Source organism: Azospirillum sp. B510 (genome assembly GCF_000010725.1).
GTDB lineage: Bacteria > Pseudomonadota > Alphaproteobacteria > Azospirillales > Azospirillaceae > Azospirillum > Azospirillum lipoferum_B.
The window spans coordinates 977501-1035171 of sequence record NC_013855.1 but is presented as its reverse complement, the minus strand read 5'-3'; the positions used below and the strand labels follow the sequence as shown (position 1 = coordinate 1035171).

General features: G+C 71.2%; 25 protein-coding genes and 1 tRNA gene (2 of these 26 running past the window's edge). 12 read left to right on the top strand and 14 right to left on the bottom strand.

The genetic code is table 11. The features are described from left to right. Positions 1 to 768, bottom strand: partial view of a LacI family DNA-binding transcriptional regulator gene (locus AZL_RS19535; protein WP_247894358.1) — the 5' portion only. 288 nt of this gene lie to the left of the window's left edge; the window shows 768 of its 1056 coding nt (coding positions 1–768); it begins with the start codon at positions 766 to 768; its stop codon lies off the left edge, out of view. A 302-nt stretch (positions 769 to 1070) separates the two neighbouring features. On the opposite strand from AZL_RS19535, the gene AZL_RS19530 reads away from it, so the two are divergent. Further along, positions 1071 to 1147 (top strand) — tRNA-Arg (locus AZL_RS19530). A 127-nt stretch (positions 1148 to 1274) separates the two neighbouring features. Here AZL_RS19530 and AZL_RS19525 read toward each other — a convergent pair. From AZL_RS19525 to AZL_RS19510, 4 genes are read right to left on the bottom strand one after another with little or no spacing between them, the layout of a single operon-like run. Further along, positions 1275 to 15011: a non-ribosomal peptide synthetase gene (locus AZL_RS19525; protein ID WP_012976189.1), complete on the bottom strand. Its 13737-nt coding sequence runs from the start codon at positions 15009 to 15011 to the stop codon at positions 1275 to 1277. Beyond that, complete coding sequence (locus tag AZL_RS19520) at positions 15008 to 23200, bottom strand: non-ribosomal peptide synthetase (RefSeq protein ID WP_012976188.1); 8193 nt, start codon at positions 23198 to 23200, stop codon at positions 15008 to 15010. The genes AZL_RS19525 and AZL_RS19520 overlap by 4 nt, the downstream gene beginning before the upstream one ends. Positions 23201 to 23203: 3 nt before the next feature. Then, the gene (locus AZL_RS19515) at positions 23204 to 31159 is read right to left on the bottom strand and encodes a non-ribosomal peptide synthetase (protein WP_042444302.1); all 7956 of its coding nucleotides are present in this window, start codon (positions 31157 to 31159) and stop codon (positions 23204 to 23206) included. After that, positions 31156 to 32289 carry a TauD/TfdA family dioxygenase gene (locus AZL_RS19510; protein WP_012976186.1) on the bottom strand — a complete coding sequence of 378 codons (1134 nt, stop codon included), beginning with the start codon at positions 32287 to 32289 and terminating at the stop codon, positions 31156 to 31158. Before AZL_RS19510 ends, AZL_RS19515 begins: the two co-directional genes overlap by 4 nt. 92 nt (positions 32290 to 32381) lie before the next feature. Here AZL_RS19510 and AZL_RS19505 point away from each other — a divergent pair, with 92 nt between their 5' ends. The 7 genes from AZL_RS19505 to AZL_RS19475 all read left to right on the top strand — a co-directional run bounded on the left by AZL_RS19505 (position 32382) and on the right by AZL_RS19475 (position 39450). Next, positions 32382 to 32591, top strand: coding sequence for an MbtH family protein (locus AZL_RS19505; protein ID WP_012976185.1), 210 nt, complete (start codon positions 32382 to 32384; stop codon positions 32589 to 32591). 207 nt (positions 32592 to 32798) lie between these two features. Beyond that, on the top strand, positions 32799 to 34916 hold the full coding sequence (locus AZL_RS19500) for a TonB-dependent receptor (RefSeq protein ID WP_158305998.1): 2118 nt from the start codon (positions 32799 to 32801) through the stop codon (positions 34914 to 34916). After that, on the top strand, positions 34906 to 35115 hold the full coding sequence (locus AZL_RS19495) for a hypothetical protein (RefSeq protein WP_042444300.1): 210 nt from the start codon (positions 34906 to 34908) through the stop codon (positions 35113 to 35115). Before AZL_RS19500 ends, AZL_RS19495 begins: the two co-directional genes overlap by 11 nt. Further along, positions 35112 to 35369 (top strand): hypothetical protein, encoded by a 258-nt coding sequence (locus AZL_RS19490; RefSeq protein ID WP_042444298.1) that lies wholly within the window; start codon positions 35112 to 35114, stop codon positions 35367 to 35369. Before AZL_RS19495 ends, AZL_RS19490 begins: the two co-directional genes overlap by 4 nt. A gap of 8 nt (positions 35370 to 35377) precedes the next feature. Beyond that, entirely contained in the window at positions 35378 to 36901 is a 1524-nt protein-coding gene (locus AZL_RS19485; protein WP_012976183.1) for a PepSY-associated TM helix domain-containing protein, read from the top strand. Then, complete coding sequence (locus AZL_RS19480) at positions 36898 to 38592, top strand: cyclic peptide export ABC transporter (protein ID WP_052293710.1); 1695 nt, start codon at positions 36898 to 36900, stop codon at positions 38590 to 38592. Before AZL_RS19485 ends, AZL_RS19480 begins: the two co-directional genes overlap by 4 nt. Before the next feature lie 123 nt (positions 38593 to 38715). Next, positions 38716 to 39450 (top strand): GntR family transcriptional regulator, encoded by a 735-nt coding sequence (locus tag AZL_RS19475; protein WP_012976181.1) that lies wholly within the window; start codon positions 38716 to 38718, stop codon positions 39448 to 39450. Between the two features lie 70 nt (positions 39451 to 39520). On the opposite strand, the gene AZL_RS19470 is transcribed toward AZL_RS19475, so the two are convergent. After that, positions 39521 to 39943 (bottom strand): MerR family transcriptional regulator, encoded by a 423-nt coding sequence (locus AZL_RS19470; RefSeq protein WP_012976180.1) that lies wholly within the window; start codon positions 39941 to 39943, stop codon positions 39521 to 39523. A gap of 76 nt (positions 39944 to 40019) precedes the next feature. Between AZL_RS19470 and AZL_RS19465 the strand changes: the two genes are divergently transcribed. Continuing rightward, entirely contained in the window at positions 40020 to 42287 is a 2268-nt protein-coding gene (locus tag AZL_RS19465; protein ID WP_012976179.1) for a heavy metal translocating P-type ATPase, read from the top strand. Positions 42288 to 42393: 106 nt separating this feature from the next. On the opposite strand, the gene AZL_RS19460 is transcribed toward AZL_RS19465, so the two are convergent. The 7 genes from AZL_RS19460 to AZL_RS19430 form a co-directional block, all read right to left on the bottom strand. Continuing rightward, a complete protein-coding gene (locus AZL_RS19460; RefSeq protein WP_012976178.1) occupies positions 42394 to 43092 on the bottom strand; it encodes a pirin family protein in 699 nt (232 codons plus the stop codon). A gap of 120 nt (positions 43093 to 43212) precedes the next feature. Next, the gene (locus AZL_RS19455) at positions 43213 to 44661 is read right to left on the bottom strand and encodes an ATP-binding protein (RefSeq protein WP_012976177.1); all 1449 of its coding nucleotides are present in this window, start codon (positions 44659 to 44661) and stop codon (positions 43213 to 43215) included. Positions 44662 to 44814: 153 nt separating this feature from the next. Further along, a complete protein-coding gene (locus tag AZL_RS19450; protein ID WP_012976176.1) occupies positions 44815 to 45495 on the bottom strand; it encodes an RluA family pseudouridine synthase in 681 nt (226 codons plus the stop codon). 7 nt (positions 45496 to 45502) lie between these two features. After that, the gene (locus tag AZL_RS19445) at positions 45503 to 45820 is read right to left on the bottom strand and encodes a CcdB family protein (protein ID WP_012976175.1); all 318 of its coding nucleotides are present in this window, start codon (positions 45818 to 45820) and stop codon (positions 45503 to 45505) included. Continuing rightward, entirely contained in the window at positions 45817 to 46059 is a 243-nt protein-coding gene (locus AZL_RS19440) for a type II toxin-antitoxin system CcdA family antitoxin (RefSeq protein ID WP_042444291.1), read from the bottom strand. Before AZL_RS19440 ends, AZL_RS19445 begins: the two co-directional genes overlap by 4 nt. A 127-nt stretch (positions 46060 to 46186) precedes the next feature. Next, a complete protein-coding gene (locus AZL_RS19435) occupies positions 46187 to 47812 on the bottom strand; it encodes a fumarate hydratase (protein WP_042444289.1) in 1626 nt (541 codons plus the stop codon). Positions 47813 to 48055: 243 nt separating this feature from the next. Beyond that, a complete protein-coding gene (locus AZL_RS19430; RefSeq protein WP_012976172.1) occupies positions 48056 to 52174 on the bottom strand; it encodes a Pls/PosA family non-ribosomal peptide synthetase in 4119 nt (1372 codons plus the stop codon). Between the two features lie 776 nt (positions 52175 to 52950). On the opposite strand from AZL_RS19430, the gene AZL_RS19425 reads away from it, so the two are divergent. Beyond that, positions 52951 to 53697, top strand: coding sequence for an SDR family oxidoreductase (locus tag AZL_RS19425; RefSeq protein WP_012976171.1), 747 nt, complete (start codon positions 52951 to 52953; stop codon positions 53695 to 53697). Positions 53698 to 53851: 154 nt separating this feature from the next. After that, entirely contained in the window at positions 53852 to 55132 is a 1281-nt protein-coding gene (locus AZL_RS19420) for an MFS transporter (protein WP_012976170.1), read from the top strand. Positions 55133 to 55143: 11 nt separating this feature from the next. Here the strand turns inward: AZL_RS19420 and AZL_RS19415 are convergent, their stop codons facing one another. Next, positions 55144 to 55626: an Lrp/AsnC family transcriptional regulator gene (locus AZL_RS19415; protein WP_042444287.1), complete on the bottom strand. Its 483-nt coding sequence runs from the start codon at positions 55624 to 55626 to the stop codon at positions 55144 to 55146. Positions 55627 to 55761: 135 nt separating this feature from the next. Here AZL_RS19415 and AZL_RS19410 point away from each other — a divergent pair, with 135 nt between their 5' ends. Continuing rightward, on the top strand, positions 55762 to 57671 hold the 5' portion of the coding sequence (locus tag AZL_RS19410; RefSeq protein ID WP_012976168.1) for a transketolase. Its footprint extends 502 nt past the window's final position; 1910 of the gene's 2412 nt are visible here — the first part of the coding sequence; it begins with the start codon at positions 55762 to 55764; its stop codon lies off the right edge, out of view.

The window sequence follows — 57671 nt, the reverse complement described above, 5'->3', positions numbered from 1 at the left end:
CATGTCGTTGGAGGCGAAGAAGGCGGTCGGCCGCTCCGGCCCCTCCAGAAGGGGGGCCAACCGGTGGGTGAGGCGCAACTCGTTGAAATCGACATCCAGCACCGGGCCGGGGCGCAGGCCGGCGGCCTCCAGCGCCGCCAGCCAGCCGGCATGGCGGCGGCGGGAGCGGTCGGACTGGCGGAAGTGGCCGGCGATCATGCCGATGCGCCGATGGCCGAGCGCCGTCATCCGTTCGACCACGGCGCGGGAGGCGGCGACATTGTCGACCGACACATGGGCGCGCGACGCCCGTTCCGGCTGGTTGTAGGCCAGGACATAGGGCAGCCGCACCTCGTCCAGCGTGTCGAGCGAGCCGCTGCGGTCGGCGTCGGCGACGGTCAGCACCAGCCCCTCGACCCGGTTGGACAGCAGCCCTTCGATGGCGCGGGCCTCACGGCCCGGATCATAGTCGGTGGAGGCGATCAGCACGCTGTAGCCGGCTTCCGCCGCGGCGTCCTGGATGCCGGCGACGCTTTCGGCGAAGACCGGGTTGGTCAGCGACGGCACCAGCACGCCGACGGTGCGGGTGCGCGCCGCCTTCAGGTTGCGCCCGATGGTGCTGGGCCGGAAGGACAGGTCGGAGGCGGCGGCGCGCACCTTCTCCATGGTTTCCGGCGTGGCGTTGCCGCTGCCGTTGAGGACGCGCGACACGGTGGCGATGGACACCCCGGCGCGCGCCGCCACGTCGCGGATCGTCACCACGCGCTCCATGGCTCCCCTGTCCGTCATCCGCGCACCGTCCCGCACCATTCGCCACCCTTGTCCGCGCCCATGTTCCCGGCGCCGGCCGATCCGGCGCGGGTGCAGAGTGACGATGGCGTGTTTCAATCTCGTGACGCCGCGAAAACGGTTTCATGAAGAATGAAAACGTTTCCATGGGCGGTTTTGGATGGAGCGCCGCCCTCCGAAGGCAGGGGGCATGGAGAGCGGCATTGGGAGCGGGCGGGGCATCCGCAAGCCTTCGGAAAATCGGCGAATTTAGTGTTTGCGTCGCCGCGGGCGTTGCACTATGTTCCACCTCCACCAGCGATGGACCCGTAGCTCAGCTGGATAGAGCGCTGCCCTCCGAAGGCAGAGGTCATGAGTTCGAATCTCGTCGGGTCCGCCATGAATTCAAGGGCTTAGCCGTAGCAACGGCTAAGCCCTTTTTCATTTTCGATCAAGTTGGGCAACCGCGCCGCCGGCCAGGCCCTGACCGCCGGGCGCGGGTGAACCCCCGCGCCCGGCGGCGCAACTCAAGCCGAATGGCTTCCGGCCGCCTTGGATCGGTTCAGCAGGGCTTGAAGGGCCTGGACCAACGCGCGGGCACGCAGGATCGACTGGTGGTCTCCCTCGACCACCTGGACGGTCGTCTGTCCAACCCGCGCCCATTCGTTGGGATCGGCACCCTTGCGGAACGGCGCGTCGGACAGTGTCTGATCGGCCCACCAGACATGCAGGGGAGCCGTCAGCCTGGGCAAGGCGAAGTCCCCCATCAAGCGGTGGCAATCCATGAACAACCGCATCTGCAACGCTTGCAGGTCACGCGGCCGGTCCATCGCGGCCGGCATTGTCGCCCGCAGCCAATCGAGCGCCCGCTCGCCGCGCGCCGCCTCCGGCAGGGTGGCGAGTTCGCGCTCCAGCTCGCCGCAGGCCGGGCGGTGGGCCTCCAACAGCCGGCGTTGCGTGGCCCCATCCAGGCAGGCGATGAAGGGGGTGGCGAGCGGCAGGTCGGGCAGGTCGAGCCGGCCGCGGAGCAGATCGGTGCGGGCATCGACCACGCCGACCCACTCCACCAGCGCGCCGGACGCCTCCAGCCGGGCGGCGACCGCCGTCGCCAGCCAGCCGCCGAAGGACCAGCCGAACAGCCGGTAGGGCCCGTCCGGCTGCCGGCGGCGGATCAGATCGGTATAGAGATCGGCGAGCTGGTCGATCGAGCCCGGCTGGACGGCGGGGTCGGCCAGTTGGGGCGATTGCAGGCCATGCACCGTGACATCGGCGGCCAGGAACTGGACCAGGGGGACGTAGGAGCGGACATGGCCGCCGGCCGGATGGAACAGGAACAGCGGCGGCGCGGCCTCCGGCCGGCCGGCTTGGAGCGTGACCAGCGTTTCGCCATCCCGCCGCCCGGCCGCCTGCAACTCCGCCGCCATGTCCTTCAGAACCGGATGAAGGAACGGCAAGGTGAAGGGCGCCGGCAGTTCGAGCCGATCGCGGATCGCGGCGACGAGCCTTGTGGCGGAGAGGGAGTTTCCGCCGAGGGCGAAGAAGTCGTCGTCGCGCCCGATGGCCTCGGAGGCGGCCTCGATGCCGAGGATGGTTTTCCAGATGCCGGCGAGCCAGAGCTCGGTGTCGCCCTGTGGCGGGGCGTGGGTGGCGGCCCGCGGCTTGCTGGGCCTGGGCAGGGCGTTGCGGTCGATCTTGCCGTTGGGGTTCAGCGGCAGGGCGGGCAGCACCGTGACCACCGCCGGCACCATCGCCGCCGGCAGCCGCTCGGCCAGGGCGGCGCGGAGCCGGTCGCCGTCGAGCCGGTTATCGGGCGCGTTGGCGGGCCCGGCGGCATAGGCGGCGAGGAAGGCGGCGTCGGGCCCGCCACCGGGTCCGCCGTCCCACAGCCGGACGACGGCGGCGGCGACGCCGGGCTGGGCGAGCAGGGCGGCCTCGATGTCGCCGAGTTCGATGCGGTGTCCGCGCAGCTTGACCTGGAAGTCGCCGCGGCCGAGGAAGTCCAGCGCGCCGTCGGCGCGTCGGCGCACGAGGTCGCCGGTTCGGTACATGCGGGCGCCGGGCGTGGTGGCGAAGGGGTCGGGCAGGAAGGCGGCGGCGGTGAGGCCGGGGCGGCGGTGATAGCCGCGGGCGAGCCCGTCGCCGCCGATCCACAGCTCGCCCTCGGCGCCGGGGGGCAGCGGGTTGAGGGCGCCGTCCAGCACATGGAGGCCGGTGTTGTCGAGCGGCCCGCCGATCGGCACCGCCGGGGCGGTGTCGTCGAGGGCGCCGTCGACGCTGGTGGCGGTCGACCAGATGGTCGTCTCGGTCGGGCCGTAGACGTTGATCAGGCTGACGCCGCGGGCGAGCAGGCGGCGGGCGAGGGCTGCGGGCAGGGCCTCGCCGCCGGTGAGCGCGCGCAGCCCGGTCCAGGCCGGGCTGTCGCGTTCGGCGAGCATGGCCCAGCTCGCCGGTGTGGCCTGGAGGACGCCGGTGCCGTGGCGTTCGGCCAGCCGCAGCAGGGCGGCGGGGTCGCGCTGGGCGGCCTCGGGGGCGAGGACGATGGCGGCGCCGGCGATGAGCGGGGCGAAGAGCTCCAGGGCGGCGATGTCGAAGCCGACGGTGGTGACGGCGAGCCAGCGGTCGCTTGGGGTCAGCGGCAGGCGGGCGGCCATGGCGCGCAGCAGGTTGGACAGGCCGGCATGGCGGACGGTGACGCCCTTGGGCCGCCCTGTGGAGCCGGAGGTGAAGATGACGTAGGCGGCCTGGTCGGGATGCGGGCAGGGCGGCGGCGCGTTCCCGCCGTCCTCGTCACCCGCCGTGTCGCCGTCCTGGATGAGGGCGTCGGGGGTGGCGGTGGCGATGGCGGTGGTGGCGATGGCGGCATCGGACGGGGCGATGAGGAGGCTTGCATCGGCCTGATCGAGGATGTCGGCGATGCGGCTTCGCGGCTGGGCCGGGTCGAGGGGGACATAGGCGGCGCCGGCGAGCAGGACGCCGAGGATGCTTGGGAGGAGGTCGGGTCCGCGCTCCAGGGCGATGGCGACGCGCTGTTCCGGGCCGATGCCGCGTTTGCGCAGGCCGCGGGCGACGGCGTTGGCGGAACGGGCGAGCGTGCCGTAGGAGAGCGGGCCGGCGGCGGTTTCCACCGCGACCGCGTCGGGTGCGGCGTCGGCGCGGGCGAGGATCGCCGACCCGACCCACCAGCCCGGCTCGGCCGCCACCGGCGGGCCCTGGTCCAGGCCGCCCGCGAAGAGGGAGCGGTCACGGGGAAGCGTGCCGATCGGGCGCCGGCCATCCTCCGCCATGGCGCCCAGCATCCCGGCGAACTCGGTCAGAAGCGCCGACAGGGCATGGCCGGCGATCCGGCGGCCGTCATGGGCGACGCGCAGGGTCAGCCCGTTGCGCGGAAGCACGGTGACGGTGAGCGGGTAATTGGTGCGTTCATGGCCGGACAGCGGGGCGAGGCGCAGGCCGGCGCCGAGCTCCACCGCCTCTCCCATGCTTTCGTTCTCGAAGACCAGCAGCGACTGGAACAGGCTGTCGCCGCGTTGGAGGCCGGCGCAGCGCTGGATGTCGGCCAGCGGGGTGTGCTCGTGCTCGCGCACCGTCAGCCCCTGGCGCTGGACCCGGTCGAGCAGCGTCCAGACGCCGTCGGCCGGGTCGAGGCGGATGCGGACCGGGACCGTGTTGATGAAGGGGCCGAGGATGCGGTCGGAACCGGCCAGGGCCGGGGGCCGGCCGGCCGTCGTCATGCCGAACAGGATGTCGGACCTGCCGGTGCGATGGCCGAGCGCCAGCGCCCAGGCGGCCTGGACCACGCTGTTCAGCGTCACCCCGGCCTCGCGGGCCAATGCCCGCGCCGCGGCCGCGATGTCGTCGGGCAGCCGGTGGTCGGCCAGCTCGAAGCCGGCATCCTTCGGCCCGGCCGGGAAGGCGGGCAGCGGCGCGGCGTCGGCGAGTTCGGCGCGCCAGAAGGCGTCGTCGGCCGCCGCGTCGCGGCCGGCGAGCCAGGAGACATAGGTGGCGAAGGGCGGGCGCGGCACCGGTGCCGGCCGCCCGTCCCCCAGCCGGTTGCGGTAGCGGTGGAAGACATCGCCGATCAGCAGGCCGGTCGACCAGGCGTCGACGATCAGATGATGGCGGCTCCACAGCAGCCAATGGCGATCATCGGCGAATCGCAGGATATGCAGCCGCATCAGAGGCGGGTCGTCCAGCCGGAACCCGGCGGCGCGATCGTCGGTCATCAACCGATGCAGGCCGGAGCGCGCCTCCGCCTCGCCGCGCCCGCTCCAGTCCTCCAACCGCCAGGGCATGGTGGCGGCCGGCAGGATGAATTGTTCCGGACCCTCGGCGCCGCCGGCATGGAAGCCGGTGCGCAGGATGGCTTCCGCGGCCACCGTGTCCTCCCAAGCGGCGGTGAAGGCGGTGATGTCGAGCGGCCCGTCGATCCGGACGGCGGTCTGGTTGACATAGACGCCCTCGCCGGGAGCGGCCAGCGTGTGCCAAAGCATGCCCTGTTGCAGCGGCGTCAGCGGCAGCCGTTCCGGCGCATGGGCGGCCATGCCGCCGGTCTGCGCCCGTGCCCCGGCCGCCGGCTCCTCCGTGACCGCCGCCGCCGCCATGCCGTCGAGCAGGTCGAGGACGCGGTCGGCCGTCGCCTTGACGAAGGGGCCCTGCGGCAGCCGGCCCGGATAGGACCAGACAAGGTGCAGTTCGCCATCGCGCAATTGGGCGGTGACCTCGATGAGCTGGCGCCGCCGGCTGTCGGGATGGCGGGCCTGGCCGGCCGCGTCGGGCAGCAGGCGCCAGCCCTCGGCGATGGCCCCGGCATCGCCTCCGATCTCGCTGCGCACCTGCCCCAGATAGTTGAAGACCAGTTGGGGATGCGGCGGCAGGTCCCGATCCCGATGCAGGTAGCGCAGCAGCCCATAGCCCAGCCCGCGGCCGGGCACGGCATCGAGTTGCCGCCGGATCGACGCGCGCAGCTCGCCGTCCGCCAGCGACGGGTCGTCGCGGAGATGGACCGGATAGCGGCTGGTGAACCATCCCACGGTGCGGCTGGGGTCGAGGGCGGCCAGCGGCCCGTCGCCGAAGGCCTCCGGCTCGCGGCCATGGCCTTCCAGCTCGATGACCAGATCGCTTCGGTTCTGCCACTCCGCCAGCGCCCGGACCAGGGCGCCGAGCAGGGTCGCCTCGATGCCCTCCGGCAGGCGGGCGAGGGCGGCGGCCCGTTTGGTATCCAGGGTCAGCTCGACCTTGCGCAGGCCGGCCAGCGTTCCCGGATCGGCGCCGCGCACCAGTTCCCCCCAGGCGGGCGAGGCGGCCAGCGCCGCCCAATAGCGGCGGGAAGGCTCCAGCCTGTCGCCGGGCTGGGCGGCCAGCGCCGCGCTCCAGTCGCCGAAGGGCATCGGGGCGGGCAGGGCCGGACGCCCGCCGCGCGCCGCCGTGGTGAAGGCGGATCGAAGCTCGGCGGCGATGATCCGCCAGGACACGCCGTCCACGACCAGATGATGGGCCACCAGCAGCAGGCGGCTTTCCCGCGTCGATCCGGCGGGGGGGACGAGCAGCACGACGCGGAACAGCGGGCCGTCGCGCAACGACAGGCCGCCATGGGCGGCGGCCACCGCCTCCCGCTCCGCCGCCTCGTCGGCACAGGCGACGGTGGCGAAGATGCGGGGGTCGGCGCCGTCGGCGATGGTCAGGCGGGGCGTATCCCCCGACCGGTCGAGACGGGCGCGCAGCATCGGCTGGGAGGCCGCCAGCGCGGCGACGGCGGTGCCGAGCGCGGCGGCCAGCGCCGTCCCCTCCAGCCCGTCCGGCCGCTCGGGCAGCGCCAGCATCACCGCCTGGTTCCAATGGTCGGGATGGGGCTGCGGCATTTCCAGGAACCAGTGCTGGATCGGCGCCAGCGTGGCTTCCGTCGTCCGGGATTCCGTTCGTGGCGGGTTGGCCGGCGCGGACAGCGCACCGGCCCTGGGCGGGTCGAGATGGCGGACCAGATCGGCGAAGACCGGATGCTCGAACAGGTCGCGGGCGGTCAGGCGGAGGTTTTGCCGGGCCGCCATGGCGATCAGCCGCAGCGCGGTGATGGAATCGCCGCCGGCACGGAAGAAATGGTCGTCGTCGGCGATGACCTCCTTGTGGAGAAGCTCGGCCCAGAGCGGCCGCAGCAGCCCGGCGACGGAGCTGGCGGTGGAGGCTGTGTCCGGCTGTCCGGCCGCTGCCGCGTCGGGAGACCGCGCCGGCGCCGACGGAGCCAGCGCCGCCGCCAGTTGGGCCGGTGTCGGGTTCTCGAAGACGAGCCTCGCGGTCAGCGGGATGCCGACGGCCGAGGCGCGGGCGATCAGCCTCAGGCACAGGATCGAATCGCCGCCGAGCCCGAAGAAGTGATCGTCCGGCCCGCAGCCGTCCCGGCCGAGGATGTCAGCCCACAAGGCGGTCAGGCGTTCCAGCCGGTCGTCACCGGCCGAGGGGGGCTCTTGCGTCGCGGCGGATCCCGCCGGCTCGGCCAGCAGCCGCGCCGCCGCCTGCTTGTCGAGCTTGCCGTTGGCCGTCAGCGGCAATGCCGCGACGCAGCGTAGTTCCGCCGGCATCAGCTGATCCGGCACCAGCCGGGACAGCGCGTCGAGAAGGGCGCCCGCCGGCTGGCGGGGGGCGACCGCCAGCGCGCCCAGCCGGGCGCCGGCCGGACCCTGCACCACCAGGACGGCGGCATCCTCGACACCGGGCAGCCCGGCCAGAATCTGCCGCAGCTCGCCCGGTTCGACCCGGAAGCCGCGGATCTTCACCTGATCGTCACTGCGGCCGAGGATCACCAGACGGCCGTCGCCGTCGCGCCGGACCAGGTCGCCGGTGCGGTACATCCGGCGGCCGGGCAGCCAGGGGTCGGGAAGGAAGCGCTCGGCGGTCAGGCCGGCGCGGCGATGGTAGCCGCGCGAGACGCCGAGCCCGCCGATGTGCAACTCGCCGACGGCGCCACCGGCGACCGGCTCCAGATCGCCGTCCAGCACATAGGCGCGGGCGCCGTCCAGCGGCCGTCCAACCGGCAGTTGGGCCGGCAGCGTCATATGGTCGCCGTCGCCGTCGCTGTCGCCGTCCAGCGGGCCGGCGGCGGCGCCGATGGTGGTCTCGGTGGGGCCGTAATGGTTGACGATGCGCAAGGCGGGCGCCAGCCGCCGCAGCCGGTCGAGGGCGGCGGGGGGCAGGCTCTCGCCGCCCAGGATCAGGCAGCGGCGCGGCAGGATGCGCGCGGGATCCTCCACCGCCAGCAGGGCGAGCAGATGGCCGGGCACGATCTTCAGCGCATCCACCGGATGGGTGGCGAGATGGCGCGCCAGCCCCGGCGGATCGAAGGCCAGCTCCGGCGGGACCAGGGATAGGCGGCGGCCGGTGAGCAGGGCGCCGAAGACGCTGGTCAGGCCGAGGTCGGCCGACACGGTGGCGAGCGTGGCGAGGCTGGCGCCGGCGGGCAGGTCGAGATGCGGCATCACGCCGTCGACATAGCCCACCAGATTGCCGTGGGTGACAGCCACGCCCTTGGGCTGGCCGGTCGAGCCGGAGGTGTAGAGCAGATAGGCCACCCGGTCCGGCAGGCCGCGCACCGGGGCGGGGGGCGGGGTTTGCATCGGTGGCGGTGCGCCGAGGTCGATCCAGGCGACGGATGGCGGCAGCCAGTCCGGCCGCCCGCCCTCGCCGGCCGCGACGGTGGCGCCGCTATCGGCCGCCATCCAGCCGAGCCTGGCCGGCGGCAGGGCCGGATCCAGCGCGACCCAGGCGGCACCCAGCCACCAGGACGCGATCATCGCCTCGATGTGCGGGCGGGTGCGCGGCAGCACGATCGCCACCACGCCGCCGGACTCGCCGCCCACCTCGCCGCCGGCCGCCTTCAGCCGGGCGGCGATCCGGCCGGCGGCGGCGGCCAGCGTGGCGTAGTCCGTCCGCTCGCCGGCCTCGTCGAGGGCGATCGCCGCGCCGGGTTGGGACAGCAGGCGGGACAGCGCGCAATCGGCCTCGGCCACGGGCGGCATCCCCGCGTCCGCGGGCGCCAGCCGGCGGTACAGCGCGCCGAGCGGCTGGTCGATCAGCTCCGGCAACCCGGCCAGCAGCCTCAGGAGGTCGGCCAGCATCCGGCGGGGAACCGCCGGGTCGATGCGGTCATGGTCGATGAGCAGGTCGAACCGCGGCATCGCGCCGGGGACGATGCGCAGGGTCAGCGGATAGCTGTTGCGCACCTCCGTGGTCTCGCGGGTCAGGACGAGGCCGGCGGTGCCGGCGGCCTCGCCGGGCGGCAGCGCCTCCGACACCAGGATGCTGTCGAACAGGCTGTCGGGATTGCCGGCCCAGCCGCGGATGGCGGCGAGCGGCGCGTGGCCGTGTCCGGCGAGGAGCGCGCCCTTCTCCTGCACCTGTTCCAGGAAGGCGGAGAGTGTCTGTTCCGCCTGGGGGCGCAGGCGCAGCGGGACGGTGTTGATGAAGGTGCCGAGGCAGCGCTCGGCCCCCGGCAGGTCGGCCGGGCGGCCGGCGAGCGTGACGCCGACCGTCACCTCGGCGGCTCCGGCATGGCGGGCGAGCACCAGCCCCCACAGCCCCTGGATCACGCTGTTCAGCGTCAGGCGGCGGTCGCCGCACAGCCGGCGCAGGGCGGCGCCGTTCCGGTCCTCCGCACCCTGTTCCGCCTCCTCCATCCGATGCTCTTCGGTGTGGTAGCCGAGGCCGCCGCGTGTCCAGGCTCCCGGCAGGGGCGTGGCGCCGGGGAAGCCGGCGAGCTCCTCCCGCCAGAAGCGGGCATCGGCCTCGGCATCGCGCTGGCCGAGCCAGGCGATGAAGTCGCGGTAGGGCACCGGGGCGGGCAGGTCGGCCGCCTCCAGGCCGCGGCGGAGCGCGTCGTAATGGCGCAGCACCTCGCCGGTCAGGATCGGCAGGCTCCAGCCATCCATCACCAGATGATGGATGGTCCAGACGATGCGGAAGCCGCGGGGAGCCAGCCGCAGCACCGAGCAGCGCAGCAGGGGTGGCCGGTCCAGCGCCAGCGCCGCCCGGTCCTCGCGCCGGATGCGCTCCATCGCCTCTGCCTGTTCCGTCCCGTCGGCGTCGAGCAGGCTTTCCCAACGCAGCGCGAAGCGCGCCCGCCGCAGAACGATCTGCCGCGCCGTCCCGTCGAGCAGGAAGCCGGTGCGCAGGGCGGGATGGCGGTCGATGGTGCGCTGGCAGGCCTGTTGCAGCAGATCGGCGTCGAGGGCGCCCTCGCAGCGCACCACCGTCTGGCTGACATAATGGCCGCCGCCGTCATTCGTATCGCCGCCGAGGCTGTGGAGCAGCATGCCCCGCTGCATCGGCGACAGGCGCAGGATGTCCTCGACCCGGCCAAGCGGATGGCGCTTCGCGATCCGGTCGAGGTCGCCGGGGGCGAGATCGGCGAGCGGGAAGTCGGAGATCAGCGCGCCGCCCTCGCCGGGATCGGCGCAGAGGGCGGCCAGGGCGTGGAGTTCGGCCATCATGTCGGCCGCCAGCGCGTCGACGGTGGCGGCGTCCAGCACCTCGCCCGCCGTCTGCCAGCTGACCGTCAGGCCGGCGGTCCCCATCGAGGCGTTGACCTCGATGGCGAAGGGCAGGCGGTTGCCGGGGGCGCGGAAATGACCGAGCGGTTCCGGCGCCCGGCGGAAGGCGCCCGCCCGTTCCTGGACATGGCCGAGGAAGTTGAACAGGAGTCCGGTCGCCGAGGCCGCCGCGTCGTCGGAGCGGTCCCGGCGCAGCAGATAGGGGATGTCGGAGTCCGGGGAGCCGGATGTTCCGGCCATTGTTCCGGCCAGGGCGGCGCGGGTCGCCAGCAGGGCGGCGGCGAGGGGCTGGTCCGCCTCGACGGGCAGGCGCAGCGGTTGCAGTCGGGTGAACCAGCCGACCGTCCGGCTGCTGTCGAGCGGCAACAGGTCGCGGCCATGCCCCTCGACGAACAGGGTGAGCGGAGCCGGCGCCACCCCCCGGCGCATCCGCCAGCGCTGGAGCGTGCGGGCCAGTGCGGTCAGGCACAGCGCCTCGGGACCGGCGCGGAAGGCGGCCGGGGCCGACTGCACGAGATGGCGGGCCTGTTCGGCCGGCAGGGTGACGCTGTGGCGGCGCTGGTTGCGCACGCGGCATCCTTCCGCCGGCAGCGGCCGGTCGAAGGGCAGGCCGCCGGGACGTGCCGCGACCTCGTCCTCAAGGCGCGGGCCGGCGGCCAGGGCGGTCCGCCTCGTCTCCTCCTCGAGCGCCCACTGGCGGAAGGAGACCGACGATGGACGGTGCGGCACCCCGCGCCCGGCCAGTGCTGCGGCATATCCGGCGGCGAGATCGTCCAGCAGGATGCGCCAGGACACGCCATCGACCGCCAGATGGTGGATCGCCAGCAGAAGCCGGTCGCCGTCCCCGCCCAGCCGGATCAGGCCGGCGGCGATCAGGCGGCCGTCGGCCAGCGACAGGCTGGCCTGGGTCGCGGCGACCAGCGCGTCGATGGCGGCGAGGCGGCGCTCCGGATCGGACTCGGCGATGGTGGCCGCGCGCAGCGACAGCGGGGCCGGCGTCGCCGGGATCTCCTGCACCCATCCGCCGGTCCCCGCGCCATCCCGGTGGAAACGGGCCGACAGCATCGGGTGGTCGGCCAGCAGGCCGGCCAGGGCGCGGCGCAGGGCGTCCTCGTCGATGGCGGTGTCGGAGGCCAGCAACACCGCCTGGTTGGCATGGTCGGGGACCGACGTGTCGCCGTCATCGAAGCTGTCGAAGAACCAGCGCTGGATGCCGGTCAGCGGCGTCGGGCCGGTGGCGGGGACGGTATCGGCGCGCACGGAGACAGGTTCGCGGCCGGCATGGGCGGCCAGGGCGGCGATGGTCTGGTGCCGGAAGACCGCGCGCGGCTCGAAATGCAGGCCTTGCAGCCGGGCCTGGGCGGAGAGTTGCAGGCTGATGATGGAATCGCCGCCAAGCACGAAGAAATTGTCGTGGATGCCGACGCCGTCGACACGCAGCAGCTTTCGCCAGAGTGCGGTGAGGATGCCCTCGGCCTCGTTGCGGGCCTCGCCGCCGCCGCATTGCGGGGGTTCCGGCTGTGGAAGGGCCTTTCTGTCGATCTTGCCGTTCTGGTTGATCGGCATGCGGTCGAGGGGGACGAAGACGGCGGGGACCATATGGTCCGGCAGCCGGTCGGCCAGTGCGGCGCGCAGGGCGTCGGGATCGGGCAGGGACTGGCCCGGCCTGGCGGTCAGCCAGGCGGTCAGCCACAAGGCTCCGCCCGCTTGCCCGTCCGCCCGCTTGTCGCCGCAGGCTGCGACGACGGCTTCGGCGACCTGCGGCAGGGCGGCGAGTGCCGCCTCGATCTCGCCGAGTTCGACGCGCTGGCCGCGGATCTTCACCTGGAAGTCGGCGCGGCCGAGATAGTCGATGGCGCCGTCGGGGCGGTGGCGGGCGAGATCGCCGGTGCGGTAGAGCCGCTGCTGGTCGGGACCGTCGCCGGCCGGGTCGTAGAGCGGGTTGGGCAGGAAGGCGGCGGCGGTCAGGTCGGGGCGGCCGAGATAGCCGCGGGCCAGCCCGACGCCGGTGAGATACAGCTCGCCCGCCACCCCGGCCGGCACCGGGTTGAGGGCGTCGTCGAGCACCCAGGCGCGGATGTTGGCGATGGGGTGGCCGATCGGCACGCTTGGCCCCGTCTCGCTGCGGCAATCCCAGGCGGTGACGTCGATGGAGGCCTCGGTGGGGCCGTAGAGATTGTGGAGCTCGGCCTGGGGCAGGGCGGCGGTGCAGCGGTCGCGCAGGGCGGCGGGCAGCGCCTCGCCGCTGCACAGGACGCGGGCGAGGGTCGGGCAGCGCCCGTCCGGCAAGGCGTCGAGGAAGACCTGGAGCATGGCGGGGACGAAATGGAGGGTGGTGACGCCGTGCCCCTCGATCAGTTCGCTCAGCCGCCGGGCGTCGCGATGCTCGCCGGGCCCGGCCAGGACGAGGCGGGCGCCGGTCAGCAGGGGCCAGAGGAACTCCCAGACCGAGACGTCGAAGCCGTAGGGTGTCTTTTGCAGGACGGTGTCGGCCGGGGAGAGGCGGTAGCGGTCCTGCATCCAGCGCAGGCGGTTGAGCAGCCCGGCCTGGGGGACGCCGACGGCCTTTGGCCGTCCGGTGGAGCCGGAGGTGAACAGGGCGTAGGCGAGCTGGGCCGGATCGACCGGGCGGTCGGGCAGGCGGTCGGGGAAGCCGGCGGCGAGCGAGACGGCGGGGTCGAGCGGATGGACGGGGACGCCGCATCCGTCTGGCGGAAGATCCGGGGGCAGGCGGTCGCGGGTCCGCTGGTGGGCGAGGATGAGGCGGGCGCCGCCATCCGCGACCATGGCGGCGAGGCGCTGGGGCGGATGCTCGGGATCGAGGGGGAGCCAGGCGCATCCGGCCTTGAGGGCGGCGAGGATGGCGACGACCAGTTCGGGGGAGCGTTCCAGGCAAAGGGCGACGCGGTCGTCGGGGCGGCATCCCGCGGCGATCAGCCAATGGGCGAGGCGGTTGGCGCGGCGGTCCAGGTCGGCGTAGGTGAGGCGGGCGGTCAGGCGGTCACCGGGATTTGCACCATGTCCGGCCTCCTCCCATTGCAGGGCGACGGCGTCGGGGCTGCGGGCGGCCTGTTCCGACAGCAGCCGGCCCAGCGGCACGAAGCCGCCATACTCCACCGCCGTCGCGTTCCATCCCCGCTGGCGCGACAGGTCAGAGGCGGGAAGGGCGGCGAGCCGGTCGAGCGGCTGGTCGGTGGCGCTCAGCAGGGCGTCGAGGACATGCAGCAGATGGTCGGCGAAGCGTTCGACCGTGGCGGCGGCGAAACGGGCGGTGCGGTACTGGAGGGACAGCGTGATGGAACCGGCCGGCGCGGTGACGAACAGCGACAGGTCGAACTTGGCGCTGCGTTCGGGCACCGGCAGCGCCGTCGCCGTCAGGTCGCCGAGTTCCAGCGTCGCGCGCTCCCCGCCGCGTAGATAGTTGAACATGGTCTGGGCCAGCGGCTCGCCCTGGAGGTCGCGGGCCGGCCGCAGGTGATCGACCAGCAGCTCGAAGGGCAGGCCGCCGTGGCGCTGGCCGTCGAGGACGGTCCGCCGGGTCCGGTCCAGCAGCTCCGCCCCGGTCATGCCGGGGGTCACCAGCGCCCGCATCACCAGGGTGTTGATCATCGGCCCGACCACCCCTTCCAGCGCCGGATGGCTGCGTTCCGACACCGGGGTCGCCACCCTCAGGTCACGCTGGCCGCTCCAGCGCGACAGCGTCCATTGATAGGCGGCCAACAGCAGCACATAGGGGGTGAGGCGACGCTCGGCGCAGAGCCGGCCGATGCGCTCGACGGTGGCGCGCGGCAGCCTGCGGTCGATGCGGGCGCCGGCATGCTCGCCGGCCGTCGGGTCGGCCGCCGGATCGGCGGGCAGGGTCAGGGCCGGCTGCTCGCCGCCCAGGGCCTCGCTCCAATGGGCGAGCAGCCGGTCCCGCGCCGCGCCGTCGAGGCGCCGGCGCAGCCAGTCCGCGGCGTCGGCATGCTGGACCACCGGCGTCGCCGTGGCCTCCTCGGGATGCCGGTAGAGCCGGCTCCAGTCGCGGGCCAGGATCTTCAGCGATTCCTCGTCGACGACCATGTGATGGAAGGTCAGCAGCAGCCGCGCCCGGTCGGGACCGGTCCGCAGCAGCAGGGCGCGCAGCAGCGGCTCCGGCGGACCGTCATCGGGCTGCCCGGCAGGCTGTCCGGCCGGGCGCATGGCGAAGGGGCGGGCCATCGCCGCCTCGATCAGCGCATCCGCCTCGCCGGGGGTGGCGTTCCTGTCCTCCAGCGGGACGGCGATGCGGTCGAGCAGGTCGATCACCACCTCGCCGGCATCCTCGCGGGCGACGCTCCGCAGGATCTCATGCCGCTCCGCCAGGGCGTCGAGGCTGCGGGCGATCGCCGCGGCGTCGATCCGTCCGCTCAGCTCCAGCAGCAGATTGACGTTGTAGCGGGAGTCCTCCGGATCCAGCGTCTGCAACAGCCAGAGCCGCCGCTGCGCCGGGGAGGCGGGGATGCCGGACCGCTGCCGCAGGCGTGGAATCGTCCCGTCCGCCATCCCGTCCGCCATCCCGCCGGCCGGTGCGGCAACGTCATCCCTCCGGTCCAGAAGGGTCAGCAGATCGCCCTTGCGCGCGGCCAGCTGGCCGCGCAGCTCTTCGGTCAGCGATCCGGCGGGCGCGTCCACCACCAGCCGTCCGTCGCGGGCCGACAGACGGATGCCCTGGCGGTCGAGGGACGAGAGAAGCTCTTCGAGGCTCATAGCTCAAACCGTTCGTAGCTGGCGCCTGCGGGCGCGTTGTCATTGCGGGAGGCGGCCGGCGGAACGGCCTCCGGCCGTGTGGCGGGCTGTGTGGCCGGTTGCGCGGCGATGTGGGCGGCGAGATCGCGCAGAACGGGATGTTCCATCACCGCGACCAGATCGATCACCCGCCCCAGCCGTTCCTGCACGCGGCCGACCAGCCGCGGCACCAGCAGCGAATGGCCGCCGGCCAGGAAGAAATGGGCGTCGCGGCTGACGACGGGATGGCCGAGCAGGTCGCTCCACAGCGCCGCCAGGGCCGTTTCCACCGGCCCGTCCGGCGCTTCGCCGCCGCATTGCGGGGGTTCCGGCTGTGGAAGGGCCTTTCTGTCGATCTTGCCGTTCTGGTTGATCGGCATGCGGTCGAGGGGGACGAAGACGGCGGGGACCATATGGTCCGGCAGCCGGTCGGCCAGTGCGGCGCGCAGGGCGTCGGGATCGGGCAGGGACTGGCCCGGCCTGGCGGTCAGCCAGGCGGTCAGCCACAAGGCTCCGCCCGCTTGCCCGTCCGCCCGCTTGTCGCCGCAGGCTGCGACGACGGCTTCGGCGACCTGCGGCAGGGCGGCGAGTGCCGCCTCGATCTCGCCGAGTTCGACGCGCTGGCCGCGGATCTTCACCTGGAAGTCGGCGCGGCCGAGATAGTCGATGGCGCCGTCGGGGCGGTGGCGGGCGAGATCGCCGGTGCGGTAGAGCCGCTGCTGGTCGGGACCGTCGCCGGCCGGGTCGTAGAGCGGGTTGGGCAGGAAGGCGGCGGCGGTCAGGTCGGGGCGGCCGAGATAGCCGCGGGCCAGCCCGACGCCGGTGAGATACAGCTCGCCCGCCACCCCGGCCGGCACCGGGTTGAGGGCGTCGTCGAGCACCCAGGCGCGGATGTTGGCGATGGGGTGGCCGATCGGCACGCTTGGCCCCGTCTCGCTGCGGCAATCCCAGGCGGTGACGTCGATGGAGGCCTCGGTGGGGCCGTAGAGATTGTGGAGCTCGGCCTGGGGCAGGGCGGCGGTGCAGCGGTCGCGCAGGGCGGCGGGCAGCGCCTCGCCGCTGCACAGGACGCGGGCGAGGGTCGGGCAGCGCCCGTCCGGCAAGGCGTCGAGGAAGACCTGGAGCATGGCGGGGACGAAATGGAGGGTGGTGACGCCGTGCCCCTCGATCAGTTCGCTCAGCCGCCGGGCGTCGCGATGCTCGCCGGGCCCGGCCAGGACGAGGCGGGCGCCGGTCAGCAGGGGCCAGAGGAACTCCCAGACCGAGACGTCGAAGCCGTAGGGTGTCTTTTGCAGGACGGTGTCGGCCGGGGAGAGGCGGTAGCGGTCCTGCATCCAGCGCAGGCGGTTGAGCAGCCCGGCCTGGGGGACGCCGACGGCCTTTGGCCGTCCGGTGGAGCCGGAGGTGAACAGGGCGTAGGCGAGCTGGGCCGGATCGACCGGGCGGTCGGGCAGGCGGTCGGGGAAGCCGGCGGCGAGCGAGACGGCGGGGTCGAGCGGATGGACGGGGACGCCGCATCCGTCTGGCGGAAGATCCGGGGGCAGGCGGTCGCGGGTCCGCTGGTGGGCGAGGATGAGGCGGGCGCCGCCATCCGCGACCATGGCGGCGAGGCGCTGGGGCGGATGCTCGGGATCGAGGGGGAGCCAGGCGCATCCGGCCTTGAGGGCGGCGAGGATGGCGACGACCAGTTCGGGGGAGCGTTCCAGGCAAAGGGCGACGCGGTCGTCGGGGCGGCATCCCGCGGCGATCAGCCAATGGGCGAGGCGGTTGGCGCGGCGGTCCAGGTCGGCGTAGGTGAGGCGGGCGGTCAGGCGGTCACCGGGATTTGCACCATGTCCGGCCTCCTCCCATTGCAGGGCGACGGCGTCGGGGCTGCGGGCGGCCTGTTCCGACAGCAGCCGGCCCAGCGGCACGAAGCCGCCATACTCCACCGCCGTCGCGTTCCATCCCCGCTGGCGCGACAGGTCGTCGGCGGGAAGCAACGACAGCAACCCGTCCAGTCCGGCTCCGTCCGTTGCCGCGCCGTCATCCGCCGCCATGCGGTCGAGCAGCAGCATCAGCATGTCGCCGACGCTGTCGGCGATGGCGTCGGCGAGGACGGCGCGGTCGGCGGTCAGGCGGAGTGTCAGCGTGTCGCGGGGGATCAGCACCAGCGTCAGCGGGTAGTTGGTCCTCTCGATGGTCCGCTCCAGCGTCACCTTCAGCGGGCCGTCGCCGGTGCCGGGCGGCAGCGGGTAGTTCTCGAACACCAGCAGCGTGTCGAACAGCGCGTCGCGCAGCGGGGCCGCCGCCTGGATGTCGCTGAGCGGCGTGTGCTCGTGCTCGCGGTTCTCGCTCATCCGCCGCTGGACCCGGCGCAGCAGCGCGTCGAGCGGCTCGTTGCGGTCGATGCGGACGCGCAGCGGCGTGGTGGTGATGAACAGCCCGATCATCCGGTCGGCGTCGGGCAGATCGGCCGGCCGGCCGGCGCCGACGATCCCCAGCACGACATCGTCGCGGCCGGTGTGGCGGGCCAGCGCCAGGGCGGCGGCGACCTGGCACAGCGTGTTGACCGTCACGTTGGCCGCCGCCGCCCGCCGCCTGAGCCGGGCGAACCGCCCAGCGTCCAGCGACATCTCGCGGTGGTGGCTGCCGTCGCCGGCGACCGTCGCGCGCGGCAGCAGGGCGGCGTCGGTCAGGTCGCCGAGCTGCGCCGCCCAATAGCTCCGTCCGGCCTCGGCGTCGCGTCGCCCGAGCCAGTCGATGAAGCGGCGGTATGGGGGTGGGCTGTCGATCGCCGTCGGGTGGCCGGCCAGCGCCGACCTGTAGCGCTCCGCCACCTCGCCGATCAGGCGGGCGGTGCACCAGCCGTCGGCGATCAGGTGATGGCGTGTCCAGATCAGCGCGTGGCTGTCGGTGGAAAGCCGCAGCAGGGTCAGCCGCATCAACGGCGGCCGGGTGAGATCCATCCCCGCCGCCAGGTCGCGGTCGGCCTCCCGGCGCACCGCGTTCCCGGCATCCGCCCGGCCGCTCCAGTCAAGCAGGCGCCAGGGCACCTCGGCCCGCGCGGCGATGTCCTGATGGGGCTCGCCGTCGCGTGGCCAGTCGAAGGCGGCGCGCAAGGCGGGGTGATGGTCGACGGTCGCTTGCCAGCCGGCGCGGAAAGCGTCGGCATCCAGCGGCCCGTCCAGCCGGACGACCACCTGATTCAGATAACGCCCGCGTCCGCCGTCGGTCAGCGCATGGAACAGCATGCCCGCCTGCACCGGCGACAGCGGCATGCGGTCGGCAGCGCCGCCGCTGTCGGGCTGGTCCGGCCGGGCATCCGGAGGGGAGCCCAGATGGGCGTTGAGATGGGCGTTGAGATGGGCCAGGAAGCGCTCGGGCAGCTCCGCCAGCGCCGTCGCGGCGCGCGGCCAGACCCAGCGCAGCCGCAGGCCCCCCTCCTCGATCACCGTATCCAGCTCCAGGAGGTGGATGCGGCGGTTGTCGGGGTGGCGCTGGTTGGGAACCGGCAGCGGGGACCGCCGCAACGGAGCGTCGGTTCCGCCGGCCAGCCGGCCATGGTGGTTGAAGACCACCGGCGGGATCGGCAGACCGGACAGCCCGCCATCGCGGTCGCGCAGCAGGCCGAAGCCGCGCCCACCGTCCGGCACGGCGGCGATTTGGGCGGCGATGGCGGCGCGGCCGGCATCGGCCGACAGTCCGGCCTTCCAGCGCACAAGCAGCGGGTAGCGGCTGGTGAACCAGCCGACGGCCGTCGCGGCGTCCCCCTCCAGCCCGTCGCGGCCATGGGCTTCCAGCTCGATGGCCAGATCGGGCTGGCCGGTCCACTCCGCCAGCGTGTCGCACAGGGCCGCCAGCAGCGCATCGCGCGGATTGGGGCCGAGCCGGTCGGTGGCCGCCGCGTCCAGCCGGTCATGCCGCTCGGCGCTGTAGCGGTTGAGCAGGGATGGCGTCGCCCCCGTTCCAGCTCTGGACAGGAACGCCGCCGCGGCGGCGACCATGGCACCGGATTGCCCGCTCCAGAAGGCGCGCGCGCGGTCGAGCAGATCCTCGGCGGCGGCGGCGCTGGCGCGGAAGGCGGCCAGGGCCGCCCGATGCGTGGTCCCGTCGGCGTCGGGCAGGCGGCCGTCGTCGCGGTGCGCGCGATAGGCAGTCCATAGATCCTCGGCCAGCACCCGCCAGGAGACGCCGTCCACCACCAGATGATGGGCGGACAGCAGCAGATGGGCCGGTGGTTCCCCGGTTCCGCCGTCGGGGCGTCCCTCGATCAGCACGGCGTCCAACAGCGGCGGTTCGGCCAGATCGAAGTCCGGTTGCAGGCCCGGCAGCAGAGCCGCGAGCGCCGCCGCATCCCGGACCGGGCCGGCCTGCCGCAACGGCAGGGGGCGTGGATCCCGGCGCCGCTGGGTCCAGACGCCGGTCTCGTCCCTGGTGAAGGCGCAGCACAGGGCCGGATGGCGCCGTACCAGCCAGTCCAGCGCCGCCCGCAGGCTTTCCGGGGCCGGCGGCTCCCACAATTCCAGCAGGATGGACTGGTTCCAATGGCCCGGACGCGGCTGTTCCTGGGCGAGGAACCAGCGCTGGATCGGCCGCAGGGGAATCGGGCCGTCGTCGCTGGCGCTCTCGGTCGCCGACGCACCGGCCGTGCCCGGCAGGGCCGCCGCCAGCGCCGCGGCGGTCGGGTGGGCGAAGATCAGCTTTGGCGTGATCGCCAGCCCTGATCGCCTCGCCTTGGCGGCGAGCTGAAGGCAGAGGATCGAATCCCCGCCGGCGCCGAAGAAATCGGTGTCGGCGGTCAGGTCGGGCTGTCGCAGCGTCTCCCGGAACAGCGCGAGCACCGCGGCGGCGGCCGGGGGCTCCACCGGATGGGCGGGCTCCGCGTCGCCGCCCAACGCGGATGCCAGGGCGGCAGGCGTTTGATGCTCGAACAGCATGCGCGGCGTGATCGCCAGCCCCTCGGTCCGCGCCAGCGCCGCCAGCCGAAGACCGAGGATCGAATCCCCCCCGGCGCCGAAGAAATTATCGTCCGTCCCGACCGCGCGGGCCAGAACGGTGGCGAACAGCTTGCCGATGCGGTCGGCCAGGGCGGCTGTCGGGGAGGCCGGCGCGGCGGCCCCGGTGTCGCGGTCGGCCGCCTCGGTCATCCGCGCGGTCAGGCTCCGCCGGTCGATCTTGCCGTTGGGCAGCAGCGGCAGGCTGTCGAGGGTCAGGATGTCGCGCGGCAGCATGTAGGGCGGCAGGCTTTCCGCCAGTCGGCGCCGCAGGGCCTCCGGCCCGGCCCGCCAGCCGGCGACGGCCAGGGCGATGCGGTTGCCGGCCGGCCCGGCGATGGCGAGCGCCACCGCCTGGACAATTCCGTCGAGCGCGCGGGCTTGGCTTTCGATCTCGCCCGGCTCGACGCGGAAGCCGTTGATCTTCACCTGACCATCGGCCCGTCCGAGGAAGGCGATTCCACCCGTTTCGCCGGTCGCGCCGGCGGGGAGCAGCCGCACCCGGTCGCCGCTGCGGTAGAGCCGCTGGCCATCCGCCGCGACGACGAAGCGCTCGGCGGTCAGGGCCGGCGCGCCGACATAGCCGAGGGCGAGCTGCGGGCCGCCGATCCACAAGTCGCCGCTGGCCCCGACCGGTACCGGCCGCAGCCAGCGGTCCAGCACATGCAGCGTGCAGCCGGGCAGCGGCCGGGTCAGGTGGGTCTCCTGCCGACCCTCCTGCCCCATACCCTGTCCGGGCACCAGCCGATGGATGGCGACACCGACGGTGGTCTCGGTCGGTCCGTAATGGTTCCACAGCTCCATCTCGGGCGCGAGCGCGGCCAGCCGGTCCAGCAGCCCGGCCGGCGCCGCCTCGCCCCCCAGCACCAGGGCGCGGCGCGGCAGCAGGCGCCGCGCGTCCGGCAAGGCCAGCAGGGCCGCGAGATGGGAGGGCACGATCTTCAGCACATCGGCCGGCACCCGGTCGAGCGCCTGGGCCAGCGCCTCCGGATCGCCGCATTCGGCGTCGTCGAGCAGCCGCAGCGTCCGTCCGGTCAGCAGCGCCCCCCACAGGCTGGTGAAGCCGAGGTCGGCGGCGACGGAGGACAGGGCGACCAGCGTCGCGTCCGGCGCCCAGCCGAAGCTGGCGGCGGCCCCCGTCGCATAGGCGACCAGGGCGCGATGGGGCACCTCGACCCCCTTGGGACGCCCGGTCGAGCCGGAGGTGTAGATCACGTAGGCCGGGGCGTCGGGGGAGGGGGGGGCGGGGGGCGGCTCATCCCTGCCGATGGGAGCCGATACCGCCGCGGCGACGTCGATCCAGGCGACCTCCTCCGGCAGCCAGTCCGGCGCGTTCCCCTGGCCGAGGATGGCGGTCAGCGCCGCGTCCCCGGCGATCCAGCGCAGGCGGTCCGCCGGCAGGGCGCCGTCGAGCGGAACCCAGCAGGCCCCGGCCTTCCAGGCGGCGATCATGGCGGTCGGCTGGTCGATTCCACGGGGCAGCAGGATGCCGACCCGGCCGGCGGCGGTGCCGCCGGGTTGCCGCCGCAGCACCGCCGCCAGCCGGTCGGCCCGTGCCGACAGCTCGGCATAGGTCAGGCTGGCGCCGGTGGTGCGGAGCGCGGTCCGCGCGCCGTCCTGGACGCTGAAGGCGGTCAGCGCGTCGGCTCCAGCCGCGGGTGTCGGAACCGCTCCGCGCAGCGTCGGCCCGTCATGCCGCAGCCGGTAGGCGGACAGCGGCCTGCCGTCCTCGGCCGCGACCTGCTCCAGCAGGAACAGATAATCGTCGAGCAGGCGGCGGGCGGTCGCCGCGTCGAACAGCTCGCTGCTGTATTCCAGGGCGACGCGCGCGTTGCGGTCGGCGCTGTGCAGCCGCAGCGTCAGGTCGAAACGGGCGCGCCGCTTGGCCAGCGGCAGCGGGCGCAACTCCAGCTCCGACAGGCGCAGGGTTTCGCGCGGCACGTTCTGGTGGACGAACAGCACCTGGAACAGCGGCGACAGCGGGCCGCCGCGCCGGACCTCCAGCGCGTCGAGCAGCCGGTCGAAGGGCAGATCCTGATTGTCGAACGCCTCCACCTGCGCCGCGGTGGCGGTGTCGAGGAAGGCGGAGAAGCTGTCGGCCCAGTCGAAGCGGTGGCGGATCGGCAGGGTGTTGGCGAAGAAGCCGATCTGGTCGGCCAGCTCCGCCTTCTGGCGGTTGGCGACGGTGGTGCCGAGCACGAGGTCGTCGGTGTCGCCGTAGCGCCCGAGCAGCAGGACGAAGGCGGCGCGGGCGACGGCGTACAGGGTGGCGCCGTGCCGGGCGGCCAGGGCGTTGAGGCCGGCGATCAGGGTGGGTGGCAGCCCGGCCTCGACCTCGGCGCCCTCATGGGTGCGCCGTGCCGGGCGGGGATGGTCGAGCGGCAGCGACAGCCCGTCCGGCGCGTCGGCGAGATGGTCGCGCCAGAAGGCGATCTGGCGGGCGCAGTCAGTGCCGTCCAGCCAGTCGCGCTGCCAACGGGCGAAATCGCGGTGGCCGAGGCGGGGATGGTCGGCCGGCTTGGTGACCGGTGGGGCGGCCAACGGGGCGGCCAGCGGGGCGCCGTTGGCATGATGGTCGTAGAAGCGGCCAAGGTCACGGATCAGCACCGCCTCCGACCAGGCATCGAAGGCGATGTGGTGGACGACCAGCAGCAACTGCCAGAGACTGTCGCCGGCCGGCACCAGATGGGCGCGCAGCGGCAACTCCCGTTCAAGGTCGAAGGGGCGGTCGCAGAGCGTCCGGATCAACTCTTCCGGATGTGCGGCCGCCTCCTCCAGGGTGAGCGGATCGGGCCAGGACGGCAGCACGCGCTGGACCGGGCTGCCGTCATCGTCCCCATAGACGGTCCGAAGCACCTCATGGCGCCTGACCACCGCGTTCAGCGCCCGGCCGAGGGCGGCGATGTCGAGGAAGCCGGCGATCTCGATCCGGGTGGCGAGGCTGTAGAGCGCGCTGCCGGCCGGCTGACCGACGCTTTCCACCCGGTCGATCACCCACAGGCGTGTCTGGCCGGCCGACAGCGGGCCGCTGTCGGCCCTGTCGCCGTCCAGCCCGTCGCCCGCGAAGGGGACGATCGGCAGCGACCAGCTGTCGATGCCGCGCTCGGCCAGCTGGATGCGGAAGCGGGCGCGTTTTTCCGCGGGCAGGCGGTGGAGGCGTTCGGCGATGGCGTGGGTGTCGACCGTCGTCGTCATGATTTATTCCAGATCGTCCAGAAGGTCGGCCATAACGGCCAGATCGTCGGCCCGCCCGATGGGGGCGCCGACATGCGCCGACAGGTGGGCCGCCAGGGCGGCGATGGTCGGGTTGCGGTACAGCTCCGCCAGCGGCAGCTCCGCCCCGTTCTCCCGACGGATCGCGGCGACGAGCCTTGTGGCGGAGAGGGAGTTTCCGCCGAGTGCGAAGAAGTCGTCGTCGCGCCCGATGGCCTCGGGGGCGGCCTGGATGGCGAGGATTGTTTTCCAGATGCCGGCGAGCCAGAGCTCGGTATCTCCTTGAGGCGGGGCGTGGGTGGCGGCCCGCGGCTTGGCGGGCCTGGGCAGGGCGTTGCGGTCGACCTTGCCGTTGGGGTTGAGCGGCAGGGCTGGCAGCGGCGTCACCACGGCCGGCACCATCGCCGCCGGCAGCCGCTCGGCCAGGGCGGCGCGGAGCCGGTCGCCGTCGAGCCGGTTATCGGGCGCGTTGGCGGGCCCGGCGGCATAGGCGGCGAGGAAGGCGGCGTCGGGCCCGCCACCGGGTCCGCCGTCCCACAGCCGGACGACGGCGGCGGCGACGCCGGGCTGGGCGAGCAGGGCGGCCTCGATGTCGCCGAGTTCGATGCGGTGTCCGCGCAGCTTGACCTGGAAGTCGCCGCGGCCGAGGAAATCCAGCGCGCCGTCGGCGCGTCGGCGCACGAGGTCGCCGGTTCGGTACATGCGGGCGCCCGGCGTGGCGGCGAAGGGGTCGGGCAGGAAGGCGGCGGCGGTGAGGCCGGGTCGGCGGTGATAGCCGCGGGCGAGCCCGTCGCCGCCGATCCACAGCTCGCCCTCGGCGCCGGGGGGCAGCGGGTTGAGGGCGCCGTCCAGCACATGGAGGCCGGTGTTGTCGAGCGGCCCGCCGATCGGCACCGCCGGGGCGGTGTCGTCGAGGGCGCCGTCGACGCTGGTGGCGGTCGACCAGATGGTCGTCTCGGTCGGGCCGTAGACGTTGATCAGGCTGACGCCGCGGGCGAGCAGGCGGCGGGCGAGGGCTGCGGGCAGGGCCTCGCCGCCGGTGAGCGCGCGCAGTCCGGTCCAGGCCGGGCTGTCGCGTTCGGCGAGCATGGCCCAGCTCGCCGGGGTGGCCTGGAGGACGCCGGTGCCGTGGCGTTCGGCCAGCCGCAGCAGGGCGGCGGGGTCGCGCTGGGCGGCCTCGGGGGCGAGGACGATGGCGGCACCGGCGATGAGCGGGGCGAAGAGCTCCAGGGCGGCGATGTCGAAGCCGACGGTGGTGACGGCGAGCCAGCGGTCGCTTGGGGTCAGCGGCAGGCGGGCGGCCATGGCGCGCAGCAGGTTGGACAGGCCGGCATGGCGGATGGTGACGCCCTTGGGCCGCCCTGTGGAGCCGGAGGTGAAGATGACGTAGGCGGCCTGGTCGGGATGCGGGCAGGGCGGCGGCGTGATCTCGCCGTCCTCGTCACCCGCCGTGTCGCCGTCCTGGATGAGGGCGTCGGGGGTGGCGGTGGCGATGGCGGCGGTGGCGATGGCGGCATCGGACGGGGCGATGAGGAGGCTTGCATCGGCCTGATCGAGGATGTCGGCGATGCGGCTTCGCGGCTGGGCCGGGTCGAGGGGGACATAGGCGGCACCGGCGAGCAGGACGCCGAGGATGCTTGGGAGGAGGTCGGGTCCGCGCTCCAGGGCGATGGCGACGCGCTGTTCCGGGCCGATGCCGCGTTTGCGCAGGCCGCGGGCGATGGCGTTGGCGGAACGGGCGAGCGTGCCGTAGGAGAGCGGGCCGGCGGCGGTTTCCACCGCGACCGCGTCGGGTGCGGCGTCGGCGCGGGCGAGGATCGCCGACCCGACCCACCAGCCCGGCTCGGCCGCCACCGGCGGGCCCTGGTCCCCGCGCCGGAACTCCGGCGGGATGGTGTGGCGGGCGAGGCTGTCCAGCGTTTCGGCCTCGGACAGCGCCAGCCGGGTCAGGATGGACTGGAAGCGGGAGAACAGGGCTTCCGCCGCCCGGCGGTCGCACCTGTCGGGGTTGATGCGGCACAGCAGCGGCAGGTCATCGCCGGGCAGCGCCTGGAGCGTGATCGGGAAATGGCTGCGCTCCTCGGCCCGGCGCAGGGTGATCGCCGGCAAGCCGCTGTCGACGGGCGACGGCAGGGGATAGTTGTCGAGCACCAGCAGCGTGTCGAAGGGGGCTTGCGCGGCATCCCAGCCCGCCGCCCGCAGGATGTCGGGGAGCGGCAGATGCATGGCGGTGCGCAGCGGCGCGGAGTCCCGTTGCAGACGGCGCAGCGCCTCGTCGACCGGCTGCGCCGGGTCCAGGCGGATGCGCAGCGGCAGGCTGTTGATGAAGACTCCGGTCATCCGCTCGACGCCCGGCAGTTCGGCCGGCCGTCCGGCGACGGTCAGGCCGATGGTCACGTCGTCACGGCCGCGCTCGAAACCGAGTGCCGCCGCCCAGGCGAGCTGCATCAGGCTGCCCAGCGTGACGCCGGCGCGGCCCGACCGTTTCCGCAAGGCGGCGGCCAGCGGCTCGCCGCCTCGCCAATCGAGGGTCACGGCGGCGGTTTCCGGTTTTCCCGGCGGCATGGCCGGCGGTACGGGCAGGCTGGGGGCGCCGCCGTCCAGATGACGGCGCCAGGAGTCCAGCGCCTCACCGACCGGCTGTCGGGCGGTCCAGGCGAAATAATCGGCCATGCGGGGCGGGGCCGCCGGCCGGGGCAGCCCGGCATAGCCGCGGAACAGCTCCTCCAGCAGCAGGGCGGAGGTCCAGCCATCCACCACCAGATGATGCCGGGTCCAGACCAGCCGGGTCCGCCCGTCCGCCAGCGGCATCAGGGCGAAGCGCATCAGCGGCGCGGTGGCGAGGTCGAAGGGGATGGCGGTCTCGGCATCCAGCAGGATGTCGGGATCGCCGGACCTCCCGTCGCCTGCGGCCGGCAGGACCCGGATCTCCGGAACGGCCCGGCGGCGGATCGCCAGCCGCGGCTCGTCCAACCCGTCCCAGACCGCGTGGGCGCGGGTGATCGGGTGGCGCCGGCAAAGGTCGGCCAGGGCGGCGCGCAGCCGCTCCGGCTTCAGCGCCGCGTCGATGTCGAGGATGGTGGTGTTGAGGTAGAGATCCCGGCGCTCCTCCAGCAGGCACTGGAACAGCATGCCGCGCTGGGTGGCGGTCAGCGGCCAGACGTCCTCGACATCCTCCGCCGGCAGCAGCTTGGCGATCCGGGCGGAATCGCCGTCGCCGACCCGGCGCAGCGCCGCGGTGAAGGCGGCGGCCAGCCTGGATTGGAAGGCCGCGTCGTAACGCCCGCCCTGAACCGCGATGCTGGCGGTCAGCACTCCATCCACGACCCAGGCGTCGACGGTGACCGGGTTGGCCGCCCGGCTGTCCGCCGCGCGCTGGCTCTCCAGCGGCCATGGCCGCAGGTGAAGGCCGGGCAGGATCGCGCCGTCGGCCGGCAGGCCACCGTCGAGCACGCCCAGATAATTCACGCAGCTTTCCGCCCGCGGCAAGAGCCCGTCGGCGGTCAGGGCGGCGCCCCAGCGGCGGATTCCCGGCGGCACGGCGGCGAGCTTGCGCGTCACCGCCTCGACCAGCGCGGCGGGATCCGCCGGAAGGCCGTCGAACAGAACGGGGAATCGCGCGGTGAACCAGCCGACGCAATCGTCGCAGTCGCCGTCGCGGCCATGCTCCTCGACATCGACCAGGGCACGGTCGCCGCCGCCGGCGGCATGCCAGGCGATCAGCCAGGCCGCGATCAGCCGCTGGTGGGGCGAGCCGGCCAGCAGGGCGGCGGTGGAGGCGGCGTCCAGCGTGACGGTGCGGCGGTCGAGCATTCCCCAGCGGGCGGCCTTGCCGTCCACCCTGCCGTCGGGGTGGCCGCCGATCCCCTTGGCGTAGCGCCGGGCCTCGGACACCTCCAGCGACGCCAGCTCCCGCGCCCGGTCCGCGGCCCAGCGGCGGTATCGGCTGTCGGGTTCGGCAATCGGCAGCGGAAGGTCTCGCGACAGCAGATCGAGCGCGTGAAGCAGGTCGCCCAGCAGGATGCGCCAGGACACGCCGTCCACCACCAGATGATGGGCGGTCAGGAACAGGGCGCCGCCACCATCTGACTGGGACAGCGCGGGTCCGGGCAGCGCCAGGACGCGGAAGATCGGCCCGTGCTGGATCGACAGGCCGGTTTCGGCGGCGCGGCACAGCGCGTTCCGTTCGTCGGCGGTGGTCTCGCCGTGCCACTCGAACAGGCCCTGTGGCAGGCCGTCGCGGGTTGCGGAGGCGGGAAGGGGACGCCAACCGGTCTCCCCGATCCGGTAGCGGGTGGTCAGCGCCGGGTGGCGGGCGGCCAGCCAGCCAAGCGCCCGGCGCAGGTGATCCTCCGAAGGCAGGCGGTCGGCGGAGAGCAGCAGCGACTGGTTCCAATGGTCCGGATGGTCCGGCTGGCTGAGGAAGAACCAGCGCTCCATCGGGGCCAGCAGGGCCGGCTCCGGCGCCTTGGCCGGCGTTTCGGCCGCCGTTTCATCGGGCCTTGCCGGAACCGCCGTCGCCAGATGGCGGGCCAGATCGCCCAGCCGGGGATGGGCGAAGACATCCTGCGGGGTCAGCGCAATGCCGCGCCGGCGGCATTCGGCCACCAGTTGCAACACCAGGATCGAATCGCCGCCCAGCGCGAAGAACTGGTCGTCGGCGCTCGCCCGATCCCGGCGGAGCGCCAGCGTCCAGGCGACCCGCAGATCCTCGGGGATGGACGGCGTCTCCGCCACGGACGGAGCGGCCAGGGCGGCCAGACCGGCCAGAGTCGGGGTGCGGAACAGATCCTGGACGGTGACGGCGATCCTGTCCCGCCTCGCGGCGGCGACCATTTGCAAGGCCAGGATGGAGTCGCCGCCCAGCGCGAAGAAATCGGCGTCCGGCGCGATGTCGTTCCGGCGCAGTACCGTCCGCCAGATTTGCCGCAGCGCGGCGAGCGCCGGCGGATCGTCCGTCAGCGGGCCGGCGGACACGGGGGCAGCCGCGAGGCCGGCATCGGCGGGCCGGTCGGCGATGGCCTCGAGCAGGGCCCGGCGGTCGATCTTGCCGTTGGCGTTGCGAGGCAGGGTATCGACGCGGTGCCAATGGTCGGGAACCATCGCCGCCGGCAGGCGGGCGGCCAGATGCTCCCGCACCGCCTGCGGATCGGCGGAGCCGGCCAGGACGGCGGCGATCTGGCGATGCCCGTCGCGTTCGAGGATGACGGCAGCCGCCTCGACCACGCCGGGTGCGGCCTGGAGCTGGCTTTCGACCTCGCCGATCTCGACGCGGTGGCCGCGGATCTTCACCTGCCCGTCGGCACGGCCCAGGAACTGGAAGCGGTCGCCGATGCGGCGGACCCGGTCGCCGGTGCGGTAGAGCCGGCCGCCGGGAGACTCTCCCTCCGGATCCGGCAGGAAGGCGGCGGCGGTGGCGCCGGGCCGGCGGTGATAGCCGTCGGCGAGCTGCGGGCCGGCGACGAAGAGGGTGCCCACAGCGCCCGACGGACAGGCCCGCAGCGCGTCGTCCAGGACCAGCAGCCGGTTTCCGCGCAGCGCCCGGCCGAGCAGAACCGGCCCCTCCGGGACGAGCGGATCGGCGGTGATGCCGACGGTCGTTTCGGTCGGGCCATAGTGATTGACGATGCGCAGGTCGGGCCGCAGCGTCCGCAGCCTGTCCAGCAGGGCGGGGGCCGGCGTCTCGCCGCCGAGGATCAGGGTGTGGCGCGGCAGCAGGCCGGGACCACCCGCCGCCAGCAGGGCGGCCAGATGCGACGGGACGATCTTCAGCGCGTCGACGGGATGGCGGATCAGGTGTTCGGCCAGCGCCACGCCGTCGAGCGCCAGCGAATCGTCCAGCAGGCGCAGGATGCCGCCGTTCAGCAGCGCGCCGAAGAGGCTGGTGTAGCCGAGGTCGGTCGAGGGGGCGGCGAGGCTGGCGCAGATCGCGCCCGGCGGAAGTTCCAGCCTCTCCCACACCGCGCGGGCATAGGAGGCCAGCGCCCCGTGGCCGACGGCGACGCTTTTGGGCTCGCCGGTCGAGCCGGAGGTTTGCAGCCGGTAGGCGGTCCGCAGCGGATGGGCGGACAGGACCGGGGACCGGGATGGCAACCGGGACGGGGTGGCTGGGCTGTCGTCGATGTCGCGCGCGTCGAGCCACAGGCAGGGGGCGGGCAGCCAGTCCGGGCGGGGTCCCAGGCCGATCGCCGCCTCGCAGCCGTCGGCGACCGTCCGCGCCAGCCGCTCCGCCGGGTGGCCGGGGTCGAGCGGCAGGAAGGCGGTTCCGGCCAGCCAGCATGCCGCCATCGCGGTCACCTGGGTGACGCCGCGCGGCAGCAGCAGGGCGACGCAGCCTTGTTCATTGCGGGATGGAGTACCGGCCTCGGCGGGAGCCAGACGGGCCGCCAGCGCCTGTGCCCGCGCCCGCAACCGGCCATGGCTGACCAGGGTGGCGCCGTCGAGCAGAGCCGGCCGCTCGGGCGGCTGCGTCAGCAGGCGCTCCAGGGCGGTCTCGCTGACTGCGGCGTCGCTGCTGGTGTGGGGGGGGGGCGCACACCAGCCGGCCGGCGCGAAGCTGTCGTAGGGCGCATGCGGATCGGCGCACAGCGCATCGACCAGCCGGCCGAAATCCGCGGCGATGGCGTCGACCGTCTCCGGCCGGAACAGGGTGTCGCGGTAGCGCCAATGGGCGTGGTAGCGGCCGTCGCGATCGTTGATGACGAGGTTGAGGTCGTGCGCCGCGCCGCGTTGCCCGGCCTCGCCGAACCGGAAGCCGAGCGGTCGGGTGAAGGAGCGTTCATGGTGACGCGTGAAGGTGAACATGCAGGGCGCGATGGCGACGCGCCCGCGGTCGCGCGCCAGACCCAGGCGATCGACCACATCCGCCATGGCGATGCGCTCATGCCGGTGCAGGCGGCGCTTCAGGGCATGGGTGTGGGCGACATGGCCGGCGAAATCCCGGTGCGCCGCGAGGTCGGCGGGCAGCAGCAGCGGATTGGCGCAATAGCCGATGACCCGCCGATGGCGGGCCGAGAAACGGCCCATGGCCGGCGACCCGACGATGAACCGGCTCTGTCCGGTCAGGCGCGAGAGGAAAAGCTGGAAGGCGCTGAACAGGACGATATAGGGCGTGGTGCCGAACGCCGAGGCGGTGGCGGCGATCCGCTCCGAACGCTCCGCGCTCCAGACGGACACGCGCTCGCCGCCGGTGAAACCCGGCCCGTCGGCCCGCGGCCGCTCGGGCGATTGGTCGGTGGGCAGCTCCAACGGCGGCGGCAACGGCGACAGCAGCTCGGTCCAGGCGGCAAGGGAGGCTTTCCCATCCGCCGTTTCCAGCCGCGCGGCCTGCTCGGCGCACCAGTCGGCATAGTCGTAGCCGTCGTCCTCGGACGCTTCCGCTGTTCCGTCCGCATAGGCGGTGGCGAGCGCCGCCATGAATCGTTCCAGCGAGTAATGGTCGCCGGCGATGTGGTGAACCGCCACGGCGACGCGCAGGACCGGGACGGGGCCGTTCTGACGCAGCAGGGCGAGGCGGCATACCCGTCCCTCCTCCAGACGGAAGGGCCGGTCGGCGATGCCGGCGTACCAGGCCGCGGCCTCCTCCTCGGTGTCGCCCCGGCCGGCGCCGTCGCTCACCAGGAACTCCGCGCGGTCGGCGGGGAACAGCACCGCCTCCACCGACGCGCCGGTCTGGCGGTAGCCGGTGCGCAACATCCGGTGCCGGTCCACGACCCGCCGATAGGCCGCCTCCAGCCGCCCGATCGCCAGGGTGGGATCGAGCGTGCCGGTGAAGGCCATGGTGTAGGCGGGAGAGTCCGGGGCCAGACGGTAGAGGAACCACAGGGCCCGCTGGTTGGGCGCCACGGTCAGCCCCGTCGTTGTCCGTTCCGTCGCGGCGGCGTTTTCCACCCCGGCCTGTTCGCCGCCGGGGTCGGGGAGGAGATGGTCGGGCGGGCTCACGCGAGGCGTCCTTCCTCGACGGGCCGGGCCATCGCCACCAGCACCTTGCGCTTGCCCTTGAAGGTCGAGCGGGCATGCGCGAACAGCATGTTGTCCAGCATCAGCACGTCGCCCGCCTGCCAGGGGAAGGCGATCGTGCACTCGTCCAGAACCCCGCGGATCTCGTCGAGCGCGCTGATCTCCAGCGGCGTGCCATCGCCGTAGAAGACGTTGCGCGGCAGGTTCCACGGATCGCCGGCGATGCTCATCAGCGCCTCCTGGACCACCGGATCCAGATTGGAGACGTGGAACAGATGGGCCTGGTTGAACCACAGGGATTCGCCGGTGATCGGATGGTCGGCGACCGCCTGGACCACCTGCCGGGTGCGCAGATCGCCGTCCGGCTTCCAGTCGCATTGGATGCCGGTGTCGCGGCAATAGGCCTCGACGGTGGCGCGGTCGTCGGTGCCGAACACCTTCTGCCAGGGCACGTCGAGCCCGCCGCCGTAGTTGCGGCTGTAGCACAGGCGCTTTTCGGCGAAGCGGCGGCGCAGGGCGGGATCGAGCCGGTCGTGGATGATCCGGCTGTCGGCGATCGGTGTCTCGCCGCCCTCCTCGGCCGGGATCACGCAATGGAACCACAGGCGCAGCGGCCAGGAGAGGGTATAGGACTGCTCGTTGTGCAGCGGGATCACCTGATGCGCCGGATATTCGGTGCTGGTGTAGACCCCGTCGCCCAGGTCGGTGCGCGGCGTGGAGCCGAACCGGTAATCCAGCAGCGGGTCGCCGAAGGCCGCGGCGAAGGCCTGGAACGGCTGCTCGCCGAGGATGTCGAAGCCGCGGAACAGGATCGCCCCCTCGCGCAGCAGATGACGGTCGACGATTTCGGCGATCCGGTCGAACCGGGACAACAGGGTCGGTGGGCCGTTCGGCGACGCGCCGGGCTCAGGGGTGACCTGCACCACCCGGCCCGGGCCGGGGCCGAACTCGCGGATTTCGGTCGACAGTGGCTGTTTTTCGAGGATTTCCAACGCCGATCTCCAAAGTTGGGTTCGGGGCTTGACGGACGGGGTGGCGGACGGGTGGAATATGCCGCGAATGCGACCGATTCTTAATTGCGTCTCGCAATCGATAACGCGACTGAGAGTCATTTTCAATATTGTAATTTGGACGTGCCTGGGTATGGTGCTGATCAACCGCCGCTTAGAGAGTCCGGCTGGAAATCCCGCTTTGGAGGTGTGGAATGGCTTGGGATGACCCCGATCAGCGTCTGCTGGTCGTCATCAACGATGAGGAGCAATACTCGATCTGGCCGGCCTACAAGCCGATTCCCGCCGGATGGCGGGCTGAGGGGATGGAGGGAAACAAGGCCGATTGCCTGGCCCACATCGAGCGGGTCTGGACCGACATGCGACCGCTCAGCTTGCGCAAGACGCTCGACGCCGTTCAGTGAGAAGAGTGGCCGCAAGGGTCGATGGGGATGCCTCCGACCGCTGAATCTGTGGGGGATTCAGACTTTTAAACGCGATTGATTCTGAATCGCATAATAGCCGTGCAACCAGTGCCGTGTGCCTTGGGGGGCGTTGAGATGACGTTGAGTGTGATCGGGCGGGGGCGTCCGCCGGAAGCCGTTTCCGCGTGGATTGGTGTGAAAAGCGGCGTGTCGCACGCCGTGCTGCTTGGGGCGATGGCGCTGGCCGGGCCGGTCGCGCTGGCCGGCGGTGCCGCGGCCCAGACCGACGGCAAGGAGCCGGTGGTCCTCGATACGCTGATGGTCGGCGGCACGCCGCAGGCCCGCTACGACAGCCGCAAGACCGACGTCGGCGGCCGCCTGAGCGATGACATCACCGAGATTCCCCGCACGATCGACGTGGTCCCCGAGCAGCTCCTGCAGGACCAGCACGCCCGGGAGATGGAGGAGGTTTACCGCTATTTCCCCAACGTGGTGAACAACGACGGTTATGGCGGCACGCGTGAGGACTACATCATTCGCGGCTTCCGCCGCCGCGACGACGTCTACCGCAACGGCGTCCGCCTGAAGAGCAACAGCCGCATCGACCCCAGCACCATCGAGAGCATCCAGATCATCAAGGGGCCGGTGTCGGACATCGGCCAGATGACCCCCGGCGGTCTGGTGAACATCACCACCAAGAAGCCGAGCTGGACGCCACGCAACCATCTGGAGGTCAATGTCGACTCCCATGGCGAGCGGCAGACCATGTTCGACAGCACCGGCCCGCTGTCGGAGAATTTCGCCTACCGCATCGTCGGCAGCGCGGAATCGAGCAACAGCTTCCGCGACGACACGCTGATCCAGCGCCAGTTCTTCGCGCCGACCCTGAGCTGGGTCGGGTCGAGCGGCGCCAGCGTGACGGTGGGCTACGAATACAGCAAGGACAAGCGGCCGCTCGACCGCGGCTTCATCACCTTCCCGGTCGGCCGCGGACTGCGTGACGTCGCCGACGTCTCGCGCTCGACCCGCTACGACGCGAATTTCAGCAAGCGCGATTCGATCTATCACCAGGGCGAGGTCGATGTCGCGGTTCCGCTGCATTCCGACAAATGGACGCTCGAAGCCAAGCTGTTCTACAACCACGAGCGCACCGACGAAATCCACACCGAGGTGCGCAACATCCAGTCGAACGGGCTTCTGGTCCGCCGGGTCGAGGGCAACGACGACCGTATGCTCGACACCTTCTTCGGCCGGGTGCAGACCAAGGGCCAGTTCGAGGCCCTGCTGCCGGTCAAGATCGCGACGGGCATCGAGTACCGCACCCAGAAGGAGAGCTGGATCAACTATATCGGCGCCGATCAGGTGGGCGGCACGGTGTCCAACCCGGCAAGCTGGCGCCTGCCCGACAACAGCGCGCGGCCGACCGCCAGGACGGCGCGCCGGGTCGAGCAGACCGATTTCGGTCCCTTCATCCAGGCCGACATCAGCCTGCTGCCGACGGTGACCCTGACGCTAGGCGCCCGCTATGAATTCTCCAAGGGCAGCGCGCGGGTCGAGAATCTGCTGGGCCGCGGCACCACCGTCGGCTCCTATCCGGTCGACCGCCACCTGACCAAGACCGCCGGGCTGATGTGGAAGGCGCTGGAGGACGTGTCCTTCTTCGCCAACTATGCCGACACCTTCCAGCCGCACAATTTCTACAATGGCGACACCCAGGTCTTTCCGGCCGAGAAGGGGCGCCAGTACGAGGTCGGCTCCAAGGTCAACCTGATGGGCGAGCGGCTGTTCATGACCGCGTCGCTGTTCGACATAAAGCAGAGCAATGTCGTCGAGACGGTCAACGGCGTCGCCGTGCTGACCGGCGGACAGAAGTCCCGCGGCGCCGAACTGTCGGTGGTCGGCAACCCGGCCGAAGGCTGGAACGTCCGCGCCGCCCTCGGCTATGTCGATGCCGAGCTGGAGAGCGCCGACCGCAGCATCAACGGCAACCGCCCGACCAACGTGCCGACCCACAATGCCAGCCTGTGGTCGAGCTACGAGTTCAAGGATCCGGCGAGCCCGCTGGTCGGCCTCGGCTTCGGGGCCGGCGTCACCCTGGTCGGCAACCGCTTCGGCGATGCCCAGCACAGCTTCGAGTTGGGAAGCTACACTCTGGTCGATGCCGGCGCCTGGTACTACATCCCGGTCGGCGAGAAGAAGATCCGCCTGGATCTCGGCGTCAAGAACCTGACCGACAAGTCCTATCTGACAGCGTCGGGCGGCACCTACCGCGTGTCGGTCGGCACGCCGCGGACCGTCTATGGCGGCATCAGCCTTGACTTCTAGGCGGCATCCGCTCGACCGGCGCGACCGCCGGCGGCTGTGGGGCGTCTTCTGGGCGCTCCAGGCCGTCCTGCTCGCCCTGGCGGTCGCCGGCCTGGGGGGCGAGGCCGGGCTGCTGCTGGCGGTGATGGAGATCGGGCTGACCGGCAGTCTGCTGACCGCCCATCTGCGCGAACCCCTCAGACCGGAGCGGCGGCGATGACGCGGCAGGCCTTCCGCATGTTCCTGATCTCGCTGGCCAGCCTGCTGGCCGGGCTGCCGCTGTCGCTGGCTGCGGTCTCCGGCCTGTGCGCGCTGGCCGGCGTGGCCGGGATCGACCGCGTCCACATCGTGATGGTGACCGGGCCGGTGGTCTGGACCTGTCTCTGGTTCGGCATGCTCTGGGTCGGCTGCCCGCGGCAGACCCGGCCGGAGACTGGCCGCGCAGGAAGCCGCCGCCTGGGAAACAGCCCTTAGGGATGGTCATGCCAAGCCAGTCAGTCTCCGCCCGTCTGCTGTCGATCCACCGGCTGATCAGCCTGGTGTTCTGCCTGCTGATCTCCTGGTCGCTGTGGACTGGAATTCTGGCCTTCTACGCCGATTTCCTGCGTCCCTGGATGATGCCGGGTCTGGCCGAGGCCGCTGGGCGGCCGCTTCCGACCGCCGTCGAGGCGTTGCGGGCGGTGGCGTCGCGTCATGCCGTCGGCCTCGACTGGACGATGATGGCGCCGACGCCGTTGCGCGATTTCTTCGTCTTCTCCGGCCGTTTCGGAGAGGGGGCGCCGCTGACCAACCTGATCGTCAATCCGGCGGCCGACGTGATGGCGCCCTGGAACAGCGTGCTGACGGATTCGCTGTTCCGCCGCATCCACACCGACCTGTTGCTGCCCAAGCCCTATGGACGGTTCCTGATGGGGCTGGCCGGCATCCTGATCGTCCTGCTGGTCGGCACCGGCCTGTTCATCCATGGCAAGGTGATCGTCGAGGCCTGGAGCTGGCGCCGCCGCTCCCGGCTGATCGACCTCAGCGATGCGCACAAGCGGTTCGGCTTCTGGTTGATCCCCTATCTGTTCCTCATGGGCCTGAGCGGGGGCATCCTCGGGCTGAAGGTGGCGAGCCAGCCTTTGGACGCGATCCTCCAGGCCGGCGGAAGCCCGCAGGCGGCCCGCGCCCTGTTGAGTGACGACGGCGACGAGGCCATCATTCCCGGCCGTAGCGTGACCGCGATTGTGCCGGACGGCCTGTCGCGTTGCCTCGACCGTTTCGCGGAGCGCTTCCCGGACAGCCGCGTCGGCCGCCTGCAACGGCAGGGCGATCAGTTGATGGTCGAGGGGGTTCCCCGCGGTCGGCTGACCTGGGCCGGCGAGGGCGGCGGCAGCCTGCGCGCCTATTGCAGCCTCGCCGACGCCTCCATCGGCGAACCGCGCGATTCCCGCGACGGCGGTTGGGGCGGTGTGGTGGAAAGCGCGCTGCGCCCGCTGCATTACGCCCGCTTCGGCGGTACCGGCACCGTGCTGGTCTATTGCCTGCTCGGCATCCTCTGCCTGTGGATCGTCGATTCCGGGATGAAGCTGCTGTGGCTGCGGGCGGCGAAGGAGGAGAGGCGTCCGCAGGACGCCCTCACCCTGTCCCGCCGCCTGTTCCAGGCCAACAACGCGCTGTATCTGATCGTGCCGCTGCTGCTGCTCGCCGACAATCTGACGACGGGGACGACCCATGGCGGGATGGTGCTCGCCGCATCGGCGGCGGTGATCCTGGTCCATCTGCCACCTTGGCTGGACGGCGGCCGGGCGGCGATGGAGCGGGTGGCGCCGCCCGCTCTCGCCCTTGCCTATGCCGGGTTGCCGCTGCTGCGGCTGGCGTTGTATCCGGGGGCGCCCTGGTTCGGGGTGACGGCGGTGATGGTGGTCGATGCGACCGCCCTGCTGATGGCCGGCTGGCTCGCCGGCGTCGCCCTGTCGCGGCGGCGGCGGCAGGCGAGCGTCGTTTCGTGGGAGGAAGCGGCATGACGGCCCAAACGCCCCAGCCCGCGATGACGCTCGGCTCCATCCTGCGGACGCGCTGGCGGCGGATCGCCGCCGGGGCCGTGCTGAATTTCGGCAGCGCGCTGGCCGGGATCGCCGCGGTGGCGCTGTTCACCCATGCGCTGACGGCGCCGGCTCCCGGTCAACCGGCCCTCGGCCTGTGGCGGGTGGCGGGGCTCGGGCTGTTTCTGGTCGGCGCGCTGTTCGGGCTGGGCATGGTGTCGCAGTCCCTGATCGTCGGCGCCGGCCACGCCATCGTCCATGACCTGCGCCTGCGGCTCGTCCGGCGTCTGATGGCGACGGAGGTCGAGACCATCGACGGCATCGGCAGCGCGCGCATCCTGTCGACGCTGACCAAGGACGTGTCGATGATCAGCCAGGCCTTCAACAGCCTGCCTTTCGTGATCTTCGGCGCGGCCGTGCTGATTTGCGGCTACGGCTATCTGGTCTGGCTGTCGGCGGCCTATGCGCTGGCGCTGGCGACGGTGACGGTCCTGGTGGTGCTGGTCGCCCGCAGGCTGGCGGTGCGGGCGAAGCATCATCGCCGGCTTGCCCGCGAGGCCGACACCCGCATCCACGAGGCGTTCGAGGCGCTGATCCGGGGCCGCAACGAGCTGCGGCTCAGCCGGGTGCGCCGCGCCGCCTTCCTGCGCGATGGCCTGCAACCGGCCGTCGAGGAAGCCCGCCGACAGGAATCGACCGCCGACCTGTTCGGGGTGCTGACCTCCAACGTGGTCAATGCCGCCGTGCTGCTGACCATCCTGGCGATCCTGGTGCTGAAGCAGGGGCTGGGGCTGGGAAGCCTGGAGCAGGCGACGGCGGCGACCACCCTGATCCTGTTCATCCGGGCGCCGTTGGCCGGCCTGATCGGTTCGCTGCCGCATTGGCTGGCCGGCACGGTCGCGGTCCGCAGCGTCGACTCCCTCGCCCTGGCGGAGCAAGCCGGGGAGCCGCCGTTGCCGCCGGCCGCCGCCGACTGGTCGAGGCTTGATCTGTCCGGGCTGGGCTATCGCTATCCCGCGCGCGGCGCCGATGCCGGCTTCGCCTTCGGGCCGGTCGATCTGTCGGTGAAGCAGGGCGAGCTGGTCTTCATCATCGGCGGCAACGGGTCGGGCAAATCCACCTTCGCCCGGCTGGCGGCGGGCCTGTATCCGCAGCAGCAGGGTGACATCCGCTTCGCCGGCCGCAGCATCACGGCAACCGAGAGGGACTGGTACCGCCAGCATGTGGCGGTCATCCTCAGCGACTTCCATCTGTTCCAGCAGGCCCTTTCGGCGGACGGCGAGGCGCCCTCGACCGAAGCGGCCGACCGGTTGCTGCGCCTGCTGGCGCTCGACGGCAAGGTGCGGCTCGCCGGCGGCGCCTGGAGCACGGTCTCGCTGTCGCAGGGGCAACGCAAAAGGCTGGCGCTGATCACCGCCATTCTGGAGGACAAATCGATCCTGATCCTGGATGAATGGGCCGCCGACCAGGATCCGGAATTCCGTCGCATATTCTATACGGGACTGCTGCCTCTTCTGAAGGAGCAAGGCAAGACGATCATCGCCATAACCCATGACGATCATTATTTCGATGTCGCCGATTCCCTCTATAAGATGGAAAACGGCCTGTTGACCCGCATCCGCGGCGGACGACACGGATCGCCGTCCGCTGGCTTGGCGGTGGGGAAGGGGTAGGGCGGAGTCCGACCCAGCCTGGAGCAACGCGTCCTCCTCCCCCGCACCCCCAGGGCTTGAGCCTTGCGCTCGCCGATGGCATCAAGGCGGCTTGGCATCGATCGACGAGTGGGAGCGGACGGGGTGGCCCTGGTTCGAGACAAGGTGGTGCGAGACAACGCGACGGCGCTGTACCGGCAGATCGCCGACCGGTTGCGCGACGAGATCGCCAGCGGCCGGTTCGAACCATCGGGACGGTTGCCGACGGAAAGCGAGATCGGGAGCCGCTTCGCCGTCAGCCGGGTCACCGTCCGGCTGGCGCTCGACCGGCTGGAGGCGGAGGGGCTGATCGAGCGCCGCAAGGGCAAGGGCACCTTCACGGTGGGCAAGCGCGTCCAGCATCCGCTCGACCGCCTGCGCAGCTTCCATGAATCGCTGCGCGTGCAGGGCTTGAACGCCGAAATGCGGCCGCTCTCGGCACGGATCGTCGCCACGCCGCCGGACCTGCGCGGGGATTTCGGTCCCCGCTGCCTGGAGGTGCGCCGCCTGCATCTGGTGGATGGCGATCCAGTGGCGCTTGGCCGCAGCCTGCTGCCGGCGGCGCTGGAGACTGTCGACTGGGAGGAGGCCGGGCGTAAGCCGATCTACGGCATCCTTCAGGACATCGTCGGCAAGCCGGTCGGCGCCGCCGACATCGAGGTGAAGGCGGCGGCGGCGGATGCCGAGGTGGCGGCGGCGCTCGGCCTGCCGCCCGGCGCGCCGGTACTGGTGATGGAACGCCGGTCCGTCTTCGTCGGCGGCGCCTGTGCCGACCGGTCGGTGTTCCATATCCGCTCCGAACGCTACAGCTTCATCCTGTCGCACCGCTGGGACGGGTAGGGCGGCTGGCGGTTCCACCGCGCCCCTCGCCCGTGGTCGCCGCGATGCCCGCCGTCAATGATGCCCGCCGTCAATGATGCTCGTGCAGGCAATGGGCATGGTCGGCCAGGACCTCGATCACATGGCAACTGCGCACCTCTCCTTGCGCGCATTGGTTCACCATCTGCCGGACCTCGGCCTGAAGCGCCTGTAGGCGCCGGATCTTCGACTCGATGTCGGCCAGATGCGCACGGGCGAGGGCGTCGGCCGCCTCGCAGGACTGTCCCGGATCGTCGGCCAGCATCAGCAGTTGGCGGATGGCGTCGACCTCGAAGCCCAGTTCGCGGGCGTGCCGGATGAAGCGCAGCCGGCGCACCGCGGCGGCGTCATAGGTCCGGCGGTTGCTGTCGGTTCGTGACGGCGGGCGCAGCAATCCGATGCTCTCGTAATAGCGGATGGTCGGAATCTTCACCCCGGCCTGGGTCGAAAGGCTGCCGATCGTCAGAGCGCTCATGATGAATTTTCCCCCTTGATCCTCCAGTCGCTAGAGAATGTACGGTCGTGGCGGCACATCGACAAGGGGGCCTGCCATGAGCCTTAACGACGAGACAACCCCGACGGATCGGCAGCGGACCCGCTTCCGGGTGGGTGGCATGGATTGCGGCTCCTGCGCCGCGAAGATCGAAACCGCGCTGCGGCGGGTTCCCGGGGTGCATGAGGTTCGGGTCTCCGTGCCCAACGGCACGATGACCGTCACCCACGCCCCGTCGACCGCCAGCGATGCCATCACCGCTCCGGTCGTCCGGCTGGGCTATCAGACAGGTCCGGCCGAGGTCCTGACGGCCGCCGGCGGAACCGCGGAGCGCAGCCACGGCACGGCCGGCGACTGCGGCCACGACCATTCCCACGACCATTCCCATGGCCATTCCCATGGCCATTCCCATGGCCATGCTCACGATCATGGCGCCGGGGAAATGTCGGACCCGGCGTTCGGCGCGCTTTCCTGGTGGCGGCGGCCGAAGGCGCGGCTGGCGCTCGCCTCCGGCCTCGCGCTCGGCGTCGCCTATGTCGTGGGCGCCCTGGTTCCCGCCGTTTCGCAATGGGCCTTCCTGCTGGCGATGGCGGTCGGGCTGGTTCCGATCGCGCGCCGCGCCTTCGCCGCGGCCGGGGCCGGCACGCCGTTCTCGATCGAGATGCTGATGACCATCGCGGCGGTGGGCGCCATCGTCATCGGCGCGGTGGAGGAAGCGACGGCGGTGGTCTTCCTGTTCCTGGTCGGCGAATTGCTGGAAGGCTTCGCCGCCGGCCGGGCCCGCGCCAGCATCCAGGGCCTGATCGGCCTGATGCCCGACAACGCCCTGGTCGAAAGGGATGGCGGCGCGCGGACGGTGCCGGCCTCCGGGTTGCGGGTCGGCGAGATCATCCTGGTGCGCCCGGGCGACCGCGTGGCGGCCGACGGGGTGATCCTGTCCGGGGACAGCGCGCTCGACGAGGCGCCGGTGACCGGCGAGAGCGTGCCCAAGCGCAAGGGTGAAGGCGAGCGGGTGTTCGCCGGCACCATCAATGGCGACGGCACCCTGCGGGTGCGGGTGAGCGCCACGGCGACGGACAACACCATCGCCCGCGTGGTCCGGCTGGTCGAGGAGGCGCAGGAGAGCAAGGCGCCGACCGAACGCTTCATCGACCGCTTCTCCCGCTGGTACACGCCGGGCGTGGTGGTGATGGCGACGCTCGTCGCCGGGCTGCCGCCGCTGCTGGGCGGGGGAAGCTGGGCGGAGTGGGTCTACAAGGGGCTGGCGGTGCTGCTGATCGGCTGTCCCTGCGCCCTGGTGATCTCCACCCCGGCGGCGATCGCCGCCGGCCTGTCCAACGGCGCGCGCCGCGGCCTGCTGATGAAGGGCGGTGCCGTGCTGGAGGCGCTGGGCCGCATCACCACGGTGGCCTTCGACAAGACCGGCACCCTGACCGAGGGCAAACCGCGGGTGACCGACGTGATCGCCTTCGCGGGCGACGGGCAGGAGGTTCTGGCGCGGGCGGCCTCGCTGGAGACCGGGTCGAGCCACCCCCTGGCCAAGGCGATCCTCGCCGCCGCCGCCGACGCCGGCCTGACCGTCGCCGTGGCGTCCGACACCGGGGCGCTCGCCGGCAAGGGCGTGCGGGGTCGGCTGGACGGGCTGGAGTTGGCCCTGGTCTCGCCGCGGACCGCCGGCGAGCGGGTCCCGCTGACGCCGGAGCAGGCGGAGCGGATCACCGCGCTGAACGGCGAGGGCAAGACGGTGTCGGTCCTGCTGGTGGACGGCCGGCTGTCGGGCCTGCTGGCGATGCGTGACGAACCGAGGGCCGATGCGGCGGCGGGCATCGCGGCTCTGCGCGAGGCCGGGATCCGGTCGCTGATGGTGACGGGCGACAATGCCCGCACCGCCAAGGCGGTGGCGGAGAAGCTGGGGGTGGAACCCCATGCCGAGCTTCTGCCGGAGGACAAGCAGCGCATCGTCCGCGACCTTCAGGCGCGTGGCGAGCGGGTCGCCAAGGTCGGCGACGGCATCAACGACGCCCCGGCGCTCGCCGCCGCCGATGTCGGCATCGCCATGGGCGGCGGCACCGACGTGGCGCTGGAGACCGCCGACGCCGCCGTGCTGCACGCCCGGGTCGGCGACGTGGCGGCGATGGTCGATCTGTCGCGCCGAACCATGGCGAACATCCGCCAGAACATCGTGCTGGCGCTGGGGCTGAAGGCGGTGTTCCTCGTCACCACCGTGGCCGGGATCACCGGGCTGTGGCCGGCGATCCTCGCCGACACCGGCGCCACCGTCCTGGTCACCGCCAACGCCCTGCGCCTGCTGTCGCCGCGCCGGTGAGGCTTGCGAAACCGCGATTCGACGCATGGAGCCGATGACCAGTCAGGTGCCTTCACGGGCACCTGACCGCGTCGATGCCCCGACCTCGCTCCGGTTTCCCGCGGCTTCAGGCGAGGTCGAAGACCAGGACCTCCGCATCGTCGGCCCGGTCGAGCGTCACCGCCTGCTCATCGCTCAGCGCGGCCCCGTCCCCGGCCTTCAGCAGCGTGCCGTTCAGATGGACCCGGCCGCGGGCGACCTGGACCCAGGCGTGGCGGCCGGGACGCAGCGGCAGGGTGGCGCTCTCCTCGCCATCCAGCAGGGCGGCATAGAGATCGACATCCTGATGGATGAGGACGCTGCCGTCGCGCCCGTCACGCGACCCGACCAGCTTCAGCGCGCCGCGCTTGCCCTCGGCCGGGAAGTCCGCCTGCTGATAACCGGGCGCCAGATTGTTGGCCTCCGGCAGGATCCAGATCTGGAGGAAATGCACCGGCTCCGTATCCGATGCGTTGTATTCGCTGTGGCGGATGCCACGGCCGGCGCTCATCACCTGGACCTCGCCCGGACGGATCACCGACCCGGTGCCGATGGAGTCCTTATGCTCCAGCGCGCCGTTCAGCACATAGGAGACGATCTCCATATTGGCATGTCCGTGGGTGGGAAAACCGGCGCCGGGGATCACCCGGTCCTCGTTGATGACCCGCAGCGCGCGGAAGCCCATATGCGCCGGATCGAAATAGTGACCGAACGAGAAGCTGTGGTTGCTGTTCAGCCAACCCATGTTGGCGACCCCACGCTCGTCGCGGTGGCGAATGGTGATCATGGTGGAACCCTCCTTTGCCGTTGGGGTGTGTGCCTTCGTCTGGAGGGGAATTTGGCACCGGAGGGATTTGGGAACAATCTGGATATATGACACCATATTGTTCCTGTATAAGCGACAATATCACCCCGCCAACGGCACCCCCACGGCGAACACGGTTCCGCGCCCCTCGGTCGAGCGCAAGGTCAGCGGATGGTCGAGCAGCCGCGCCAGCCGGTCGACGATGGCGAGGCCGAGGCCGATCCCTTCGCTGCGGTCGCGGTCGGGACGGTCGAGCTGGACGAACTCCTCGAAGATGCGGCGGCGGTCCGGTTCGGCGATGCCGCGCCCGGTATCATGGACCTCGATCCACAACCGTCCGCCGCGGGTCCGGCAGCCCACCAGCACGCCGCCGGTCTCGGTATAACGGATGGCGTTGGCGATCAGGTTGCGGACGATGCGCTCCAGCAGGGCGGGATCGCTGCGCACCACCGCGTTGGTCGGGACGGCGCGCAGCCGCAGCCCCTTCGCCTCGGCTTGTCCGGCGAATTCGGCCTCCAACTGGGCGAACAGGGGAGAGAGGAGCATCTCGGCGGGCTTCGGGGTCACCACCCCCGATTCCAGTTTGGAAATGTCGAGGATGGCGGTCAGCAGGTCGCGCATCGACCGTTGCGCCGCCTTCAGGTCGCTCAGCAGAACCGCCGCCTTGCCACTCTGCGGCTGGCGTTCCAGCATGCCGGTGAACATGCCGATGGCTTGCAACGGCTGTTGCAGATCGTGGCTGGCGTGGGCGAGGAAGCGCGACTTGGCGCGATGGGCTTGCTCCGCCACGGTCTTGGCGGCGTGCAATTCCGCCGTCCGTTCGCGCACCTGCTGTTCCAGCGTCGCGTTGGCCCGCTCGATGGTCTCGGCCATGCGCAGGATTTCGGTGAATTGCCGGCGCACCTGCCGGGTCATCGGCCGGAAGATCGCCAGCGCCTCCGCCACCAGGATCAGCAGGGTGACCAGCAACGCCGCCAGCCCCAGCCGATGCAGGGTGTGGAAGCCGGCCTCCCCCTCCTCCTGGTAGAGCGCCACCATCTCTTCCAAACGGTCGAGCAGCGGGCCGAGCGCCTGGGCGGTGATGTGGTCGGCCTCCGCCGGGTCCGGCGGCTGGCCGGCCGCCGCGGCGGCGATGACCCGGCGCAGGGCGGCGACATGCTCGGCGACCATCACGTCCAGCGGATCGGGGCCGTCGCGGAACAGGTCCTGCGGCGGCGGGGCCAGCGGCGCCCCCTCATCCGGCCGGGCCCGGCCGTTCAGCCGGCGGTGGGCCGCTTCGAACAGGTCGGTCGTGCTCTCCAGCCGGCGGGAGAGGTCGACACGTGTCGTCGGATCGGTCGCCGTCTTCAGCTGTTCCACCAGCAGGGCGGTCCGCTGGGACAGCATGCGCTGCCGTCCGGAAACATTGACGATCTCCAGCATGCGCTCATGTTGGCCGATCACCCGTTCGGTCATGATGAAGCCGGCCAGGGTGCCCAGCGCGATCAGCGTCAGCGCCAGGGCATAGCGCAAGGTCATCCAGCGGGTGGCGGTCGTCCCCATCGGTATCATGCGCCTTTCCCCCGGCCAAATTCCGCGGCCATTCCCCTCGCCGTCGGGCTCGTCACTCCACCGGGCATTCCGGGGGCCGCAACCGCGGCATCATGGGGCACCCCGCGGCGGCGGAGCAACGGTTGCGGCGGGATCCGCGCGTAAAGGATAGGGTCAGGCGATCTCGCTGAAACCGCAGGCTTCCAGTGCGGCCCGCATATGCGGTGGCACCGGCGCCACGGCGCCGACCGGATCGCGTTTCGGGTAGAGCGGCAGCGAGATGGCGCGCGAATGCAGATGCAGCGGCTTGCCCTCCGGCCCGCCATATTGCGGGTCGCCGATCAGCGGGCAGCCGATGGAGGCGCAATGGACGCGGATCTGGTGGGTGCGGCCGGTGTGCGGCGTCAACTCCAGCCAAGTCAGGCCGTCGGCCTGACCGCGCACGACATAGTCGGTCACCGCCGACTGTCCGTCGGGGGAGCCGACGATGCGCCAGCCGCCTGTCTTGTTGGAGATTTTTGCGAGCGGCAGTTCGATCCGTCCGGAGTCCTGCGGCGGGCCGCCGGCCACCACCGCCCAATAGGTCTTATCGACCTTGCCGTTCTGGAACAGGATGCCGATCTTGCGCAGCGCCTTGGCATGGCGGCCGAGGATCAGGCAGCCGGAAGTATCGCGGTCCAGCCGGTGGGCAAGCGACGGCGGCTTGGGGAAACCGAAGCGTAGCGCGTCGAAATGCCGCTCCAGATTGGGCCCGCCGGCGGGGCCGGCATGGACCGGCAGGCCGGCGGGCTTGTCGAGGATCAGCATCAGCCCGTCGCGGTACAGGATGCGGTCTTGGATTTGGGCGGGTGTCACGGGCTACTCATCCCCAGGCGCTGGAAATCAGGAGGTCGATGGCGGCTATGATGCGGTCGCTGTCGTCGGCAAGCGAGCAGACCTTCCTGCCGAGTTGGTCGGCACGCATGGAGACGGTCTGCAACGGATGAAGAACCACTGGGATTCCGTCGATTTCAAAGGACGGGTTCAGTTGCGGATCGATGGGAGGATTTGCACGCTTGTCGACCATGGGAATGACGACGCGGCTGCGTGCTCCGTCAAACCTCCGCGACTGAATGACAACCACAAACGGATTGGTCTGGCGATGGGCACCGTTGTTTCTATGGACGTCGAACTGGCTCATAAGATGTCATCGACATACTGGTCGGCAAAGGACCCATGCTTCTCATCGAACCGGTTCCAGGCTTCGATCACTTCATCCAGGCGACGCTCCCGCTCCGCCTTGGCAACCTCGTCGGCCAGCAGCCTTTCAACCCGCTCCGACAGGTCGCCGGGAAGGGACTTGGCGCGCATCAGGATATCCTCGTCCAGCGACAGCGTGACGTCCCGCTTCGGCGCGCGCCGGTCATAGACACCGTCCATTGGATAGTCCTCCCCGATCCCGATGCAGTGAAGATAGGCGCCCCCGGTGCCATCCCGCAAGCGGACAGGAAAAGGGCGCGGGACCTCTCGCAAGGCGCCGCGCCCTTTCACATCCCGGCAGTCCCGATCAGGCCAGCTTCAACTCCTTGAAGAAGTCGTTGCCCTTGTCGTCGACGATGATGAAGGCGGGGAAATCCTCGACCTCGATGCGCCAGATGGCTTCCATGCCGAGTTCGGGATACTCGACGCATTCCACCTTCTTGATGCAGTCCTGGGCCAGACGGGCGGCGGCGCCGCCGATCGAGCCGAGATAGAAGCCGCCATGCTGCTTGCAGGCCGCCGTCACCTCGGGGCTGCGGTTGCCCTTGGCCAGCATGACCATGGAGCCGCCCGCCGCCTGGAACTGATCGACGAAGCTGTCCATGCGGCCGGCCGTGGTCGGCCCGAAGGAGCCCGAGGCGTAGCCTTCCGGCGTCTTGGCCGGGCCGGCGTAATAGATCGGGTGGTTCTTGAAGTAATCCGGCAGCGGCTCGCCGGCGTCCAGCCGGGCGCGCAGCTTGGCATGGGCCAGATCGCGGGCGACGATCAGCGGGCCGGTCAGCGACAGGCGGGTGCGGATCGGGTACTGACTCAATGTGGCGCGGATCCGCTCCATCGGCTGGTTGAGGTCGATCCTGACGACCTCGCCCGAAAGATGCTCGTCGCCGATCTCCGGCAGATACTGGGCCGGATCGGTCTCCAGCTGTTCCAGGAAGATGCCGTCCCTGGTGATCTTGCCCACCGCCTGACGGTCGGCCGAGCAGGACACGCCGATGCCGATCGGCATCGAGGCGCCGTGGCGCGGCAGGCGGATGACGCGGACATCGTGGCAGAAATACTTGCCGCCGAACTGGGCGCCGATGCCCATGTTCTGGGTCAGCTTGTGGACCTCGGCCTCCATCGCCAGATCGCGGAAGGCGTGCGCGTCCTCGCCGCCCTCGGTCGGCAGATTGTCGAGATAGCGGGCCGAGGCCAGCTTCACCGTCTTCAGATTCTGCTCCGCCGACAGGCCGCCGATGACGATGGCGAGATGGTAGGGCGGACAGGCCGAGGTGCCGAGATAGCGGATCTTGTCTTCCAGGAACTTCAGCAGCCGGTCGGGCGCCAGCACCGACGGCGTGGCCTGATGCAGGAAGGTCTTGTTGGCCGACCCGCCGCCCTTGGCCATGAACAGGAACTTGTAATAGTCCTCGCCCTCGGAATAGAGGTCGATCTGCGCCGGCAGGTTGTTGCGGGTGTTCTTCTCCTCATACATGGAGATCGGCGCCAGCTGGCTGTAGCGCAGGTTGCGCTTCAGATAGGCGTCGCGCGCACCCTCCGACAGGGCGGTCTCGTCGCCGCCCTTGGTCCAGACGCGGCGGCCCTTCTTGCCCATGATGATGGCGGTGCCGGTGTCCTGGCACATCGGCAGGGTGCCGGCGGCGGCGATGTTGGCGTTCTTCAGCAGGTCGAGCGCCACGAAGCGGTCGTTGGCCGACGCCTCCGGATCGTCCAGGATCTTGGCGAGCTGGGCCAGATGGCCCGGACGCAGCAGATGGTTGATGTCGGAGAAGGCGGCCTCGGCCAGCAGGCGCAGACCCTCCGGCTCGACCTTCAGGATTTGCTCGCCGTCGAACTCGACGACCGAGACATGATCCGAGGTCAGCTTGCGGTAGGTCGTGTCGTCCTTGGCGAGCGGAAACAGGCCGCGGGCTGAGGCGATGTCGTCGGGCATTGGGGCGTTCCTTCGTCTCGATCCAACGGCTGCCATTCGCCTCCGCGGGACGCGCCCGGCCGGGCGCGCGAAGGGGGCAGACCGCGCTCGGCCCCCCTTATACACCGCTGCGGGGCGGAGACAACCATCGGCGCGAGTAACCATGCGCGGCGCTTTGTCGTCCGCCGAAGACAGGCAAAAGAAAAGGCCGGCACACCGCAATGGTATGACCAGCCTTTTCTTTTCGTCACCGAAGTCGGCTGTTTACGCCGCCGCCCTGACCCGCCCGTGGGGCGCCGCATGGGCTTGCGGAGCCGGTTCCGCCGGGGCGCCGACCCAGTCGCCGTGGGCCGGGATTTCCTCGCCCTTCATCACCAGGGTCAGCGGACCCAGGCGGGCGAAGTCACCGACATGGGTGTCGTACAACACCGTGGCGCCGGCCCCGACGGTGACGCCGGTCCCGACCGACACCCGGCCGACCTTCATCACCCGGTCCTCGTACAGATGGGTCTGGAGGGCGGACAGGGCGTTGATGGCGCAGTAATCGCCGACCGACACGCAATCGAACTCGGTGATGTCGGTGGTGTCCATGTAGACGCCCTGGCCGAATTTGGTGCCGAACAGGCGAAGGACCCAGGGCAGCATCGGCGTGCCGCGCAGATGGTCGAGCAGCACCTTGCCGGCCAGACCCCAGTAGAGCACGGCCACCGCCTCCGTCCGCATCGCCCACCACGACCACATCGGCTTCATGGTGGGGGCGTAGCGGCCCATCAGCAGCCATTTCACCAGCGCCACCACCAGCACCATCGCCGTCGGGATGGCGACGCTGACCGCCAGGAACTGCCAGGCGAAATCGGCCCAGCGCGCATCCAGGATGGCGGGGGCGAAGAATTCCACCGCGAAGGTGCCGAAGGTGATGAACAGCATCGACGGCATCGACAGGCTGAAGGCCTCGAACACGGCGCGGCCGATGCGGCGGCCGCGCGACGGCTCGAAGGTCCAGTTGGCCGACACGTTGTCGAATTTCTGGCGCACCGGCAGCTTGATCGGCGGGCTGCCGAACCAGGTGTCGCCCGCCTGCATCTCGGCATTGGCCGGCGGCTTCGACTTGATGCCGATCAGCGTGCCGGTGGGGATGGAGGCGCCCGGCGGCACGACGGCGTCGTTGCCGACGAACACGCGGGCCTCGGTCTTCACCGGTTGCAGATGCATCCAGCCGCGGCGGATGTCCTCGTCGCCCAGCACCACCTCGTCGGCGATAAAGCATTTCTCGCCGATCTCCACCAGATCGTAGCGGCCGGCGAGGTTGGTCGAGATCTCCGCGTCGCGGCCGATCTTCGCCCCCATCAGCCGGTACCAGGCCCGCATGTAGACGGTGGCGTAGAGCGAGCTGAGGGTGTCCAGCATCACCTCGGTCGCCAGCGCCACGATCCATTTGCGGACATAGAACCAGCTGTGGACCGAATAGGATCCGGCCTCCACCTTCGGCAGCACGATCCAGCGCATGGCGGCGATCAGCAGGACGGTGAAGGCCACCAGGAACATGGCGGTCGGCCAGGCGATGGCGGGCACGTAATAGAGGTAGTTGACCTTGAACACGCCGCCCATCCAGCTGTCGAACTTGTCGAACAGATAGAAGGCCGGGAAGATCGGAAACAGTGCCACCGGCGGCAGGGCGACCAGGGCGGCCAGATAGATCACGCCCTGGGTGACGCGCTTGACGAGGCCGGCGGCCGGCTCCGTGGCAAGGGCGGCGCGGTCGACGGCGCCGACCTTGCGGGCGGGCGACCCGTCCCACGATTCATAGTCGCCGGTGTGGGTGCCGGCGGCCAGCGCGGTCAGGTCGGCCAGCTCGGTGCCCTTGCCGACCACCGTGTCGTGCCCGATGACGCAGGAGGTGCCGACATAGGCGTCCTCGCCGATCTCGATGGTGCCGATCACCAGCTCGTTGCCGATCACCTCGGCGTTGGCCAGCTTCACCTTGCCGCCGGTCGAGGCGCCGGCGCCGATGCCGACCAGATCGATGGCTCCGGATTCGAACTCGCCGATCATCGCGTTGGCGCCGATCCGGGCGCCGAGCGCGCGCAGGAACAGCCGCATCACCGGCGATCCCTGGAACCATTTCAGGTGGACCAGCGCGATGAAGCGCTGGGCCAGCCACCAACGGTAATAATAGACGCCCCACAGCGGGTAGCGGCCAGGCTTGGTCCGGCCGATGATCAGCCATTTCGCCGCGATGGCGATGGCGACGGTGGCGATGTTGATGACGATATAGACGCCGAACAGCGTCGTGATCTCGCCGAAGATTCCGGCATCCTCGTCCGACAGCAGCATGTAGCTGACGAACACGCCCAGCCACTGCATGGTCATCAGCCCGAGGACGATCGGCAGCGCCGCGGCCTGGGCCAGACCGCACAGCAGGCGGCGGGCCAGCGGCGGCGGATCGAAGGACAGGTCGGCCGGCTTGGCGGCGGGCCCGGCGGGCGCCTTGGCGTCCAGCCTTTCGGCCATGGCCCGCAGCGTGCGGGCGGCATAGACGTCCTGAAGGGTCAGGCTGGCCAGCCCGGCGGTCTCGCGCACCGCCGAGACGAAGCGCGCGGCCAGCAGCGAATGGCCGCCGAGATCGAGGAAGAAGTCGCCCTCCAGCGGAATTGACTGGCCGGGGAAGACCCGCCGCGCCGCCTCCAGCAGGATGGCTTCGGTCGGGCCGCGCGGCTCCTCCTGCTCGCTCGAGCCGGCATCCTCGGTCAAGGCCATCGCCTGCAAGGTCTTGCGGTCGGCCTTGCCGGAGGTCAGGCGCGGCAGCTCCGCCACCTGCTCGTAATGCGCGGGCACCATGTAGGCCGGCAGTTGGGCGCGCAGCGCGTCGCGCAGCGCGGTCTTGTCAAGCGATGCGCCGGGCTGCGCCACCAGGAAGGCGACCAGACGGTCCAGGCCGTTGTCGTTGCGCAGGACCACCGTCGCCTGGGCGATGCCCGGCAGCTCGGTCAGCTTCGCCTCGATCTCGCCCAGCTCCAGCCGGAAACCGCGGATCTTCACCTGGTCGTCGATGCGGCCATGGAAGCGCAGGTTGCCGTCGGCATCGACGCTGACCGCGTCGCCCGAGCGGTAGAGCAGCGGATCCGGCAGCGGCCCTTGCGCGCCGGAGCGGAACGGGTTGGCGATGAATTTCTCCGCCGTCAGCTCGGGACGGCCAAGATAGCCCTGGGCCACGCCGGGGCCGCCGATCAGCAGCTCGCCCTGGGTGCCGGGGGCCACCGGCTTCAGCGCCTCGTCCACCACATAGCAGGTGTAGTTGGGAATCGGGCGGCCGATGGTGACGGGGCTGTCGGGATGGACCTCCGCCACCGTCGCGACGACGGTCGCCTCGGTCGGGCCATAGCTGTTGAACAGGCGCCGTCCCGGCCGGCACCAGCGCGACGCGACGGCCGGCGGGCAGGCCTCGCCGCCCAGGATGACGACACGCAGCGACGGCACGTCCTTCGGCAGCATCGCCAGCAGGGTGGGAACGGTGTCGAGGACGGTGACGCCGGCCTCGGTCAGCACGTCGGCCAGCCGGTCGGCCTCGTCCAGAACCTGACGGCTGGCGACCCACAGGGTGGCGCCGGCCAGATAGGGGACGAAGATCTCCTCCAGCGACAGGTCGAAGGCCACCGAGGCGCCCTGGAACGCCACATCGTCGGCGGTGATGCCGTAGACGCTGTTGGCGGCGCGCAGGTAATGGCAGATGTTGCGGTGGCTGATGACGATGCCCTTGGGCTTTCCGGTCGAGCCCGAGGTGTAGATGGCATAGGCCGGGCTGTCCGGTGTCACGCCGTCGGCGCGCAGGTCGAACGGCCGCTCGTCCTCACCCAGCACGTCGCCGATGCGCAGCAGCCGGACGTCGGCACCGGCCTCGGCCAGCGCCGCCGCCTTGGCTCCGGTCACCAGATCGATCAGGATCGCCGGGGCGGCGCAGTCGGTCAGGCTGATCGCCACCCGCTCCGCCGGGGCGTCGGCGTCGAAGGGCAGATAGGCGGCACCCGCCTTCAGGATGCCCAGCAGCGCCACATGCAGATCCAGCGACCGCGCCATCCACAGCCCGACGAAGCAGCCGTGCCCGATCCCGCGCGCCCGCAGGCCGCGGGCGACCCGGTTGGCGCGGGCGTCCAGCTCGGCATAGGTGACGCGGCGGCCTTCATAGATGATGGCGGTACGGTCCGGATGGGCCGCCGCTGTCGCCTGCGGGATGTCGGACAGCAGCTCGTCGCGCCGCAGGGACGGATCGATCGGGCCGCTCAGGGTGGGGACCGATGGGGTGGCGGTCCACGGAGCGGAGATCGCCGATTGACCGGCCGGGGAAACGTCGGTCGGGCCGTTGGCCCGCGCAGTCAGCAAGGTCACGCTGTGTCAGCCTTCCAAAGGGAATCAGCGCGGTGGCGCCACATGGAACCCATCGTCATGCGGTTCCGGCGGTCGGCTGAACGCGGCGAAGAGCCGCTCTCAAGTTGTGGCGCGCTATGGTTAAGAAATGCTTGCGGCCGGGGGTGCCGGCACCCGTACCGATGGGGGATGACAAGTCTTGGGCTGCCCAAGCGCCGCGAAAGCAACATTCGCCCGACCGAAAGAAAGAGTAAGACCTGATCGCACCCGATACATGCGGAGACATGAAGGAGCTTGTTCGCGCCTTCATGATCCGTCGCGCGGCGACGGTCAAGCTTATCCTCATCGCTGACGGTCGAAGGGTTGGACCATGTGTCGGGGCCATCACATCTCCGCCGGAGCGGTGAGGTCGGCCATGGCGGTCGTCGCTTGCCGATCCGGCCCCTGAGGCCCGGCGCCGGTGAAGGCGCCATCGAAACCAAGACCAGAATGGGCCTCCCCAGCCAATGGGCGTCAAGGGACGGCAGGCCCCGTGGCGCGGCCCTGTCCCCTTCCCGGGCACATGTGGTGTCGCTCTCCGGTCCGCGCCATTCGTCAGGCGCATGGCTGAGGCTCCGGGATTCCGGGTTTGGCCCGATTATTCATGATGGACGACATTAAAAAATTAAATGATGATCATCATCGAAAATCCCCGGTGCTGGCCGGGACCTGAAAACCGGATGAGCGATGCGGAGACCATGATGGGCAGTGTGGCGAACAAGGCCGGGGGCAAGACCGGGGGCAAGACCGGGACGGAGATGAGCGGGCGCGTGGTCCTGGTCACCGGGGGGACGTCCGGCATCGGCCGCGCCACGGCGCTGGGCTTTGCCGAAGCCGGGGCGACGGTGGTCGTCACCGGCCGGCGCGAGGCGGAAGGGCTGGAGACCGTTGATTCGATCGGCCGCGCCGGCGGCATCGGCCGGTTCGTGGCGGCCGACGTCGCCGACGCGGCGGAGGTCGCCGCCCTGTTCGAGCGGATCGAGCGCGAGCATGGCCGCCTCGACGCCGCCTTCAACAATGCCGGCATTCATCAGGTCGCGCCGCTGACCGAGATGGAGGAGGCCGCTTTCGACCGCATCCTGACCGTCAATGTGAAGGGGGTCTGGCTGTGTCTGAAGCATGAGCTGGCGATCATGAGGCGCCAGGGCCGTGGCGCCATCGTCAACACCGGGTCGGTGCTGGGGCAGATCGGCATGGCCGGCAATGCCGCCTATTCCGCCAGCAAGGCGGCGGTGGAGGGGCTGACCCGCACCGCCGCCATCGAGGTCGCCGCCTTCGGCGTGCGCGTCAACGCCGTCTGCCCGGCGATCATCCAGACGCCGATGACCCAGGCCTCCTTCGGCGGGGCCGAGCGGGTGGAGGCGGTGCTGGGCCCCCGTCATCCCGTCGGCCGCGTCGGCCGGCCGGAGGAGGTGGCCGCCGCCGTGCTCTGGCTCTGCTCCGACGCCGCCGGTTTCGTCACCGGCCAGTCGATCAACATCGACGGCGGCGTGACCGCCCAATAATACGCGGTCGGAAAAGTTCCGACCGCCGCGTTCATACGCCACGCAGGCTTCGCGCCTGTCGGCGCCCGCCCGCGGTCGCGGGCGATACCGGGTCCGGAAAGCCAAAACTTCCCGAACCCGGCATGTTCCAGCACGCCACCGGAGAATCCAGCCGATGCTGTCCACCCCTCTCGCCGCCGCCCTGGCCCGGCGCGACATCCATTATGCCTGGGTCGTCGTCGCCGTCACCTTCCTGTCGATGCTGGTGTCCGCCGGTGCGGTCGGCGCCCCCGGCGTCCTGCTGCTGCCGCTTCAGCGGGAATTCGGCTGGGACACCGCCGACATCTCCACCGCCATGGCGATCCGCCTGCTGCTGTTCGGGTTGATGGGGCCCTTCGCCGCCGCGATGATCAACCGTTTCGGCGTCCGCCGCATGGTGCTGTCCTCGCTGACCCTGGTCGGCGTCGGGCTGCTCGCCTCGCTGGCGATGCGTGAGGTTTGGCAGCTCATCCTATTGTGGGGCTTCGTCGTCGGCTTCGGCACCGGCCTGACCGCGATGGTGCTGGGCGCCACCATCGCCACCCGCTGGTTCGTCGCCCGCCGCGGTTTGGTGATCGGGTTGCTGACCGCCAGTTCCGCCACCGGGCAGCTGGTCTTCATGCCGCTGCTGTCGCTGCTGACCGAGGCCTATGGCTGGCGCAGCGCCATCGCCCTGCTGTGCGGCCTGATCGCGCTTGCGGCGTTCGCCATGCTGGCGCTGATGCGTGACCGCCCGGCCGACCTCGGCCTGTCCGCCTTCGGCGAGGTCGAGGGCGCGTCGCCCGCCGCTCCCGCAGGCGCCATCCTGGCTGCGGCACTGGGGGCGTTGCGCGATGCCGCGGTGACGCGCAGCTTCTGGGTGCTGTTCGCCACCTTCTTCATCTGCGGGGCCAGCACCAACGGTCTGATCCAGACCCATCTGATCCCGCTCTGCGTCGATTTCAGCGTGCCGGAGGTTCAGGCGGCCGGGCTGCTGGCATTGATGGGCGTCTTCGACTTCGTCGGCACCGTCGGGTCGGGCTGGCTGTCCGACCGCTATGACAACCGCTGGCTCCTGGTCTGGTATTACGGCCTGCGCGGCCTGTCGCTGCTCTATCTGCCCTATTCCGATTTCACCCTCTACGGCCTGTCGGTCTTCGCCGTCTTCTACGGGCTGGACTGGATCGCCACCGTGCCGCCGACCGTGCGCCTGACGGCGGAACGCTTTGGCCGCGAGCGGGCCAACCTCGTCTTCGGCTGGATCTTCGCCGGCCATCAGTTGGGCGCCGCCGCCGCCGCCTTCGGTGCCGGCCTGTCGCGCAGCGCGTTGCAAAGCTACCTGCCGGCCTTCGCCACCGCCGGCGCCCTTTGCCTGCTGGCGGCGCTGCTGGTCCCGATGGCCGGCGGCCGGGCGAAGCCGGCGGTGGGGCGGGGGTGAGGGAGACCCGCTCACTCCCCCAGATGCTCCAGCGGCAGGGCGGTGCGGTAGCGCACCTGTTTCAAGGCGAAGCTGGAGCGGATGTTGGCGACGCCGGGAATCCGGGTCAGGTGTTCCTTCAGAAACCGCTCATAGCTGGCGAGGTCCGGGACCACCACGCGCAGCAGGTAATCGGCGTCGCCGGTCATCAGATAGCATTCCAGCACCTCCGGCCGCGCCATCACCGCCGCCTCGAAGCCGTCCAGCCGCGCCTCCACCTGCCGCTCCAGGCTGACATTGACGAAGATGTTGACCGGCAGATCGACGGAGGCCGGATCGACCAGCGCCACATAGCGGGCGATCACCCCGGCCTCCTCCAGCGCCTTGACCCGGCGCAGGCAGGGGGAGGGCGACAGGCCGACCCGCTCCGCCAACTCGTTGTTGGGCAGTCGGCCGTCCTGCTGAAGGGCGGCCAGAATCTTCCGGTCGATGCGGTCCAGGGCATATCTTGGCATCGGATGCGTGCTTCCCGCTTCATGGTGGCATCCAATGCTAAAACGATCGGGCGGCCGGTGCCACTTCGCAAGCACATGCCCGATCGCCGATGATAGGCTGTTCCAACCATAATCCCCCGTTCAGGAGCAGCCCCCATGACCGCGATCCAGCCGTCCTCCGCCGATCTCGCCTGCCTGGCGGAACTGGAACGCAAGGTACTCTGGCTCGCCTCCTGGACCATCCACAACGCCAACCATGTCCGCCCCAATCTGGATGGCTTGAAGATCGGCGGTCATCAGGCCTCCAGCGCTTCGATGGCGACCATCCTCACGGCGCTCTACTTCTCGGCCCTGCGGCCGGAGGACCGGGTGGCGGTGAAGCCGCATGCCAGCCCGATCTTCCACGCCATCCAGTATCTGCTGGGCAACCAGACGCGGGAGAAGCTGGAGAATTTCCGCGGCTACAAGGGCGCCCAGTCCTACCCGTCCCGCACCAAGGATGTGGACGATGTCGATTTCTCCACCGGTTCGGTCGGGCTCGGGGTGGCGCAGACCCTCTTCGCCTCGCTGGTGCAGGATTACCTGAAGGCCAAGGGCTGGGCCGCCGGCCTGCCGGAAGGCCGCATGGTCTCGCTGGTCGGCGATGCCGAGATGGACGAGGGCAACATCTTCGAGGCCCTGCAGGAGGGCTGGAAGCATGGTGTCCGCAACACCTGGTGGATCGTCGACTACAACCGCCAGAGCCTGGACGCGGTGATCCGCGAAGGGCTGTGGGAGCGGCTGGAGAACATCTTCCGCGCCTTCGGCTGGGACGTGATCATCCTGAAATACGGCACCCTGATGCAGGAGGCGTTCAAGGAACCGGGCGGCGAGCGTCTGCGCCACTGGATCGACAGCTGCCCCAACCAGCTCTATTCCGCCCTGACCTATCAGGGCGGGGCCGCCTGGCGCCGCCGCCTGATGGACGATCTCGGCGACCAGGGCGACGTTACCCGCCTGATCGAGCGTCGCAGCGATGAGGAGTTGGCGCGGCTGATGGGCAATCTCGGCGGGCATGACCTGCCCTCGCTGCTGGAGGCTTTCGCCCAGGCCCGCACCCATGACCGGCCGGTCTGCTTCATCGCCTACACGGTCAAGGGCTTCGGCCTGCCGCTGGCCGGCCACAAGGACAATCATTCCGGTCTGCTGACGCGCGAGCAGATGGACGGTTTCCGCACCGCCAACAAGGTCCGTCCCGGCCATGAGTGGGACCATTTCGAAGGGCTCTCCCTGCCGGCGGCGACCTTGAAGGACTTCCTGCGCCGGGTTCCCTTCGCGCAGAAGGGCCGTCGCCGCTACGAGGCGCCGGCGGTGGCCGTGCCGGCGGCGCTGGCGGCGCCGACGCAGAAGAGTCTGTCGACCCAGGCCGCCTTCGGTCTGATCCTCAACGAGATCGGGCGGGAGCGCTCGCCGTTGGCCGAGCGCATCGTCACCACCGCCCCTGACGTGACCGTCTCCACCAACCTCGGCGCCTGGGTGAACCGCCGCGGGCTGTTCGCCAAGAGCGAGCTGGCCGACCTGTTCAAGAAGGAACGCATCCCCTCCACCTATAGCTGGGACTTCTCGCCGAAGGGCCAGCATCTGGAACTGGGCATCGCTGAATCCAACCTGTTCATCCTGCTGTCGGCGCTCGGCCTGTCGCACAGCCTGTTCGGGGAGCGCCTGCTGCCGATCGGCACCGTCTACGACCCCTTCATCATGCGCGGTGCCGACCAGTTGAACTATGCCTGCTACCAGGACGCCCGCTTCATGCTGGTGGCGACGCCGTCCGGCATCACGCTGGCGCCGGAGGGTGGGGCGCACCAGTCCATCGCCACGCCGCTGGTCGGCATGGCCCAGGACGGGCTGGCCTATTTCGAACCCGCCTTCACCGACGAGCTGGCGGTGGTGATGCGCTGGGCTTTCGACTATATGCAGCGCGACGGCGAGGGGGCGCCGGGCGAGCGCAACTGGCTGCGCGACGAGACCGGCGGCTCGGTCTATCTGCGCCTGTCCTCGCGCGCGCTGGAGCAGCCGACCCGGACGAT

What these genes read in the sequence shown, in the direction of transcription:
- AZL_RS19455 (WP_012976177.1), bottom strand. Translation starts at nt 44,661, where the DNA reads ATGATACCGATGGGGACGACCGCCACCCGCTGGATGACCTTGCGCTAT.
- AZL_RS19525 (WP_012976189.1), bottom strand. Translation starts at nt 15,011, where the DNA reads ATGAGCCTCGAAGAGCTTCTCTCGTCCCTCGACCGCCAGGGCATCCGT.
- AZL_RS19435 (WP_042444289.1), bottom strand. Translation starts at nt 47,812, where the DNA reads ATGCCCGACGACATCGCCTCAGCCCGCGGCCTGTTTCCGCTCGCCAAG.
- AZL_RS19460 (WP_012976178.1), bottom strand. Translation starts at nt 43,092, where the DNA reads ATGATCACCATTCGCCACCGCGACGAGCGTGGGGTCGCCAACATGGGT.
- AZL_RS19485 (WP_012976183.1), top strand. Translation starts at nt 35,378, where the DNA reads ATGCCAAGCCAGTCAGTCTCCGCCCGTCTGCTGTCGATCCACCGGCTG.
- AZL_RS19440 (WP_042444291.1), bottom strand. Translation starts at nt 46,059, where the DNA reads ATGGACGGTGTCTATGACCGGCGCGCGCCGAAGCGGGACGTCACGCTG.
- AZL_RS19465 (WP_012976179.1), top strand. Translation starts at nt 40,020, where the DNA reads ATGAGCCTTAACGACGAGACAACCCCGACGGATCGGCAGCGGACCCGC.
- AZL_RS19510 (WP_012976186.1), bottom strand. Translation starts at nt 32,289, where the DNA reads ATGACTCTCAGTCGCGTTATCGATTGCGAGACGCAATTAAGAATCGGT.
- AZL_RS19490 (WP_042444298.1), top strand. Translation starts at nt 35,112, where the DNA reads ATGACGCGGCAGGCCTTCCGCATGTTCCTGATCTCGCTGGCCAGCCTG.
- AZL_RS19420 (WP_012976170.1), top strand. Translation starts at nt 53,852, where the DNA reads ATGCTGTCCACCCCTCTCGCCGCCGCCCTGGCCCGGCGCGACATCCAT.
- AZL_RS19480 (WP_052293710.1), top strand. Translation starts at nt 36,898, where the DNA reads ATGACGGCCCAAACGCCCCAGCCCGCGATGACGCTCGGCTCCATCCTG.
- AZL_RS19505 (WP_012976185.1), top strand. Translation starts at nt 32,382, where the DNA reads ATGGCTTGGGATGACCCCGATCAGCGTCTGCTGGTCGTCATCAACGAT.
- AZL_RS19520 (WP_012976188.1), bottom strand. Translation starts at nt 23,200, where the DNA reads ATGACGACGACGGTCGACACCCACGCCATCGCCGAACGCCTCCACCGC.
- AZL_RS19415 (WP_042444287.1), bottom strand. Translation starts at nt 55,626, where the DNA reads ATGCCAAGATATGCCCTGGACCGCATCGACCGGAAGATTCTGGCCGCC.
- AZL_RS19425 (WP_012976171.1), top strand. Translation starts at nt 52,951, where the DNA reads ATGAGCGGGCGCGTGGTCCTGGTCACCGGGGGGACGTCCGGCATCGGC.
- AZL_RS19470 (WP_012976180.1), bottom strand. Translation starts at nt 39,943, where the DNA reads ATGAGCGCTCTGACGATCGGCAGCCTTTCGACCCAGGCCGGGGTGAAG.
- AZL_RS19445 (WP_012976175.1), bottom strand. Translation starts at nt 45,820, where the DNA reads ATGAGCCAGTTCGACGTCCATAGAAACAACGGTGCCCATCGCCAGACC.